This window comes from Geomonas limicola (assembly GCF_014193675.1).
GTDB classification, from domain to species: Bacteria; Desulfobacterota; Desulfuromonadia; order Geobacterales; family Geobacteraceae; genus Geomonas; species Geomonas limicola.
Genome location: NZ_BLXZ01000011.1, coordinates 56366 through 114036 on the forward strand (window position 1 = coordinate 56366; position 57671 = coordinate 114036).

General features: G+C 61.7%; 49 protein-coding genes, 5 tRNA genes and 1 pseudogene (1 of these 55 cut by a window edge). 20 read left to right on the forward strand and 35 right to left on the reverse strand.

Going from position 1 to position 57671, the window contains the following annotated elements; translation table 11 throughout:
* Positions 1 to 30: 30 nt before the first annotated feature.
* The 19 genes and pseudogenes from rplA to leuB all read right to left on the reverse strand — a co-directional run bounded on the left by rplA (position 31) and on the right by leuB (position 13154).
* Positions 31 to 732 (reverse strand): 50S ribosomal protein L1, encoded by a 702-nt coding sequence (rplA, locus tag H7688_RS21200; protein WP_183363255.1) that lies wholly within the window; start codon positions 730 to 732, stop codon positions 31 to 33.
* A gap of 23 nt (positions 733 to 755) precedes the next feature.
* A complete protein-coding gene (gene rplK, locus H7688_RS21205) occupies positions 756 to 1181 on the reverse strand; it encodes a 50S ribosomal protein L11 (RefSeq protein WP_183356833.1) in 426 nt (141 codons plus the stop codon).
* A 58-nt stretch (positions 1182 to 1239) separates the two neighbouring features.
* Positions 1240 to 1767 carry a transcription termination/antitermination protein NusG gene (gene nusG, locus H7688_RS21210; RefSeq protein ID WP_183363256.1) on the reverse strand — a complete coding sequence of 176 codons (528 nt, stop codon included), beginning with the start codon at positions 1765 to 1767 and terminating at the stop codon, positions 1240 to 1242.
* An 11-nt stretch (positions 1768 to 1778) separates the two neighbouring features.
* Positions 1779 to 1964: a preprotein translocase subunit SecE gene (gene secE / locus H7688_RS21215; RefSeq protein WP_183363257.1), complete on the reverse strand. Its 186-nt coding sequence runs from the start codon at positions 1962 to 1964 to the stop codon at positions 1779 to 1781.
* 93 nt (positions 1965 to 2057) lie between these two features.
* A tRNA-Trp gene (locus H7688_RS21220) sits at positions 2058 to 2134 on the reverse strand.
* A 41-nt stretch (positions 2135 to 2175) separates the two neighbouring features.
* Entirely contained in the window at positions 2176 to 2328 is a 153-nt protein-coding gene (gene rpmG / locus H7688_RS21225) for a 50S ribosomal protein L33 (RefSeq protein WP_183363258.1), read from the reverse strand.
* A gap of 79 nt (positions 2329 to 2407) precedes the next feature.
* Positions 2408 to 3598 carry an elongation factor Tu gene (gene tuf / locus H7688_RS21230; RefSeq protein ID WP_183363249.1) on the reverse strand — a complete coding sequence of 397 codons (1191 nt, stop codon included), beginning with the start codon at positions 3596 to 3598 and terminating at the stop codon, positions 2408 to 2410.
* A gap of 88 nt (positions 3599 to 3686) precedes the next feature.
* Positions 3687 to 3762 (reverse strand) — tRNA-Thr (locus H7688_RS21235).
* 12 nt (positions 3763 to 3774) lie between these two features.
* Positions 3775 to 3851 (reverse strand) — tRNA-Gly (locus tag H7688_RS21240).
* A 115-nt stretch (positions 3852 to 3966) separates the two neighbouring features.
* Positions 3967 to 4051, reverse strand: a tRNA-Tyr gene (locus tag H7688_RS21245).
* Positions 4052 to 4089: 38 nt separating this feature from the next.
* Positions 4090 to 4165 (reverse strand) — tRNA-Thr (locus H7688_RS21250).
* A gap of 495 nt (positions 4166 to 4660) precedes the next feature.
* Positions 4661 to 6508 (reverse strand): annotated as a pseudogene (locus tag H7688_RS21255) (YgiQ family radical SAM protein); the annotation flags it as partial.
* A gap of 68 nt (positions 6509 to 6576) precedes the next feature.
* Complete coding sequence (gene argC / locus H7688_RS21260; RefSeq protein WP_183363260.1) at positions 6577 to 7617, reverse strand: N-acetyl-gamma-glutamyl-phosphate reductase; 1041 nt, start codon at positions 7615 to 7617, stop codon at positions 6577 to 6579.
* Between the two features lie 226 nt (positions 7618 to 7843).
* Positions 7844 to 8236: a 30S ribosomal protein S9 gene (rpsI, locus tag H7688_RS21265; protein ID WP_183363261.1), complete on the reverse strand. Its 393-nt coding sequence runs from the start codon at positions 8234 to 8236 to the stop codon at positions 7844 to 7846.
* Positions 8237 to 8257: 21 nt separating this feature from the next.
* On the reverse strand, positions 8258 to 8689 hold the full coding sequence (rplM, locus tag H7688_RS21270) for a 50S ribosomal protein L13 (protein WP_183363262.1): 432 nt from the start codon (positions 8687 to 8689) through the stop codon (positions 8258 to 8260).
* 89 nt (positions 8690 to 8778) lie between these two features.
* The gene (truA, locus tag H7688_RS21275; RefSeq protein ID WP_183363263.1) at positions 8779 to 9531 is read right to left on the reverse strand and encodes a tRNA pseudouridine(38-40) synthase TruA; all 753 of its coding nucleotides are present in this window, start codon (positions 9529 to 9531) and stop codon (positions 8779 to 8781) included.
* A 144-nt stretch (positions 9532 to 9675) separates the two neighbouring features.
* Positions 9676 to 10695, reverse strand: a complete 1020-nt coding sequence (locus tag H7688_RS21280; RefSeq protein WP_183363264.1) for an aspartate-semialdehyde dehydrogenase — start codon at positions 10693 to 10695, stop codon at positions 9676 to 9678.
* 200 nt (positions 10696 to 10895) lie between these two features.
* A complete protein-coding gene (asd, locus tag H7688_RS21285; RefSeq protein WP_183363265.1) occupies positions 10896 to 11993 on the reverse strand; it encodes an aspartate-semialdehyde dehydrogenase in 1098 nt (365 codons plus the stop codon).
* Positions 11994 to 12065: 72 nt separating this feature from the next.
* Positions 12066 to 13154 carry a 3-isopropylmalate dehydrogenase gene (gene leuB, locus H7688_RS21290; protein WP_183363266.1) on the reverse strand — a complete coding sequence of 363 codons (1089 nt, stop codon included), beginning with the start codon at positions 13152 to 13154 and terminating at the stop codon, positions 12066 to 12068.
* Between the two features lie 1025 nt (positions 13155 to 14179).
* Here leuB and H7688_RS21295 point away from each other — a divergent pair.
* From H7688_RS21295 to H7688_RS21310, 4 genes are all read left to right on the forward strand, one after another.
* Positions 14180 to 15379 (forward strand): ChaN family lipoprotein, encoded by a 1200-nt coding sequence (locus H7688_RS21295; protein WP_246329916.1) that lies wholly within the window; start codon positions 14180 to 14182, stop codon positions 15377 to 15379.
* 86 nt (positions 15380 to 15465) lie between these two features.
* On the forward strand, positions 15466 to 16710 hold the full coding sequence (glgC, locus tag H7688_RS21300) for a glucose-1-phosphate adenylyltransferase (protein WP_183363268.1): 1245 nt from the start codon (positions 15466 to 15468) through the stop codon (positions 16708 to 16710).
* A 142-nt stretch (positions 16711 to 16852) separates the two neighbouring features.
* Positions 16853 to 17545, forward strand: coding sequence for a CDP-diacylglycerol diphosphatase (locus H7688_RS21305; RefSeq protein ID WP_183363269.1), 693 nt, complete (start codon positions 16853 to 16855; stop codon positions 17543 to 17545).
* Between the two features lie 149 nt (positions 17546 to 17694).
* Positions 17695 to 18600, forward strand: coding sequence for a GGDEF domain-containing protein (locus H7688_RS21310; protein WP_183363270.1), 906 nt, complete (start codon positions 17695 to 17697; stop codon positions 18598 to 18600).
* Positions 18601 to 18629: 29 nt separating this feature from the next.
* Here H7688_RS21310 and msrA read toward each other — a convergent pair whose 3' ends face one another.
* Together msrA and H7688_RS21320 are read right to left on the reverse strand one after the other, a co-directional pair.
* Positions 18630 to 19163, reverse strand: a complete 534-nt coding sequence (msrA, locus tag H7688_RS21315; RefSeq protein ID WP_183363271.1) for a peptide-methionine (S)-S-oxide reductase MsrA — start codon at positions 19161 to 19163, stop codon at positions 18630 to 18632.
* A gap of 46 nt (positions 19164 to 19209) precedes the next feature.
* The gene (locus tag H7688_RS21320; RefSeq protein WP_183363272.1) at positions 19210 to 20997 is read right to left on the reverse strand and encodes a GspE/PulE family protein; all 1788 of its coding nucleotides are present in this window, start codon (positions 20995 to 20997) and stop codon (positions 19210 to 19212) included.
* Positions 20998 to 21152: 155 nt separating this feature from the next.
* Between H7688_RS21320 and H7688_RS21325 the strand changes: the two genes are divergently transcribed.
* The 6 genes from H7688_RS21325 (at position 21153) to H7688_RS21350 (ending at position 30807) form a co-directional block, all read left to right on the forward strand.
* Positions 21153 to 21473 carry a phasin family protein gene (locus H7688_RS21325; protein WP_183363273.1) on the forward strand — a complete coding sequence of 107 codons (321 nt, stop codon included), beginning with the start codon at positions 21153 to 21155 and terminating at the stop codon, positions 21471 to 21473.
* Complete coding sequence (locus H7688_RS21330) at positions 21474 to 23159, forward strand: ABC1 kinase family protein (RefSeq protein ID WP_183363274.1); 1686 nt, start codon at positions 21474 to 21476, stop codon at positions 23157 to 23159.
* 244 nt (positions 23160 to 23403) lie between these two features.
* Positions 23404 to 24321 carry a UDP-3-O-acyl-N-acetylglucosamine deacetylase gene (lpxC, locus tag H7688_RS21335; RefSeq protein WP_183363275.1) on the forward strand — a complete coding sequence of 306 codons (918 nt, stop codon included), beginning with the start codon at positions 23404 to 23406 and terminating at the stop codon, positions 24319 to 24321.
* A 420-nt stretch (positions 24322 to 24741) separates the two neighbouring features.
* Entirely contained in the window at positions 24742 to 27009 is a 2268-nt protein-coding gene (locus tag H7688_RS21340; RefSeq protein WP_183363276.1) for a sensor histidine kinase, read from the forward strand.
* 27 nt (positions 27010 to 27036) lie between these two features.
* Complete coding sequence (locus H7688_RS21345) at positions 27037 to 30237, forward strand: YhdP family protein (RefSeq protein ID WP_183363277.1); 3201 nt, start codon at positions 27037 to 27039, stop codon at positions 30235 to 30237.
* 117 nt (positions 30238 to 30354) lie between these two features.
* Entirely contained in the window at positions 30355 to 30807 is a 453-nt protein-coding gene (locus H7688_RS21350; RefSeq protein WP_183363278.1) for a hypothetical protein, read from the forward strand.
* Between the two features lie 115 nt (positions 30808 to 30922).
* Here the strand turns inward: H7688_RS21350 and H7688_RS21355 are convergent, their stop codons facing one another.
* The 3 genes from H7688_RS21355 to cdaA all read right to left on the reverse strand — a co-directional run bounded on the left by H7688_RS21355 (position 30923) and on the right by cdaA (position 35044).
* Positions 30923 to 32596, reverse strand: a complete 1674-nt coding sequence (locus tag H7688_RS21355; RefSeq protein ID WP_183363279.1) for a B12-binding domain-containing radical SAM protein — start codon at positions 32594 to 32596, stop codon at positions 30923 to 30925.
* A gap of 107 nt (positions 32597 to 32703) precedes the next feature.
* The gene (locus H7688_RS21360) at positions 32704 to 33735 is read right to left on the reverse strand and encodes a C40 family peptidase (RefSeq protein ID WP_183363280.1); all 1032 of its coding nucleotides are present in this window, start codon (positions 33733 to 33735) and stop codon (positions 32704 to 32706) included.
* 136 nt (positions 33736 to 33871) lie between these two features.
* Positions 33872 to 35044, reverse strand: a complete 1173-nt coding sequence (gene cdaA, locus H7688_RS21365) for a diadenylate cyclase CdaA (protein WP_183363281.1) — start codon at positions 35042 to 35044, stop codon at positions 33872 to 33874.
* Between the two features lie 167 nt (positions 35045 to 35211).
* On the opposite strand from cdaA, the gene ubiE reads away from it, so the two are divergent.
* Positions 35212 to 35919: a bifunctional demethylmenaquinone methyltransferase/2-methoxy-6-polyprenyl-1,4-benzoquinol methylase UbiE gene (gene ubiE / locus H7688_RS21370; protein WP_183363282.1), complete on the forward strand. Its 708-nt coding sequence runs from the start codon at positions 35212 to 35214 to the stop codon at positions 35917 to 35919.
* 123 nt (positions 35920 to 36042) lie between these two features.
* Here the strand turns inward: ubiE and H7688_RS21375 are convergent, their stop codons facing one another.
* The gene (locus tag H7688_RS21375; RefSeq protein ID WP_183363283.1) at positions 36043 to 36615 is read right to left on the reverse strand and encodes a class I SAM-dependent methyltransferase; all 573 of its coding nucleotides are present in this window, start codon (positions 36613 to 36615) and stop codon (positions 36043 to 36045) included.
* A gap of 184 nt (positions 36616 to 36799) precedes the next feature.
* Between H7688_RS21375 and H7688_RS21380 the strand changes: the two genes are divergently transcribed.
* The 5 genes from H7688_RS21380 to H7688_RS21400 all read left to right on the forward strand — a co-directional run bounded on the left by H7688_RS21380 (position 36800) and on the right by H7688_RS21400 (position 45226).
* Positions 36800 to 37063, forward strand: a complete 264-nt coding sequence (locus H7688_RS21380) for a hypothetical protein (RefSeq protein WP_183363284.1) — start codon at positions 36800 to 36802, stop codon at positions 37061 to 37063.
* Positions 37064 to 37267: 204 nt separating this feature from the next.
* Entirely contained in the window at positions 37268 to 39121 is a 1854-nt protein-coding gene (locus H7688_RS21385; RefSeq protein ID WP_183363285.1) for an AMP-dependent synthetase/ligase, read from the forward strand.
* A gap of 308 nt (positions 39122 to 39429) precedes the next feature.
* On the forward strand, positions 39430 to 40773 hold the full coding sequence (locus H7688_RS21390) for an OmpP1/FadL family transporter (RefSeq protein ID WP_183363286.1): 1344 nt from the start codon (positions 39430 to 39432) through the stop codon (positions 40771 to 40773).
* Between the two features lie 81 nt (positions 40774 to 40854).
* A complete protein-coding gene (locus tag H7688_RS21395) occupies positions 40855 to 43350 on the forward strand; it encodes an Ig-like domain-containing protein (RefSeq protein WP_183363287.1) in 2496 nt (831 codons plus the stop codon).
* Between the two features lie 250 nt (positions 43351 to 43600).
* Complete coding sequence (locus H7688_RS21400) at positions 43601 to 45226, forward strand: fumarate hydratase (RefSeq protein WP_183363288.1); 1626 nt, start codon at positions 43601 to 43603, stop codon at positions 45224 to 45226.
* A gap of 135 nt (positions 45227 to 45361) precedes the next feature.
* Here H7688_RS21400 and H7688_RS21405 read toward each other — a convergent pair whose 3' ends face one another.
* The 5 genes from H7688_RS21405 to H7688_RS21425 form a co-directional block, all read right to left on the reverse strand.
* Positions 45362 to 45865 (reverse strand): chemotaxis protein CheX, encoded by a 504-nt coding sequence (locus H7688_RS21405; protein WP_183363289.1) that lies wholly within the window; start codon positions 45863 to 45865, stop codon positions 45362 to 45364.
* A 41-nt stretch (positions 45866 to 45906) separates the two neighbouring features.
* The gene (locus H7688_RS21410; RefSeq protein ID WP_183363290.1) at positions 45907 to 46869 is read right to left on the reverse strand and encodes an HD-GYP domain-containing protein; all 963 of its coding nucleotides are present in this window, start codon (positions 46867 to 46869) and stop codon (positions 45907 to 45909) included.
* Positions 46870 to 46992: 123 nt separating this feature from the next.
* Positions 46993 to 47175: a MerR family transcriptional regulator gene (locus H7688_RS21415; protein ID WP_183363291.1), complete on the reverse strand. Its 183-nt coding sequence runs from the start codon at positions 47173 to 47175 to the stop codon at positions 46993 to 46995.
* Between the two features lie 236 nt (positions 47176 to 47411).
* Positions 47412 to 47783, reverse strand: coding sequence for a glutaredoxin domain-containing protein (locus H7688_RS21420; RefSeq protein ID WP_183363292.1), 372 nt, complete (start codon positions 47781 to 47783; stop codon positions 47412 to 47414).
* The gene (locus tag H7688_RS21425; protein ID WP_183363293.1) at positions 47780 to 48172 is read right to left on the reverse strand and encodes a S41 family peptidase; all 393 of its coding nucleotides are present in this window, start codon (positions 48170 to 48172) and stop codon (positions 47780 to 47782) included. The genes H7688_RS21420 and H7688_RS21425 overlap by 4 nt, the downstream gene beginning before the upstream one ends.
* A gap of 110 nt (positions 48173 to 48282) precedes the next feature.
* Between H7688_RS21425 and asnS the strand changes: the two genes are divergently transcribed.
* Entirely contained in the window at positions 48283 to 49668 is a 1386-nt protein-coding gene (gene asnS / locus H7688_RS21430) for an asparagine--tRNA ligase (protein ID WP_183363294.1), read from the forward strand.
* Between the two features lie 209 nt (positions 49669 to 49877).
* Positions 49878 to 50387 (forward strand): cupin domain-containing protein, encoded by a 510-nt coding sequence (locus H7688_RS21435; RefSeq protein WP_183363295.1) that lies wholly within the window; start codon positions 49878 to 49880, stop codon positions 50385 to 50387.
* 63 nt (positions 50388 to 50450) lie between these two features.
* Here H7688_RS21435 and H7688_RS21440 read toward each other — a convergent pair whose 3' ends face one another.
* Positions 50451 to 51218 (reverse strand): DUF3108 domain-containing protein, encoded by a 768-nt coding sequence (locus H7688_RS21440; protein WP_246329917.1) that lies wholly within the window; start codon positions 51216 to 51218, stop codon positions 50451 to 50453.
* A gap of 131 nt (positions 51219 to 51349) precedes the next feature.
* On the opposite strand from H7688_RS21440, the gene H7688_RS21445 reads away from it, so the two are divergent.
* Entirely contained in the window at positions 51350 to 51949 is a 600-nt protein-coding gene (locus H7688_RS21445; protein ID WP_183363296.1) for a chemotaxis protein CheD, read from the forward strand.
* A gap of 139 nt (positions 51950 to 52088) precedes the next feature.
* Here H7688_RS21445 and H7688_RS21450 read toward each other — a convergent pair whose 3' ends face one another.
* The 3 genes from H7688_RS21450 to hpnJ all read right to left on the reverse strand — a co-directional run bounded on the left by H7688_RS21450 (position 52089) and on the right by hpnJ (position 54986).
* Positions 52089 to 52469: an EamA family transporter gene (locus H7688_RS21450; protein ID WP_183363297.1), complete on the reverse strand. Its 381-nt coding sequence runs from the start codon at positions 52467 to 52469 to the stop codon at positions 52089 to 52091.
* Entirely contained in the window at positions 52462 to 53328 is an 867-nt protein-coding gene (hpnK, locus tag H7688_RS21455; protein ID WP_183363298.1) for a hopanoid biosynthesis-associated protein HpnK, read from the reverse strand. Before hpnK ends, H7688_RS21450 begins: the two co-directional genes overlap by 8 nt.
* A gap of 239 nt (positions 53329 to 53567) precedes the next feature.
* Positions 53568 to 54986 (reverse strand): hopanoid biosynthesis associated radical SAM protein HpnJ, encoded by a 1419-nt coding sequence (gene hpnJ / locus H7688_RS21460; RefSeq protein ID WP_183363359.1) that lies wholly within the window; start codon positions 54984 to 54986, stop codon positions 53568 to 53570.
* Between the two features lie 161 nt (positions 54987 to 55147).
* Between hpnJ and H7688_RS21465 the strand changes: the two genes are divergently transcribed.
* On the forward strand, positions 55148 to 55924 hold the full coding sequence (locus H7688_RS21465) for a phosphorylase family protein (protein WP_183363299.1): 777 nt from the start codon (positions 55148 to 55150) through the stop codon (positions 55922 to 55924).
* Between the two features lie 95 nt (positions 55925 to 56019).
* On the opposite strand, the gene ptsP is transcribed toward H7688_RS21465, so the two are convergent.
* A protein-coding gene (gene ptsP / locus H7688_RS21470; RefSeq protein ID WP_183363300.1) for a phosphoenolpyruvate--protein phosphotransferase crosses the window boundary here: on the reverse strand, positions 56020 to 57671 show its 3' portion. The gene runs 109 nt beyond the window's last position; the window shows 1652 of its 1761 coding nt (coding positions 110-1761); the start codon falls outside the window, past its right edge; the stop codon is at positions 56020 to 56022.

Below are 57671 nucleotides of genomic sequence, written 5' to 3' on the forward strand. Positions count from 1 at the left end.
ACTTTGGCTTTACAGCTTAAGTGAAACTTTTTATTTCAAGATCGCGCCGATGTCGGCGAGATCGATGTTGACGCCGGGGCCCATGGTGGAGGAGATGCTCACCTTCTTCATGTAGGTCCCTTTTGCGGCAGCCGGCTTCGCCTTCTGGAGAGCTTCCAGGAGGGCAGCCACGTTCTGGCGCAGCGTCTCGGCCGGGAAGGAAACCTTGCCAACCGGGGCGTGTACGATACCGGCCTTCTCGACGCGGAACTCGACCTTACCGGACTTGGACTCCTTGATAGCGCGGGCCAGATCGAAGGTTACGGTACCGACTTTCGGGTTCGGCATCAGGCCGCGGGGGCCGAGGAGCTTACCGATCTTACCGACCACACCCATCATGTCGGGGGTAGCGATAGCGGTATCGAACTCGAACCAGCCGCCCTGGATCTTGGCGACCAGGTCGTCGCCGCCGACGTAATCGGCGCCAGCGTCGCGAGCCTCTTTTTCCTTCTCGCCCTTGGCGAAGACCAGGACGCGAACGTCCTTGCCCAGACCGTTGGGGAGCACTACCGCGCCGCGCACCATCTGGTCCGCGTGGCGGGGATCGACGCCCAGCTTCACCGCGACGTCGACGGTCTCGTCGAACTTCGCGAAAGCTGCGCCCTTCACCAGCTCAAGGCCGTCACTGAGGGGATAGCTTTTGCTCCTGTCGATCTTTGCAGAAGCTTCTTTAAGCTTTTTAGTCGTTGCCATTTCTGTTAACCCTCTCTTTATTCTTAAGCTATCTCGACGCCCATGCTGCGCGCGGTGCCTTCGATGGTCTTCATTGCAGCCTCGATGCTCGCGGCATTGAGGTCCGGCATCTTCTTCATCGCGATCTCGCGCACCTGCTCCTTGGTCAGTTTGCCGACCTTGGTCTTGTTAGGGACCGCGGAGCCGCTGGCCAGGCCGAGAGCCTTCTTGATCAGGTTCGGAGCCGGCGGGGTCTTGGTGATGAAGGTGAAGGAGCGGTCCGCGTAGACGGTGATGACCACCGGAGTGACGGTGCCGGGCTCATCGCCCTGGGTCTTCGCGTTGAACGCTTTGCAGAACTCCATGATGTTGACGCCGTGCTGACCGAGTGCCGGTCCGATCGGGGGGGACGGGTTGGCCTTCCCAGCGGGGACCTGCAGCTTGATGTATCCGGTAATTTTCTTAGCCATCTTCCTACTCCTTTGAATCGTTCCTGATTCTACAATCTATTGGCAGCAGCGGGTGATCCTACTGCTTCTCTACCTGCATGAACTCAAGCTCGACCGGCGTCGCACGGCCGAAGATGCTTACCATGACTCTCAGCTTCCCTTTGTCGGGCTTGACGTCCTCGACCACGCCGGAGAAGTTGAGGAACGGGCCGTCGATAACGCGTACCGTCTCGCCCACCTCGAAGAGCACCTTGGGACGGGGCTTTTCAGCGCCCTCTTCCATCCTGCGGGTGATCTTGTTCACTTCATCGTCGGGGATCGGGAACGGGTTGTTGCCACCCACGAAGCCGGTCACCTTGGCGGTCTCTTTGACCACGTGCCAGGTGTCGTCGTTCAGCTCCATGTTGACCAGGATGTACCCCGGGAAGAATTTGCGGGAGGAGGTTTTCTTCTCCCCTTTTTTAAGTTCGACGACGGTCTCGCACGGGATGAGAATCTCCCCGAAGAACTCCTCCATTTCGAGCTGTTTGATGCGCTCTGCAAGCGAGAGCCGCACCTTGTTCTCGAACCCGGAGTAGGTGTGAACGCCGTACCATTTATGTGCCATGTATTAGTCCTCTAGCGAAGGATCGACCTGATGAGCTTTGCAAGGACCACGTCGCAGGCGCCAAGATATAACGAGATGAGAACGATGATAACGACGACAACCTGGGCAGTAGAAAACGTTTCCTTGCGGGTCGGCCAAGTCACCTTGGCAAGCTCGGCCTGCACTTCCTCAAAGAAATTCTTTGTTTTCGCGAGCACTGTGACACCCCACACTTGATAATCCCCCTTAGCCGAGGCTGCGGGGGTACGGTCCCCCTCCGCCCGAGGCTTTGGGGGGGACGTGAAATAAAATGGCAGGCCAGGAGGGATTCGAACCCCCAACACCCGGTTTTGGAGACCGGTGCTCTAGCCGTTAGAGCTACTGGCCTGCGGCGGAGATCCGAGCTTGAGCTCAGATCTCAAATTGTAACTACTTCGTTTCTTTGTGCGGAGTATGCTTGCGGCAGAAACGGCAGTACTTGCTGAACTCCAGTTTCTGCGGGGTGTTTTTCTTGTTCTTGGTCGTGGTGTAGTTACGCTGCTTGCACTCGGTGCAGCCCAGCGTGATGATATCTCTTGGCATGTCCCTATCCTTTTAAAACAAATTCTGCGTTGCGGGTCAGCCCTGAAAGAGCGACCCGCAACGCCGATAAATACTGGCCTTACTCGATGATCGAAGCAACCACGCCGGCGCCGACGGTACGGCCGCCTTCGCGGATTGCGAAGCGCAGACCTTCGTCCATGGCGATCGGGGTGATCAGGTTGACGGTCACGGAGACGTTGTCGCCCGGCATAACCATCTCGACGCCTGCTTCGAGGTCAACCACGCCGGTCACGTCGGTGGTCCTGAAGTAGAACTGCGGACGGTAGCCGTTGAAGAACGGGGTGTGACGGCCGCCTTCCTCTTTGGAGAGGATGTAGGCTTCGGCTTTGAACTTGGTGTGCGGGGTGATGGAGCCCGGCTTGGCCAGAACCTGGCCACGCTCGATCTCTTCACGCTTCACACCGCGCAGCAGGGCGCCGATGTTGTCGCCAGCGCGACCTTCGTCCAAGAGTTTGCGGAACATCTCGACACCGGTAACGGTGGTCTTGGCGGTTTTCTTGATGCCGACGATCTCGATCTCTTCGCCGACTTTCACGATACCGCGCTCAACACGGCCGGTAGCAACGGTACCGCGACCGGAGATGGAGAACACGTCTTCGACCGGCATCAGGAACGGCTTGTCGATGGCGCGCACCGGCTCCGGGATATACGCGTCAACGGCGTCCATGAGAGCGATGATGGCTTCCTCGCCCAGGGGCCCTTTGTCGCCTTCCAGGCCTTTCAGAGCGGAACCCTTGATGATGGGTACGTCGTCGCCCGGGAAGTCGTAGGAGGAGAGCAGTTCGCGAACTTCCAGCTCGACCAGTTCGAGGAGCTCTTCGTCGTCCACCATGTCGGCCTTGTTCAGGAACACGACGATGTAGGGAACGCCAACCTGACGAGCCAAGAGGATGTGCTCGCGGGTCTGCGGCATCGGGCCGTCAGCTGCGGAAACAACCAGGATAGCGCCGTCCATCTGGGCAGCACCAGTGATCATGTTTTTAACGTAGTCGGCGTGGCCCGGGCAGTCGACGTGAGCGTAGTGACGCTTGTCGGTCTCGTACTCAACGTGGGCGGTAGCGATGGTGATACCACGCTCGCGCTCTTCCGGGGCGTTGTCGATCTGGTCGAATGCTTTGAACTCAGCCTGGCCTTTACCGGCCAGCACCTTGGTGATAGCAGCGGTCAGGGTGGTTTTGCCGTGGTCAACGTGACCGATGGTGCCAATGTTGACATGCGGCTTAGTTCTTTCAAATTTCGCTTTTGCCATGAGGAATCCTCCCTGAGGTAACTACTTGACAGCTTTTCAATTATATACAACAGCGTTTAGTATGTGAATGCGATTTTACTGAGGGGAGTGGAGCCCACAACCGGATTCGAACCGGTGACCTCTTCCTTACCAAGGAAGTGCTCTGCCTACTGAGCTATGTGGGCTTATCTAGTTATTGGAGCGGGAAACGGGACTCGAACCCGCGACCCTCAGCTTGGAAGGCTGACGCTCTAGCCAACTGAGCTATTCCCGCCAATGACAGCGTGAAGCGAAGTTGTTTGAATCAACGTGCCCTCGCCCTTACCAGTTCCGCGACCGTTCAAGGTCTCCTGGACTCGAGCAGATGCCCATCTCATCTGCAGGGTTGGTGGTGGAGGGAGGAGGATTCGAACCTCCGAAGTCGATGACGACAGATTTACAGTCTGTTCCCTTTGGCCGCTCGGGAATCCCTCCAGACGGTGTGCCTACCTGTTCATGCTGTGCAAAAGAACTGGAGCTGACGATGGGACTCGAACCCGCAACCTGCTGATTACAAGTCAGCTGCTCTACCAATTGAGCTACGCCAGCCTATCATCGTCCGCTACGCAGCGCCCGTTCTCGTTGGGCGAAGCGAATCCCTGTTCTATAGCAAACCCAGATCTAAGTCAACAAAATTTTTTCGCGACACTGAATTTTTTTCGGCGAAGTGTCTCGAGCGGAATCCCCGGTGGCGCCGGTCGCGCGAAAGCCAGTAGTATATCGACTGCGGGTTTTCGCGCAAGTGACGAGAATGGCGAGAGAGGCGAAATAGTGCGAAGGGGCTGGTGTACGCTACCCACCCACGTCACCCTCAGTCAGCCTTGGCACTCGCACCGAGCTCTCTCTTCAGCCCCCCCTAAAACTCGCCCTCGCCCTCGGAGGGAGGGAATTTTAGGCTTTCGCAGGGAAGTGGCGACATCAGCGCCGGCGATCACCGCCGTCACGCTTGCCACCTGCGCTGCGACTGGAAGTACCGGCACTGGCACCACCAGCACCGCCCGAGCCGTTACCGCCAGTGCGGCCGCCACTGGAGCGGCCAGCAGCTCCGGCGTTTTTCCCACTACCACCACTGTTACGCACATGCCCCTCACCAGCACCGAACAGCTCGGCTGCGGCATCTTCCCTGCCACACTCCCTGAGCGCCTCAAGGCAGAGCTTGCGCTGGTCCGGCAGGTGATAGAGCAACAGCGCCTTCTGCAAACCCTTTTCACGGTCCGTCTTCGCCACGTAGACCTGTTGCCTGGTGAAAGGATCCACCCCCGTGTGGTACATGCAGGTCGATAGCGTCCCGGGCGTGGGGGTGAAGTCCTGCACCTGCTCCACCGCCATGTTCCAGCGCCGAAGCTGCAGCGCGAGGTCCACCATGTCCGACAAGGTGCATCCGGGATGGCCCGAGATGAAGTACGGGACGATGTACTGTCGTTTCCCTTTCTGGGCGCTCTGTTTCAGGAAGGCATCCCTGAAGCGGACGAAGCTTTCCCGTCCCGGCTTGCGCATCGCCGCAGTCACCCGGTCCGAGAGATGTTCGGGCGCCACCTTCAGGAGCCCGCTCACGTGGTGCTCGACGAGTTCACGCAGGTAGTTCGGCTGGCGCTCCAGCAGGTCGTACCGCACCCCCGACGAAACCGCGATGTTCTTCACACCGGAGACCTTACGAGCCTTCACCAGGAGACGCGAACTGGAGGCATCATTGGTGACGAGGTTACGACAGGGCTGGGGATAGAGACAGCTCTCCCGGCGACAGACCGCGCCAGCCTTGGCATCGCCGCAGGAGAGACCGAACATGTTGGCAGTCGGCCCGCCCAGGTCGCTCACCGAGCCACGGAACCAGGGAAGCTTGGCAAGCCGCTCCAGTTCCTGCAATACGCTTGCTTCGCTGCGGGACTGGATCGTCTTTCCCTGATGGTGCGTGATGGCACAGAAGGCACACCCGCCGAAACAGCCGCGGTGCGTGGTTATCGAGGTGCGGATCTGCTCGTAGGCGGGAATCGGCTCACGGTAACTGGGATGGGGAGCCTTCACAAACGGCAGCGCGTAGAGGGCGTCCAGCGCCTTCTGCGACAGAGGCTGTGCCGGCGGATTGCACACCAGGTAGCGGCTTGCGTGACGCTGCAGTACCGTTTTGGCGCACCCCGGATTCTGCTCACCACTCAGCAGTCGAAACGCCTCGGCATAACGTGCCTTGTCGGCACTGACGTCCTCGTAGCTCGGCAACTCCACGCACTCACCAACCTCCGCAGCCTCCGGCCGGGTCGATGCGGCAACGGCAGTTCCACGAATATCCCTGATCGAAGCAAAGGGTTCGCCAGCCATGAGTCGGGCCACCAGCTCCAGCAGGGGAGTTTCCCCCATGCCGTACACCAAGAGGTCGGCCTTGGCGTCGAAGAGTGCCGAGCGGCGCACCTTGTCTTCCCAGAAGTCGTAGTGGGCAAAGCGGCGCAGGCTCGCCTCGATGCCGCCGATGACCACCGGGGTGTCGCGGTAGGCCTCTTTCAGTCGCGAGGTGTAGATAATGGTGGCGCGGTTGGGGCGGGCGCCGTGGCGGTTTCCGGGGGTGTAGGCGTCGTCGCGGCGCAGCTTGCGGGCCGGGGTGTAGTGGGCGACCATCGAGTCCATGGCGCCGGCGGCCACCGCAAAGAACAGGCGTGGGCGCCCCAGGGCCATGAAAGCGTCCTTGCTGCGCCAGTCGGGCTGGGCGATGATGCCGACCTTGAGCCCCGTGCTCTCCAAAAGGCGCGCCAAGAGCGGCACGCCGAAAGCGGGGTGATCCACGTAGGCGTCGCCGGTAACGAAGATGACGTCGAGTTCGTTCCAGCCGCGGGACCTGGCTTCGGCCAGGGTCATGGGGAGAAACTGCGGGGGTACTGAGGGATTTTCGGGATGCTGTTTCATGGTTTTTTCACCGGACCGACCAGTCTGATCCGACCGATCGGTCCGATAAGGGTGTTACTGCAAAACGGTTACGGGAAAATCGGCAAAAAGTCGAGCCCCAGCGTCTCCGGCAGGCCGCACATCAGGTTCATGTTCTGCACCGCCTGCCCCGAGGCCCCCTTCACCAGGTTGTCGATCGCCGACACCACGATGATCCGCCCGGTGCGCTGGTCCACGGTGACGCCGATGTCGCAGAAGTTCGAGCCGCGCACAAACGCCGTCGAGGGGAAGCTCCCTTCCGGCAGCACCCTCACAAACGGCTCGCCATCGTAGAACGCCTGGTAGAGTTCAACCAGCTCTGCGGCAGTGGCACTCTTCAGCGGAGTGCTGTAGATCGTCGCCAGGATGCCGCGGTCCATCGGGACCAGGTGCGGCGTAAAGGAGATGGCGAGCGGCGCCCCGTTAAGAATCGACAGCTCCTGCTCGATCTCGGGGATGTGACGATGGACGCCCCCCACACCGTACGGTTTGAATCCTTCGTTCACTTCACAGTACAGGTTGTCGACCTTGGCACCGCGGCCCGCACCGGAAACGCCCGATTTGGCATCGACGATGATTGACTTCGGATCGATGAGCTTGTTTTTCAACAGCGGCGCCAGGCCAAGGATGGTGCTGGTCGGGTAGCAGCCGGGATTGGCGATCAGCGAGGCCTCGCGGATCACATCGCGGCGCAGCTCCGGAATGCCGTACACCGCCTTGGAGAGCAGCTCCGGGTTCATATGCTTTTCATACCACTGGCCGTAAATATCGGCGTCGCGCAAGCGGTAGTCGGCAGAGAGATCGACCACGTCCTTCCCCATCTTCAGGAAGGTCGGGACCACTTCCATGGCGGCCTTGTGCGGCAGCGCGGTGAAGACCACATCCACCTTCTCCGAGATGCCTATCGGCTCCAGGTTTTCCAGCGGCAGGTCGATGCGCCCGCGCAAGGTCGGAAACACCGAGCTTACCGGCTTGCCGGCATTCTGCTCGGAGGTGACACAGGTAACCGCCACCTCGGGGTGCGCATAGAGTATTCTCAGCAGCTCGACACCGGTATAACCACTGGCACCAACAACAGCGACCTTAAGCATAAAAAACCTCCCAGGAAAAACAGTTCACAGGTTATCTATTCTATGTCAGAGGCCTGTGCCACCTATCGGCGCGAAGCCGACCATGCGCACGCAGCCTCTCGAGAGAGTGTAGAACGGAGAACGTAGCACAGAGAACCTGCCTTTGAACATCCCCTTGTCCAAACAGCAAAAGGAGGAACCCTCGCGGGTTCCTCCTTTGCAATGAAACAGCGCCCTCGCCAGCGAATTAACGCTTGGAGAACTGGAAGCTTGCGCGTGCAGCTTTCTTGCCGTATTTCTTTCTTTCTTTGATACGCGAGTCACGGGTGATGAACCCGGCTTTCTTCAGCGTACCGCGGAGATCGGCATCGGCCTCGATGAGGGCCTTGGTGATGCCGTGCTTGATGGCGCCAGCCTGGCCGGAATCGCCGCCACCCTTGACGGTAACGAAGATGTCGAACTTGCCGACATTCTCAGTCAGTTCCAGCGGCTGCTTAACAACCATCTTGGAAGTTTCGCGACCGAAGTACTGGTCGAGAGTCTTGGTGTTGACGGTGATCACACCGGAGCCGGGCTTGATCCAGACACGGGCGATCGAGGATTTCCTTTTGCCAGTTGCATAAAAGGTTGCTGCTGCCATTTGTATATCTCCTAGAACGAATTAGATGTTCAGATTTTTCGGCTGCTGGGCGGCGTGCGGATGGGTGTCGCCTGCATAGATCTTCAGCTTCTTCATCATGTGACGGGCCAGCTTGTTCTTCGGCAGCATGCCCTTCACGGCTTTCTTGAGCAGTTCTTCCGGCTTCTTCTCGATCAACTTACCAGCAGTAACCTCTTTGAGGCCACCCGGGAAAGAGGAGTGCGAGTAGTAGGTCTTGTCGGCCATCTTCTTGCCGGTCAGCGCGATCTTCGCGGCGTTGACAACAACGACGAAGTCGCCAGTGTCGACACTCGGGGTGAAGGTCGGCTTGTTCTTGCCACGCAGGACGTTGGCAATCTCAGTAGCGACACGGCCCAGCACCTTATTGTCCACGTCGACCAGATACCAGTCCCTGGTCACTTCTTCTTTTTTAGCAACTTGCGTCGTCTTCATTGAAACCTCACAGCTATCTGGAATGTGCACTCGGATTACGGAAAGTTGAAAATCTAATCGAAACGCGAACGCATGTCAACACAAAAATGTCAAGACAAAGGATCCTCGTGGTAAAAGACCCGCATGAGACAGAGCCCGTGGGGGGGCGCGGTCTGTCCGGAAACCTGGCGGTCCCGCTCGACAAGCAGGCGCGCGATGTCTTCGGGCGGCCTTTTCCCCTGCCCCACTTCCACCAGCGTCCCCACCATGACCCGCACCATGTTCTTCAGAAACCCGTTCCCGTTCACGTCGATGTGCAGCCAGGAACCGTCCTGGACCAGCTCCACGGAATAGATGGTACGGACCGTGGTCTTGGCCACGCAGTTGGAGGCACGAAAGGCGTTGAAGTCGTGCTCGCCCACGAAATGGGCTGCGGCTAAGCGCATGGCGTCGAGATCGAGCGGCATCCCGATGCGCCAGGCGATGTGGCGTGCCAAGGGCGAGCGCAGCGGGTCGAGCAGGATCGAGTAGCGGTAGTGCTTGCAAGAGGCATCCGAACGCGGGTTGAAGGCAAGCGACACCTCGCAGGCCTCACGCACCGCGATATCGGGCGGCAGGAGCGTATTGAGCCCCTCGCGGAAGGCCCGCAGCGGCAGCGCCTTTTCGGTGGTGAAACAGGCCACCATGCCGCGCGCATGCACGCCGGCGTCGGTGCGCCCCGAGGAGCGCAGCTTGGTCGGCGTGCCGAGCATCTGCACGAGCGCTCCCTCCACGACCTCCTGGACGGTAAGCCCGTTGGGCTGCACCTGCCACCCGGCGTAGGCGGTGCCCTCGTATTCTATGGTGAGCTTGATGTGGCGCATGTACTACCGTGGTTCCTTTTCTTGATGACAATCCTTACGGCCCACAGTGGAGGATGTGGCAGCTTCCCCCACCCGCAAGGGGCGGGGGAACGGGATCACCACCGGGGGGCAGAAATGAGCGCCGCCTGTGCCTCAACATAAATACTACTTCAGGTACTTCTCGATCAAGAGTTCGGCGATCTGCACCGCGTTGGTCGCGGCACCCTTGCGGACGTTGTCGGCAACCACCCAGAGGTTGAGGCCGTTCTCGAGAGAGAGATCCTCGCGCAGGCGTCCAACCAGTACGGCGTCCGCGCCAGCCGCGTCCATCGCCATCGGGTACTCGTGCTCGGCCGGGTCGTCCACCAGTTCCACGCCCGGGGCATCTTCCAGAAGCTCACGTGCCTTTTCGACGCTGAGCTTCTTCTCAGTCTCGATATTGATCGACTCGGAGTGCCCGAAGAATACCGGCACCCGGACACAGGTCGCCGAGGTCTTGATGGCATCCCCCATTATCTTCCGGGTCTCGTTCACCATCTTCATCTCTTCCTTGGTGTAGCCGTTTTCGAGGAAGGCGTCGATCTGCGGCAGGCAGTTGAAGGCGATCCGGTGCGGATACACCTCGCTGTTGGCCGGGCGACCGTTCAGAAGCTCGCCGGTCTGGACACGCAGTTCGTCGATGGCCTTATTGCCGGTACCGGAAACCGCCTGGTAGGTGGAGACCACGATGCGCTTGATGGTGGCAAAGTCGTGCAGCGGCTTGAGGGCCACCAGCATCTGGATGGTCGAGCAGTTCGGGTTGGCGATGATCCCTTTCCTGGTGTAGCCTGAAAGCGCCTCGGGATTCACCTCCGGAACCACCAGCGGCACCTCCGGGTTCATACGCCAGGCGCTCGAGTTGTCGATGCAGACCGCGCCGGCCTTGGCCGCCGAAGGGCAGAACTCCTCGGAGCGCGCGCCTCCTGCCGAGAAGAGAGCGATGTCGATCCCCTCGAAGGAGTCGTGGGTCAACTCCTCAACCGGCACCGCCTTCCCCTGGAACTCCAGGACCTTCCCGGCGCTGCGCTTGCTGGCCAAAAGTTTGAGGGTGGCAACCGGGAACTCGCGTTCTTCGAGGCACTCGAGCATCTGGGTACCGACTGCGCCGGTAGCGCCGACGATGGCTACGTTGTATTTCCTGCTCATGCGACTTCTCCTTTAGACAAAAACGGGAGCGCGCCCCCCGCTGTGCTGCCCGGGGGACGCGCTCCGTTTGATTACTACCACACAAAGTCGGCACGCGGAAACTGCCGGAAACCACGAAAGCGGAGCCGACCAGGCCCTTAAAAGGGGTATCTGCTGTTTTGCCCTGGGTTCCGCGCCATCCGTGTGCTGAGGTTTAGGGTTTAACGCTCCTTCAAGATCTGCAGCATGCGGCGCAGCGGCTCTGCAGCGCCCCACAGGAGCTGGTCACCGCAGGTGAAGGCCGAAAGGTACTGCGGCCCCATCTTCATCTTGCGCAAGCGCCCCACCGGCACGGTGAGCGAACCGCTGATCGCTGCCGGGGTAAGCTGCGCCAGGGTGTCGGCCTTGTTGTTGGGGACCAGTTTCACCCACTGGTTGTCGTTCTTGATGAGCTCCTCGATCTCGCCGATCGGCACGTCCTTGTTGAGCTTGATGGTCAGCGCCTGGCTGTGGCAACGCATGGCCCCCACGCGCACGCAGATGCCGTCCACCGGAATCGGGTTTGCGGTGCCGAGGATCTTGTTGGTCTCGGCGTAGCCTTTCCACTCCTCGCGGCTCTGGCCATCCTCGACTTCACGGTCGATCCAGGGGAGCACGTTGCCGGCGAGGGCAAACCCGAACTCTTTCTTGGGCAGCACGTCGCCGCGCAGCTCGGCGGTCACCTTGCGGTCGATCTCCAGGATCGCCGAGGAGGGGTTCGCCAGGTGGTCGCAGACCGACCCGTGCAGGACACCCATCTGGCAGAGGAGCTCGCGCATGTTGGGAGCGCCGGCACCCGAGGCAGCCTGGTAGGTCATGGAGGAGATCCACTCCACCAGCCCGGCGCGGAACAGCCCGCCCAGACCCATCAGCATGAGGCTCACGGTGCAGTTGCCGCCGATGTAGTCCTTGATCCCGTTTTTCAGCGCCTGGTCGATCACGTTGCGGTTCACCGGGTCGAGGATGATCACGGCATCCTTCTCCATGCGCAGGGTGCTCGCCGCGTCGATCCAGTACCCCTGCCAGCCGGCCTTGGCCAGTTCCGGACGCACCGCCTTGGTGTAGTCGCCGCCCTGGCAGGTGATGATCACATCCAGCTTCTTCAGCTCGGCGATGTCCGAGGCGTCCTTCAGGGTCCCGGCATTCAGGGGAGCTTGCTGCCCCACCTGCGAGGTGGTGAAGAATACCGGCTCAATACCGGCGAAATCGTTCTCCTCCTGCATCCGCTGCATGAGGACCGAACCTACCATGCCACGCCAACCGACAAGTCCGACTTTCATAGGGGAACTCCTTTTCGACGTATGTAATTACAGTTCTAGATAGTGCTGGTACAGACCCGGCCCGGTGCAGGACTAGAGGTAGGCGATGATGGCGTCACCGATCTCCTTGGTGTTCACCAGCTTCAGGCCCGCCTTGTCCTGGTAGATGTCGCGGGTGCGGTACCCCTGGTCCAACACCTTGGCGACGGCGTTGTCGATGGCGTCGGCCGCCTCGATCATCCCGAAGGAGTAACGCAGCATCATCCCCGCGGAGAGGATCTGGGCAATCGGGTTTGCGATCCCCTGGCCGGCGATGTCGGGTGCGGAACCGCCGGAGGGCTCGTACATGCCGAAGGTCCCTTCAGCGAGAGACGCCGAGGGGAGCATCCCCAACGAGCCGGTCAGCATGGCGGCCTCGTCGGAGAGGATGTCGCCGAACATGTTCTCGCAGAGCATGACGTCGAACTGCTTGGGCCACTTTACCAGCTGCATGGCCGCGTTGTCCACGTACATGTGGGAGAGCTCGACGTCCGGGTATTCCTTGCCGATGCCGATGACGATCTCGCGCCAGAGCACCGAGGTGGAGAGGACGTTCGCCTTGTCGATGGAGCAGACCTTCTTGCCGCGCTTCCGGGCCGCCTGGAAAGCGACATGCGCAATGCGCTCGATCTCCGGGACGCTGTAGCGCATGGTGTCCACGCCGACGCGCTCGCGGCCGGCCCCTTCGATCCCCTTGGGCTGCGAGAAGTAGATCCCGCCGGTCAGTTCGCGGATCACCAGGATGTCGAAACCGCCGGCGATCACCTCTTCCTTCAGCGAGGAAGCGGCGGTCAAGGACGGGAAGATGATGGCCGGACGCAGGTTGGCGTAGAGGCCGAAGATCTTTCTCAAGGGGAGCAGCGCACCGCGCTCGGGCTGCTCGTCCGGCGGCAGGGTCTCCCACTTGGGGCCGCCCACCGAGCCGAACAGGATGGCATCGGAAGCCTTGCAGATGTTGACGGTGGTCTCGGGAAGCGCTTTCCCTTCCAGGTCGATCCCCGCTCCGCCGACGTTGGCGTGGGTGCGTTCAAAAGTGACATCGTAGCGTTTTTCAACTGCGTCCAGCACCTTGAGTGCCTCTGCCATGACCTCCGGACCAATGCCGTCGCCCGGCAGTACCGCCACTTTAAAAGCCTTTCCCATTTCCGCAAACCTCCAGTAAGTATTGAAGGATGGATTCTATTTGTGAGGTCACATATTGTCAACACAAAAAGCCCCTTAAACTTAGGTTTAACGCCCCCATACACCGCCTACGAGCACGGCAAACGGGCACCCGGCCTGTCACCTTTTGCACAACGGAAGGCGAAGTTTCTCCTGCACCCGGTCCACGCCCCACACGACGCGCTCTTTTGCAACACAAGATCGCCTTCTGCAATGATTGAGCGAAATAATTGCACGAGATAACCCAAAGATGTTTCCTCGACGACCAAATGCACGAGGTCACTCCCCAATAAAAGAACAGACTCAATGTCTGTTTTTTGAGCTCCAAAAAGTAAATGCAGGACTACATAGTTGTGTTTCGAAGCTCCAAAAACGTTCAAGGCAAGGCATACCCGGTTTTGGCAGCTCTGCCCCCGCTATCCGAAACATCCCGGTTCGCATTCTAATGTACGTCTACCAAAAACGGTCTAACGGTTCGCATCTTACGGTCGCTGCTCAACATTTTTATAGTTTATTTTCATGAATTCGTGTGCTATGCTTTCCCAACGAAACTGAGCCAGGCTGTGCGCCTCGCGGAATCCCCCGGCAGCCCGGGCGCCCCGTCGCTACAAGCCACTGGAAATATAGGGGCTCTTCGTGTGGGATCGGCCTGGCACTGCCATAGTTTCCGATCTTTTCTATCAAGGCCAGAGTCACAGCCGACAGCTTGACAACACCAACCTGCTGGATTAGTTTTTATCCCTCTGTGGTACCGCGACCTTCTGAAGTTGAACCTTCAGTAACCGGGTCGTCGTGAACAGCATCTATCTTTGGGCGCACTCGTTCTCTCTGAGATGCTTGGGCAGCTACACAAAGATTCCTGCTGCAGTACCCGATGACGGATTTTTTGCTACAATTGCCAAGATTGATTCCCACATACCAAAAGATAGAAGTCAAATTCGGTTGGAGAGCACATGAAATGCCTGCGTTCCGTACTACCCCTCGTTCTGGCTTTTTCTCTTGTTTCCATGACCGGCTGCAGCCATCCTCCGGTGAAGCGCTTCATGGGTGATCCTCAGAATCCCTACCCGCTGACAGCGCCCCCCAAGGTGGGCGACATCTTGCATATCCCCACCGGCGTGCTGGTGACTCCCGAGCAGATGCTTTCGGTAGCGGCCGACGCCCGCGTGGTCTACGTTGGCGAGACCCACGACAACCCGGCCTCGCACCGGCTCGAGCTGGACGTCCTGAAGGCCATGGAAGAGCGCCACCCGGGCAAGGCGGCGCTGGGGATGGAGATGTTCGTCCGCTCGCAGCAGCCCGTACTGGACCGGTGGGTGGCCGGCGAACTCGACGAGAAGGCCTTTCTGAGGGAATCGCACTGGTTCGAAAACTGGAAGATGGACTTCGGCTACTACCGCGATCTCCTCGTCTACGCCAAGGAGCACCGTATCCCGGTCATCGCGCTCAACGCCGAGAAGGACTTGGCCCAGGCGGTGAGCAACATGCCGCTCGAGGAGCTTTCCCCCGAGTTGAAGGCGCGCCTGCCCGAGATGGACCTCGGTGACCCGTACCAGCGCGGCATGGCCGAGAGTATCTTCGCGGGGCACAGCCACGGCAAGATGATGATGGACGGCTTCGTGCGGGCCCAGACCCTGTGGGACGAGACCATGGCCGAGAGCGCCGCCCGTTTCCTGACCAGCCCGCAAGGAAAGGACCGGCACCTGGTGGTGATCGCCGGCGGCAACCACGTCGGTCACGGCTTCGGCATCCCGCGCCGGGTTTTCCGCCGCATCCCCACCTCTTACGTCACGATCGGCGGCAACGAGATCGCGATTACCAGGAGTGAACAGCCGGAGACCATGGACGTGGAGCTTCCGAGCTACCCGAACGTCTCCTACGATTTCCTCAACTTCCAGGCCTACGAGGAACTCCCCGAGCCGAGCGTGCGCCTGGGGATCGCCTACGAGTCCACGCCGGACCAGCGCGGCATGCGGGTGCAGAGCGTGCTCCCGAACTCGAACGCCGAGCGTGCCGGGATGAAGGAGGGGGACATCTTGCTGGCCCTGGACGGCGAGCCGCTCAAAGAGAACATCGACCTGGTCTACGCGCTGAAGAAGAAAAAACTGGGGCAGAAAAGCACCCTTACCGTGGAGCGCGACGGCAAGCAGCTCACCCTGGACGTGGTGTTCCAGAAAAACGAGAAGCCTAAGCACGGCAAGCCTTAACTTAGCGCTGACGTACCAGTACGACCGGCAGAACCTGGCAGCATTGCAATGCGTAGAAATTGGCAATTCATTCAAGGAGACTCGCTATGTATTCCATGAGCAATGTCGGAAGGAACACCATCGCAATGGTTCTGGCCGGCGGCAAAGGTGAGCGACTGAGCCCCCTCACCACCCGGCGGGCCAAGCCGAGCGTCATGTTCGGCGGCAAATACAAGATCATCGACTTCGTGCTCTCCAACCTTTTCAACTCGGGGATCAAGAAGGTCTACATCCTCACCCAGTACCGCGCCTTCTCGCTCAACAAGCACATCCGCGAGTCCTGGGGCAAGTGGACCGGCCTGGGCGAGTTCTACGTCGCCATCTCGCCGGAGACCAGCAGCGAGAGCGAGTCGTGGTTCAAGGGGACCGCGGACGCCATCCTGCAGTACCTGCGCTTCGTGGAGTCCTCGGATGCCGACTACGTGGCGATCTTCGGCGGCGACCACATCTACAAGATGGACATCAGCCAGATGATCGACTACCACCGCAGAAACCGCGCCGACCTGACCCTGGCGGCCTTGGAAGTGCCGGCCGAGGAGGCGACCCGCTTCGGCGTCTTCTCGGTGGACGACGACTACCGGGTCACCGCCTTCACCGAAAAGCCCAAAAAACCCGAGCCTATCCCGGGGCGCAGCACCTGCTTCGCCTCCATGGGGAACTACATCTTCTCGACCAGGAAACTCATCGAGGTGCTGCAGGAGGGGGCCAAGCGCTACGAAGACCTCGACTTCGGCAAGCACGTGATCCCCATGATGCTGGAGAACAAGGACAAGGTGTTCGCCTACAACTTCAACGACAACATCATCCCGGGGATGAAGGCGGAGGAGAAGGGGTACTGGCGCGACGTGGGGACCATCGAGAGCTACTACGAGGCGAACATGGACCTGATCAACGTCTCGCCGCAGTTGAACCTCTACAACTACAAGTGGCCGATCCTGACCAACCAGGGGAACCTGCCGCCCGCGAAGACGGTCTTCGACGAGGAGGAGCGCCGCGGGATGAATGTCGATTCCTACGTCTGCGCCGGCTGCATCACCAGTGGCGGCACGGTGCGTCGTTCCATCCTGGCCCCGCGCTGCAAGGTGAACAGCTTCAGCCTGGTGGAGGATTCCATCCTCTTCGAGAACGTGAACGTCGGCCGGCACGCCAAGATCAAGCGGGCCATCATCGACAAGAACATCACCGTCCCCGACGGCGCCGAGATCGGCTATGACCACGACGAGGACCGGCGCCGCGGCTACCGGGTCACCGAGTCCGGAATCGTGGTGGTTTCCAACGTCGACGTGAAGTAGCCCGCGCGAGGCAGCAACTCGTCCCCACGCTGGTGCGGGAACGCAGCAGGGGACGCTCCGGCGTCCCCGTACCGTTTGACGCTCACCCCTCCCCCTGGAATACGGGCAGTGAACCGCTATTTTGATTCTCCCCAGGAGTTCCATGAAGACCGTTCTACGTTTCCCCTGCCGCCTCCTCACCGTTTCCCTCTGGCTTTTGCTGCTGGTTGCCCTCCCCGGGTCCGCCTTCGCCGGCAACCGGGAGGTCCTGTGGACCATCCTTAACACCTGCCTCGATCCCCGCGTGGCCGACTACTGCAATTCCTGCCGGGCGCCCCTGGACTTCACGCCGTGTGCCGCAGCGAAGGCCTGCCGCGATACCACCCAGGTCTGGGTGGAGACCGCGGAGTTCGTGGCGTTGCGCGACCGCAAGATGTGCGACTGCCCCGAGGAGTTCGTGCACGGGCTGGTGCTGCCGCGCGCGAAGGTGACCGGCGTCGAGGACCCCAAGCGTCCCGGCGGCATCTGGAAGTTTGCCTGGGCCATCGCCCAGGGCAGGATACCGGTGGATGCCGAGCGCGCACTGGCGGTGAACCCGGCCGGCAACCGGGACCAGGACCAGCTCCACGTGCACGTGGTGCGGCTGCAAAAGGACGCCCGCCAGCGTTTTGCCAAGGTCCCCAGCTGCCGGGTGCGCGACCTCGACGAGGTCTGGGGTACCGCCTGCCGCCTCGCCCAAGGTGCCGGGTATGCCGATTACGGTGTGCTGGTCGCCAGCGATGGCGAGGGGGGGTACCTGGTCGTGGTGGACCGGGCAAGCACGGAGAAGACCTACACCGTTCCCCGCTGCCGCTGAGACTACGCCGAGGGGCACAAGAAGGGTGTCGGCCCTCCCGACTTTCATGAACACACTTGTTATTTATGAAAAAGTCGTGTAAACAGGCCGTAACGTAAGACAATCACCGGCAACGCAACCCGCTGCAACCTCCCGACGAGGCCGACTCCATGAAAACTCCGCCAACTCCATCTCCCGAACTGATCTTGGAGTCGCTCTTCGACGGGGTGTACTGCGTCGACCGCGATCGGGGAATTTACCTCTGGAACAAAAGCGCCGAGCGGATCACCGGCTTCACGAAGGCCGAGGTGCTGGGGAAGTGCTGTTCGGCCAACATCCTGCAGCACCTGGATGACGAGGGGGAGAACCTCTGCCTCAGTGCCTGCCCGCTTTCCGCCACCATGCGCGACGGCCAGGAGCGGGTCAGCAACATCTACCTGCACCACAAGCAGGGGCACCGGGTTCCGGTCTCGGTACGCACCACGCCGATCAGGGACAAGCAGGGAGAGGTCGTTGGGGCGATCGAGGTGTTCGCCGACAATTCGCAATCACTACACGTGTTGCGGGAACTGGAAGCGCTGAAGAAGGAAGCGTGCCTGGACGCGTTGACCGAGGTGGGGAATCGCCGCTACGGCCAGATAACCCTGAAGACGCGTATCTACGAGTGGCAGAGCGACCGCATCCCTTTCGGGGTGATCTTTTTCGACGTCGACACCTTCAAAGAGGTGAACGACCACTTCGGGCACGCCATCGGGGACGAAGTGCTGGCCATGGTGGCCAAGACGGTGAGTAACCTGCTGCGGCGCATGGACGTGATCTCCCGCTGGGGAGGCGACGAATTCGTGGCCATTCTCAACAACGTCCGTCAGCGCGACTTCCAGATCATCGCCGAGCGTATCCGCGCCTTCGTCGAGAACTCCTTCATCATGATCGGCGACCGCAAGCTCTCGGTCACCGCCTCCATCGGCGCCACCCTCGCCAAGACCGGTGACACTGCCGAAACCATCCTGCAGCGCGCGGACTCCCTCATGTACGCTAGCAAGACGGCCGGACGCAACCGGGTCACCTTCGGCTGAGCGTCTCCGCTCCCCCATCCCTCCGGTAGTTATTCTCCCCAGAGTTCCTTGAGCCGGCCGCGGCGGCCGCACCCTTCGTGATAGCGCTGGTAGTTCAGCGGGTTTTTCCGGTAGTACTGGTGGTGGTATTCCTCGGCGGGGTAGAAGAGGTTGGCGGAGCGCAACTGGGTGGCGATCGGCCAGGGTCTTGACTGCTCGAGTTCCTTCTTGGAAGCCTCGGCAGCCTTGCGCTGGTCCTCGTTGGTGTAGAAGATGGCAGTCTGGTACTGGGTGCCGAAGTCGCAGAACTGGCGGTTTTTGGTGGTGGGGTCGATGTTGCGCCAGAAGACCTCGAGGAGTTCACGGTAGCTTACCTGCCGAGGGTCGAAGCTGATCCGCACCGCCTCGAGGTGACCGGTAGCGCCGGAGCAGACCTCCTGATAGCTGGGGTCCCGGGTGTTGCCCCCGGTATAGCCCGGGGTCACCGAGACCACCCCGGGAATCCTGTCGAACGCCGGTTCCATGCACCAGAAACAGCCGCCGGCGAAGATAGCAGTTTCAGTTGTTGCGTCCGGATGGATCATGACGATCTCCCGTCGGGAGGGGGGAATAATCGGGCAGCCGGGACTATCACCCCGTCACCGCGATGACCTCCTCGTAGGTGGTTACCCCCTCAAGCATCTTTCGTATCGCGATGTCGCGCAGCGGCACCAGGCCGTCCTTGCGCGCCACCTCCTGCAACTGCCCCAGGTCGAGTTTCTCGCTGACCACCGCACGCACCTTCTCGTTCACCTCGAGCACTTCGAAGATCCCGGTCCGTCCGCGGTACCCGGTGCCGCGGCACTCGGCGCACCCTTCCCCGAAATTGACCCGCGCCGCCCTCCTGAGTCCCAGGTACTCCAGCTCGTCAGCCGACAGGTCCCGCTCCTTCTTGCAGGAAGGGCAGATCTTGCGCAACAAGCGCTGCGCGATGATCCCGATCACCGTCGAGGTGATCAAAAACGGCGGCACCCCCAGGTCGATGAGCCGGGTCACCGACGAGGGTGCGTCGTTGGTGTGCAGCGTGGAGAGCACCAGGTGCCCGGTGAGCGCCGCCTGTACCGCGTTCTCCGCAGTCTCCCGGTCGCGGATCTCGCCGATCATGATGATGTCCGGGTCCTGGCGCAGGATGTTTCTCAGGACCTTGTCGAAGGTGACCCCGATCGCGCTTTGCACCCCCACCTGGTTGAACTCCTCCATCACCATCTCGATGGGATCCTCGACGGTGACGATGTTGACCTCGGGCGAGGAGAGCGCCCTGAGCGACGAGTAGAGCGTGGTGGTCTTACCGCTGCCGGTCGGCCCGGTGACCAGGATGATGCCGTTGGGCCTTCTGATGAAGGAGCTGTAGAGCTGGAACTCGCGCGGGTAGAAACCGATCTGGTCGAGCTCCTGCATCAGGATGTCGGGATCGAAGATCCTGATGACCACCTTCTCGCCGAAGGCAACCGGAAGCGTGGAGACGCGCAGCTCGATCTCCTTGCCGCCGTGGCTGGTCTTGATCCTGCCGTCCTGGGGGCGGCGCTTCTCGGCCAGGTCCATGCGCGACATCATCTTTATGCGCGACACCATGGGCGGGTGCAGCTGGCGCGGCACGTCGTGCACGTTGTGCAAAACGCCGTCCACCCTGAGGCGCACCAGGGACTTGTCGCGCTTGGGCTCGATGTGGATGTCGCTCGCCCGCTGGTCGAAGGCGTACTGCAAAAGAAAATCGACCGCCGAGACGATATTGCGGTCGGTCCCCTCGATGTCGTGCCCCAGCTTGAGCCTGACGAACTGCTCAAGGTTCCCAAGGTCGACCGCGTTCCCCACCTCGTGTTCGGCCGCCTTCACCGAAGCCCGGAAGCCGAAGAACTCGCGCAGGATCTTCAGGATGTCGCTGCGGGAGGCGAGCACCCGCTTGAACTCCATGCGCTTGAGGCTTCTGAGCTCCTCGACCACCTCGTCGTTGAAGGGGTCGGCCACCGCCAGGGTGAGCAGCCCGTCGCTGACGCTGACCGGTACGATGAGATGCTTGAGGGCAAAGGGGCGCGAGATGTGGGTGGTGACCAGCTCGAGGTCGAGCTTCATGGGGTTGATCTTCAGGTAGGGGAGCCCGACGGCTTCGGCGAGCACCTCGGTGATGGCGTCCTCGTTGAGCAGTTTTCCGCCGGACCCGGGGATCTCCAGGTTCAGGGAGGCGATCACCTCGGCGGGTGAGGCCTTCTGCGGAGTCTGCTGCAGGCGCCGGGAGTAGCCTGCCTGCTGGGCCCCCTGCAGGCGCGCTGCCTGGGCCTCCCCCTGCTCGTCGAGGAGCTTTAACTGGGCCTGGTCGATGAGCCCGCGCCGCATCAGGATCTGCCCTACGTTGTGAATGGTTACCGCCTTGCGCTTAGTCATTGGCGCTCCCATTTCCTCCCATGAGTAGTTTGCCTGGAGCATCGTCTAGAACCCCAATAAAGTCAATGAGCTTCAACATTGACTTTGGCAGTTACAAGGATATCATTAAGCCCAGGCCGTGCAATGACATCAGATGTCGTATGAGGAGGTGCACCATGCTGGAACTTTTGGAGAAGGCGGCCCTGACCGCCCTGGGCGCCGCGTCGCTCACCCAGAAGAAGGGCGAGGAGATGATGCAGGAACTGAAGACCCGCTACAAAATGAGCGAGGAAGAGGGTCGCGCCTTCATCGAGCGCATCCAGGACCTGGCTCGGGTCGGCAGCCAGCGGACCTCGGAGATCGTGGAGACCGAGGTGCGCCAGGTCATGGAGCGCATGGGGATGGTCTCCCGCGAAGACTTCGAGCGCCTGGAGCGCCGGGTGCGGGCACTTGAAGCTGCCCGGCTGGAAAGTGCGGATGAAGAGGCCGGGGACTGAATGCTGAGACTGATGCAGTTCAACCGCAACGTGCGCAACATCAGGCGCTACCGCCAGATCATCGCGGTCTTGGCGGGTTACGGCCTGGACCACCTGTTGGAGTATCTGAACCTGGCCGGCGTGGCGGCCTTAAGCCGCAGGATGCTGCGCCGCTCGGGGGGCAAGGCGGCGCACCTCTCTCCTCCCGAGCGCCTGCGCCTGGCCCTCGAGGAACTGGGGCCCACCTTCATCAAGCTGGGGCAGCTCCTCTCGACCCGCCCGGATATCATCCCCGCCCCCTTCATCCGGGAGTTCGCCCGCCTGCAGGACAGCGTCCCTTCCCTCCCCTTCGTCGAGATCAGGCAGCAGCTGGAAGCCGCCCTTGGGGTGCCGGCCGCCGAGGTATTCCTTGAGCTCGACGAGGAACCGATCGCCGCGGCCTCCATCGCCCAGGTGCACCGTGCCGTGCTGCTCACCGGTGAAGAGGTGGTGGTCAAGGTGCGCCGCCCCGAGGTGACCGAGCTGGTCGAGACCGACATCGACATCCTGATGGACATCGCCTCGCTTTTGGAGCGCCACCTCCCCAATGCCGACATCTACGACCCGGTCGGGGTGGTGCGCGAATTCGCCTCCACCATCAGGCGCGAGATGGACCTGGCCCGCGAGGGGCACACCATCGAGCGGATCCGGGACAATTTCCAGGCCGACCCCACCCTCGCCTTCCCCAAGGTCTACTGGGAGGCGACTGCCAAGGCTGTTTTGACCATGGAGTTCATGCGCGGCATCAAGGTGAACGACCTGGCTGCGCTCGAGGCGGCCGAGCTGGACCGGCGCGAGATCGCCAGCCGCGGCGCGGACGCCTTCTTGAAGATGGTGCTGGACCACGGCTTCTTCCACGGCGACCCCCACCCGGGCAACGTGCTCATCATGCCGGGAAACGTCATCTGCCTCCTGGACTTCGGCATGATCGGCCGGCTCGACCCGAGCCTCAAGACCTACCTCACCGACGTCCTGAGCGCCGTGATCCGCCGCGACGTGGACGGGCTGATCCGCACCATCGTAAACTTCAACGAGATGAACGAAGGGGTCAACCTGCGCTCCCTGAAAAAGGGGCTCTCCGACTTTATCGACAGCTACTTCGAGATCCCCCTCAAGGAAATCGAGGTGGGGAAGATGCTCCTGGAGTTCGTCGACCTGATCTCCACGCACCGCATCAAGCTGCACCCCGACCTCACCATGCTCATCAAGGTGCTGGTCGTCGTGGAGGGGATGGGGCGCGAGCTCGACCCGCAGTTCAACATGGTGGCACACCTTGGCCCGTTTCTGGAGGACGCCCTCAGGGAGCAGCACTCGCCGGGACGCTTTCTGCGGGAGCTCATGGACGGGGCCGAGGGGTACCTGGCGCTCACCCGCGACCTGCCGCGCGAGATCCGCGAGCTGCTCAACAAGATAAACCGCAACAAGTTCCGCATCGATCTCGAGCACCGCGGTCTGGACCGCTTCACCCGCGAATTGGACCGCTCGGCAAACCGGGTCTCCTTAAGCCTCATCCTTGCCGCACTTTTGATCGGATCCTCCATCGCCATGCACGCCAACCACGGACCGCTGCTTTTCGGGCTCCCCGCTTTCGCCTTCTTCGGCTACCTGATCGCCGGCCTCATCGGCTTTTGGTGGATGATCGCCATCATCCGCTCCGGGCGGCTTTGAGCCGGCTTCAGCCTCAACCTTGACCTCAACCCGCTTCCCCAGTGTTGCATTTTAAACACACCCTGCGTAGCTTTTGCACCACACGACACAGTCGGGATGCCCGGAAAACCGGACAACTCCCGCCCCCCCGCCGCGCTAACCTGTCGAGCTGTCGTCACTTTGCAAACCTGTCTTTTGTTTACAGTTTTGGCTCACTCTTTGCTAGATAGTCCGCATACTGATTAAATGTGGCAGGGAGCCAGTTATGATATTTCAGCAGACCTTGGGGAACAAAGCAGCATTCAGCGGCATCGGCCTGCACACCGGGAAACCGATCAACCTGACGCTGCGTCCGGCCGAGCCGGGCACCGGCATCGTGTTCCACCGAGTGGACCTCTGCCCCGCGGTCTCCATCGAGGCGCGTGCGACCAACGTGGTCAACACCAGGCTCTCCACCACCATCGGCAACGGTCAGGCGACCGTTTCCACCATCGAGCACCTGATGGCAGCCCTCTACGGCTGCGGTATCGATAACGCCCACGTCGACATCGATGGTCCGGAAGTCCCCATCATGGACGGTTCGGCCACCCAGTTCGTCGACGGGATTCTGAAAGCCGGCACCAAGGTGAGCAGCAAGCCGCGCAAGTACCTGGTGCTCAAGAAAGCCGTGACCATCGTGGAAGGTGACAAGAAGATCTCCATCATCCCGTCGCGCCACTACAAGATCACCTTCGACATGCAGTTCGCCCACCAGGCGGTGCGCAGCCAGACCCGCTCGATGGTCTTCACCCAGCAGGGGTTCAGCGACGAGATCGCCGGCGCCCGCACCTTCGGCTTCCTGGCCGAGGTGGAGATGCTCAAGGCCAACGGCCTGGCCCGCGGCGGCTCCATGGAAAACGCCATCGTGATCGGCGACGAAGGGGTCCTGAACCCCGAAGGGCTGCGCTACTCCGACGAGTTCGTGCGCCACAAGATCCTCGACTCGGTAGGCGACCTGGCACTCTGCGGCCACCGCCTGATCGGTCACGTGAAGTCCACCAAGTCCGGCCACGACCTCAACAACAAGCTGGCCCGCGAACTCCTGAAGCGCACCGACTGCTTTGCGCTGGTCGAGTTCACCCCGCAGGCCACCAACGTCCCCTTCAACCTCGCGCTTCCGGAACTCTCCTGGCTCGAGGCCTAAACTGTAGTTACTTGATATCGTTGACAACGAGAGGGTGAAGGCTTACGGGCTTTCACCCTTTTTCTTTGCCGACCTGTTGGATCTTCCCCTGAGATCTTGCGGCGACGTCGTTGCACAGAGGTACCGCACGCCCCCACGTCCTCCCCTTTGCGAAGGGAAGACAGGGGGATTTGATCCCGGTTGCTACCATCTCGACGTTTGCCACAGCGCTAAATCCCCCCTGTCCCACCTTCGCAAAGGGGGGAACGAGGGTTCGGCCACAAATCTGTATGAAAAGGAAATCAGAATAAGGGGGAGATCGCTCGCAAAGCTTTCTGATGGTCGGAGAGATGAGGTTACCCTGTTCCGCAGCCTTCCAAAACCTGGCACGAAACGGCTTAACTCCTTGAATCTTACTCAGCTTTCATATAAAGTGGCCTGATGCCAAAAACACCCGAACAGAACACGGCAGCTGCCGAAGCTGCGGGCCCCACCCTTACCCCGAGGGAGCTGCGCAAGAGAAAGCGCGAGGCGGTGATCATCGTCGTCTCGCTGCTGGCCATCCTGCTTCTGACCAGCGCCGAGATCCACCTGTCGCGCCTCAACTCCGAGGTGCCGATTGGCAACAACATCACCATCTTCGGCATCATCAACATCATCATCCTGCTCATCATCCTGCTGGTCTACCTGGTCTTCCGCAACATCGCGAAGCTCTTCGTGGAGCGACGCAAAAACGCTCCGGGGTCGCAGTTGCGCACCAAGCTGGTGCTCGCCTTCGTCTCCCTGTCGCTCATCCCCACCCTGCTCCTCTTCTTCGTCTCCGCCGGTTTCATCACCAACAGCATCCAGAACTGGTTCAACAAGCAGGTGGAGAACTCGCTCAACGAGTCGATGGAGGTGGCGCAGACCTACTACAAGAACCAGGCGGCCAACGCGCTCTACTACGGCCAGCAGATCTCGGACGCCATCAAGGAACGCAAGCTCCTGAACGAGGAGAACCTGCCGGCTCTGAAGGCACTGGTGCGCCAGAAGCAGAAGGAGTACAACCTCGGGGTGGTGGAGGTCTTCTCGTCGCAGCGCGAGGAGCTCATCCGCGCCTCAAACCCGAAGCTCCCCGCCGGCGAGTTCACCAACCCCTCCTCCGAGGACCTGAACGTCGGCCTGGCCGGGCAGCAGTTCACCCGGGTCAACTCCATCGGCAAGGCGGACCTGATCCGCGGCATCGTCCCCGTGCACTCCAACTGGAACTCCAAGGACGTCGTCGGGGTCATCGTGGTCAACTACTACGTCCCCTACTCCATGGTCGCCAAGATGCGCGAGATCTCGGCCTCCTACCACGAGTTCCGCCAGCTGAAGATCCTGAAGAACCCGATCACCACCGGCTATATCCTGACCCTGTTCCTCATCACCATGGTGATCATCTTCCTGGCGGTCTGGTTCGGGGTCTACCTGGCCAGAAGCCTCACCAACCCGATCCAGGAGCTGGCCGAGGCTACCCGGCAGGTGGCCGAGGGAAACCTGGACGTGCATTTGGGCGAGACCGGCCACGACGAGATCGGCATGCTGATCACCTCCTTCAACCGGATGACCCAGGACCTACGGGAAAACCAGCTGGCACTGCAGGACACCAACCGGGAGCTGCAGAAGAGCAACCTGGAGCTGGACCAGCGCCGCCGCTACATGGAGACCGTACTCGCCAACGTCACCGCCGGGATCATCTCGGTGGACAAGGACGGCCTCCTGACCCACGTGAACAAGGCTGCCGAGAAGCTCCTGTTCATCAACCTGGACAAGGTTTCCGGGCACAACTTCCGCGAGGTGCTGAGGCCCGAACACCTGGACATCGTCAAGGGGCTTTTGCGCGACATGGTGGTCGCCAAGCAGGACTCCATCACCCGCCAGGTCACCATCCCGATGCGCGAGGGGGATCTCACCCTGCTCACCAACCTGACCGTGCTGAAGGACGAGAACGGCACCTTCATGGGTATGGTCGTGGTACTCGACGACATGACCAGCCTGATCAAGGCACAGCGCATGGCGGCCTGGCGCGAGGTGGCCCGGCGCATCGCCCACGAGATCAAGAACCCGCTCACCCCGATCCAGCTCTCGGCCCAGCGCCTGAGAAAGCGCTACCTGGCGCGTTTCGAGGAGGAGGAGCGGGTCTTCGACGACTGTACCGCCATGATCATCAAGTCGGTCGACGAATTGAAGGGGCTGGTGGACGAGTTCTCCAAGTTCGCCCGGATGCCCGCGGCCATCCCCTCCCCCAACGACCTGAACGCCATCCTCAAGGAGGCGCTCACCCTGTACCAGGAAGCGCACCGCTCCATCAGCTTCAGGCTCAAGATCGACGAGAAGATGCCGCTCATCCAACTGGACCGCGACCAGATCAAGCGCGTGCTCATCAACCTACTGGACAACGCGGTCGCGGCCGTCGAGGAACAGGGGGAGATCGAGCTCGCCAGCGCCTTCAACACGGAACTCAAGATGGCGACCTTCAGCGTCTCCGACAACGGCCACGGCATCGCGCCGGAGGACCGCCCGCGCCTCTTCGAGCCCTACTTCTCGCGGAAAAAGAGCGGCACCGGCCTGGGGCTTGCCATCGTGAACACCATCATCACCGACCACCACGGTTTCATCCGGGCCAAGGAGAACTACCCCAAGGGGAGCCGTTTCATCATCGAATTGCCGGCGGACGCCGCCTCCTAGGCGGGCACCGCTGTTTCGGAGCCAGCAATGCAACTAAGAAGGGCGCGGGCATGGCTGCTGCCGCTCATCGTAGCCATCATCTCTTTCGTGGTCGTCGCAGGAAGCCTGGCCCTCAGGTTCCTCGACCTCGACACCTACAAGGCCGAGATCACCGCACAGGTCCGGGCCGCCTTGAAGCGCGACCTGCGCTACCAGATGGGGGATTTTTCCTTCCGCTACGGCCCTGCTTTCACCTTCACCGGGGTCACCATCAAGGAGAAAAACGGCGTCGACGACTTCGTGACCGCGGACCGGCTCACCATCCGGATCGCGCTCATCCCGCTTTTGCGCCGGGAACTGGTGTTGAGCCGCATGCAGCTCGAGCACCCCAAATTGACCCTGACCCGGGACAGGAACGGGGTCCTCAACATAACCGACCTCCTGGAGCGCCCGAAGGACGAGAGCGCCACCGCGATCAAGGGGCTCGAGCTGAAAAACGCCGACGTAAGCTTTAGCGACTTCGCCTTCTCGGAAAAGCCCCTGATCACCGAACTGACCCGCACCGACCTCTTCCTCAGTAACCTCACCCGCGGCAAGAGCTGCGACTTCAAGCTCTCCGGGACCCTCAAGTACCCGACCCGCAAGGTCCCCATCTACCTCGCCGGCGTCGCCAAACTGGCGCCGGAGGGGAAACCGTTCACCCAGAGCGAACTAAGCGGCCACGCCAAGCTCGGGGCGCTCGACGCCAGCCACTTCTACCCGTACTTCGGCCGCTACCTACCCTTCAAGAGCCTGTCCGGAGACCTGGAACTGAACGCCCACCTCAAGGGGAAGCTCGCCGCCTTCAAGCTGAAGGGGGATCTGCAGGTCTCCCGGCTGCGCCTCGAGTACCCCCAGGTTTTCCACGCCCTGCTCACCCCGAAACTGGTGAAGGCGAGCTACGAGCTGGAGCTCACCGAGCGCGACCTCAACATCGGCGCGTTCAAGGCGAACGTGGACGGCCTCGCCGTGCAGGGGAGCTGCAAGCTCTCCGACATCCATTCCAAGGATCTGCGCATCACCGCCAAGGCGACCATGGGGCGCTTCGACCTGAAAAATTTCCGGCAGTACATCCCCTACGGGATCATCGTGAAAGACACCGCCGACTTCATCGAGCAGAAGATCGCCGGCGGCATCTACCGGCTCGACGAGGGGCGCCTGGACGGGCGGGTGAGCCAGATCCTGCACATGGAGCGGGGGCAGAACTACAACATCCTCACCATAAAGGCGCGGGTCGAGGAGGGGATTGTTAACTACGGCTCCGGCATCCCCGGTTTCACCGGGATCAAGGGGCAGCTGGAGCTGGCCGGCAAGGACTTCACCCTCAGGGGGATGAGCGGCCGCTTCGGCAACTCCCCCTTCACCCTCGAGGGGCGCATCACCGACTACCCGCTGGAAATCCCCTGCCGTTACCTGTTCGACATGAACCTGCAGCCGCAGCAAACCGAGCTCGCCTGGTTCCTGGGACACGGCCGCGGCGACAAGTCGACCTTAAGCGGCGGCTCGACCCTGAAGCTTACCGGCGAGGGGACCACCTCGCTCTACAACCTCTCGGGCGACTGGGATCTCACCCAGACCTCGTACTCGCTCCCCGATCTCATCGCGAAGCCGGCGGGGCGCCACAACACCCTCAGCTTCCACGGCAGCTTCGACAAGGAGCAGTTCCGGCTCGCCGGTTCGCACTTCGCGCTCGCCCCACTCTCCCTCTCCGCCACTGCGGTGAGCCAGTACCACGGGCCGATCAGCGTCGATTTGAAGACCAACAGCTTCGTCGTGAACGACTTGGCGCCGCTGGTGCCGCCGGCGCGCAAGTACCAGCCGACCGGCAAACTGCAGGCCGCCCTCCAGGGGAAGGGGGCCACCCTCGAGGTCGCCTCCTGGTCCGGCGATGTCTCGCTGGCCGGCTTCTCCTTCAAGCCGACCGAGAAGATGAAACCGATCACCGGGGTGAACGGCACCCTGCGTTTTACCGGCGATTCGGTGGAGAGCAGCCAGATCGCCGGGCGGCTCGGCAGCTCCAGCATCTCGGGGCACGGCAGCGTGAGCAACTTCAAGTCGCCGACCGTTTCGGTCAGCTTCGCATCTCCCTCCCTCGATCTTGCCGACCTCGGCTTCGCCACGGGGAAGACCCCCATCAGGGCCGAGCGGGTGCAGGGGAGCGTCGCCTTTAAGAACGACAGCCTGCAGATCGCCTCCCTCGCCGGTCAACTCGGGCACAGCATCCTGCAGGTCAAGGGGAGCATCCAGGACCTCAAGCACCCGCACATCGACGTCACGGTGAACTCGCCGCACCTGGAACTCGAGGACCTGAACCCCTTGTTCGGCAGCCGGCAGCAGGGGGTCGACGGTACGCGGTTCACCATGAAGGCCCAGGTGACGGCGGCCGAGGGGAAGTACCGCGACACCCCCTTCCAGCACCTGAAGACGCTCATCCAGCTGGAAGACAAGATCGTCTACCTGCAGCCGTTCGAGATGGCCTGCCTGGACGGGGAGTTGACCGGGAAGGTGCGCATGGACTTCGGCTCGAGCGCCACCCGCTACCAGGTGAGCTGCAACGCGCAGAAGGTCTCGGCGGACAAGCTGCTGCACGCCTTCGGGGTGAAAAAGCAGCAGGTCGTGGGGGCCCTGACGCTGCAGGGTGAGCTCTCGGCCAAGGGCGAGACCGCGCAGGAACTCAAGCAGAGTGCGCTGGGAGCCCTGAAGCTGCGCATCGAGCACGGCAACATCAGGAGGTTCTCCACGCTGGCCAAGGTGTTCTCCATCCTGAACGTCTCACAACTGGTCAAGGGGCAGCTGCCGGACATGGTTTCCGGGGGGATGCCCTTCAACAAGATTTCCGGCGACTTCGCGGTGAAAGACGGCATCGCCTCGACACAGAACCTCTACATCGACAGTAACGCCATGAACATCTCGACGGTCGGCAAGTTCGATCTGCCACGCAACGAACTGGACCTCACTATCGGCGTGCAGCCACTGCAGACTGTCGACAAGGTGGTAAGTCACATCCCGATCGTCGGCTGGATCCTGACCGGCAAGGACCGCTCGCTCATCACCACCTACTTCGAGGCGAAGGGGCCCATTGAGGATCCGCGGGTCACGGCCATACCGGTCAAGTCGCTGGGGAAGGGGGTGTTGAACATCTTCAAGAGGGTCTTTGAGCTGCCGGCGAAACTCTTCACCGACACCGGTGAGGTGATCATCGGAAAGTAGTGTATTCAAGGAGAAGTTAGTGTCAGAAACTGACTTTTTTCTATTGTAACGCTCGTAGCAGTTGTGCTATTTTGGCCGTTGGGTTAAAGCTTAAATTTATCCAACTCGGAGGAAACTGTGAAGAAGACCTTAGTAGTCATGTTGGCAATTGTTGCTGTGGCAGCTGCCGGCTGCAAGAAAAAGGAAGAAGCACCGAAAGCGAACGCTCCCGAGGCAGCAGCTCCGGGCCAGATGCCTGCCGCTCCCGGCCAGATGCCGGGCGCTCCCTCCCAGATGCCTGCAGCCGCTCCCGGCGGTGGCGATCCCCATGCCGGCCTGAAGCCGCAGGAGATCAAATCCGGCGCTGGCCACAAAGGTAAAGTCACCGAGACCATGGACTCCGGCGGGTACACCTACGTCCAGGTAGAAGAGAACGGCCAGAAGGTGTGGGTTGCCGTTATGCAGACCAAGGTGAAAGTTGGCGATACCGTGGAATTCCCGGACTCCCCGCCGATGATCAACTTCCAGAGCAAGACCCTGAAGCGTACCTTCGAAAAGATCATCTTCGCTCCGGGAATCAAAGTTAACTAATAGTAACGCTGTCAACGCTTGAAAAAAAAAAGGGGGCAGGGCCATTCGGCCTTGCCCCCTTTTTTTTTATGCACCGCCATTACGCTTCGCGCCTAAGGTTTCATCCGCCCCAGCCTCACCCCATGAGCTCCCGGGCGACCTGCACCCCCTCGGCGGCTGCCGCGTCCCCCGGTGCCAGCTCGAGAGCCTGGTCAAACCAGTCGAGCGCCTCGTCCGGTTTGCCCAGTTCCAGCGCAAGTTCCCCCAAGGCCAAAAACGCCGGGAGGTGGCGCGGCACCAGCTTGAGCACCTTCAGGTACCCCTGCCGCGCCGCCTTGAACTCCCCGAGTCTCCCCTGCAGACCCGCCTCGAGCAACGCCCCCCACGGGTTCTTCGGTTCCCGCCGCACCATCTCACGATACAGCGCCAGCGCCCCCGCAAAATCCTCACCCTCTTCGAGGCTCTCCGCAGCGAGCATCTCGGTGACAAACGAGTACCCGACCAGCTCGCGCTGCTTCTGGAAATCGCGCCGGGAGTAGCGGGCCTTGGCACCGGCCTGTTCGAGAGATTTCAGGATGCCGCGCCGCGAGCGTTCCACGAAGGGGTCGCTCCGCACCAGAAACCCCTCCCCCGACGCTTTCTCGAAGAGCCGCTCGGAGACAGCCCCCTTGCGCACCGCCTGACTGAACAGCTGGGTCCCCGGGTAGTAGACCAGAGGCGACACCTGGCCATCCTGGGGTTTGATCCGCTCGATGAGGCGCTGGGTCGCCTTCAGGTCCTCTTCGCTTTCGCCGGGGATGCCGGTAATCAGGTAGATGGAGAGGTTGAGCCCGACGCGGCGCACCGCGGCCGCGGCCTGCTCCACGGCATCCGGGGTGATCCGCTTGCCCAGAGCCTTCAACATGGTGGGCGACCCTGACTCCACGCCGAACTGGATGCACTCGCACCCGGCGCGCTTCATGGCCGCCAGCATCTCCTGGTCCACCGCAGTGACCCGGGATTGGCAGTTCCAGAGCATGCCGAGCTGCGCCTCTTCCAAAAGCCGGCAGATCTCCAGCACCCGCTCCCGGTCCGCCGTAAAGGTGTCGTCGCGCAGCGAGAAGTAGACCAGGCCGAAGCGCTCGCGCAACAGGCGCAGCTCCTCGACTACCGAGGCCGGGGAGCGGAAGCGGACCCCGCGCCCCCAGAAAAGCGGCGAGGAACAGAACAGACAACTGGCCGGGCAGCCGCGCGAGGTGATGATGAACTCGAGCTGGCGCCGGTAATCGACCCCGATGCCGTGGCTCTCGGCGGCCGCGGCAAGCGGCAGGGCATCGAGATCGGCGATGGGGGGGCGCGCCTGGGTACGCAGGACCGTGCCGTTCCCGCGGTAGAGCAGTCCCGCCACCTCCGAGAGCTTGCGTCCGGCGGCTAAGGCCCGCAGGAGTTCCAGAAGGGTTTCCTCACCCTCCCCCAGCACAACCGCATCGACCTCGGGGTGCTGGGCCAGTTGTTCTTCCCCTGCGTGGGTCGCGTGCGGACCTCCCAGAAGCACCAGGCAGCGCGGGTCGAGCTCCTTGGCCACCCGGGCAAGCTCCAGCGAGTCGAAACGGTTGTGGGTGAACTGGGAGATCCCCAGCACCGCGGGACGCTCTTCCTTGAGGATCCGGCGCACCTCCTTCCACGGGTATCCCGAGAAGTTGGCCAGGGTGACGCGGTGCCCCTCTTTGCGCAGCACCGCGTCCAGGCTCAAAAGCCCCACCGGCAAGAGCGAAGTGAAGGGATCCTGCGCCCCTTCGGGATGGCATCTATAGGAAAGTACGACCTTCATGGAGTTCCTCGTGAAAACCGCCTCCATCTTAGCCCGAAAGCCGGGCAGTGGACAAAAAAAATCCGGCCAGGCGGCCGGATTTTCGAGGCGTAAATTTTAAAGCCAGGCTAGTTGCTGTTCAGCCCCAGGGCGTCGTTCGACATGGTATCTTCCGCGCTCTCCTCCTCGACACCGAGCATCAGGTCGTCGAGCTTGAAGACGTCCGGGTTCACCTTGGCGATGCGCTTGGCGCCCAGGTACCGGGAGCGGTAGTAGGAGGTGTTCATGGGGGAGATGACCACCCTGCGGTCCCGGGAGGAGGCATGGATCATCTTGCCGTTCCCCAGGTAGATCCCGACGTGCGAGGCGTAGGAGGCGTAGGTGCTGAAGAAGATCAGGTCGCCCCTCTGCAGGTCGCCCGGCGCCACCGAGGTCCCCACCTCGAACTGTTCGCGCGCCGTGCGCGGCAGGGAGACTTCCAGTTCGCGGAACACCTTCTGCACGAATCCGGAGCAATCGATGCCACCGGATTTCGAGCTGCCACCGAAGCGGTAGCGGGTGCCCAGGAAGCCGTAGGCAGATTTCTTGAGTTCCTTCAGGCCGTCCACCTTGAGCTCGGTGTTCTTGCGCAGGTCCACCTGGCGCTCGGGCTCGTTCTCGGTCAGCTCCATGAGGCTCTGCTCGTAGTCCTTCTCGTTGAACAGGTCCCCGTGGCGCAGCTGCAGCTTGCGCACCGCGGCCACCCGGGGACGGGCCTCCTCGGCGGCGGGGGCGCTTTCACGCAGCACCAGCACTTTCCCCTTCTTCACCCTGCTGCTGGCGAGACCGTTCAACCGCTTCAGGTCGGCAACGGAGACCCCGGTTTTCTGGGAGATGCGGGAAAGGGTTTCGCTCTTTTTGACCTTGTACACGGCGGCAGAGGCTGCGCCGCCTGCGGAAGGAACGGTACGGGGAGGAATGACCAGAACCTGTTTCGGCTTGATGTTGTCGCTCACCAGGTTATTGGCGGACTTCAACTCCTCTGCCGTGACGTGGTATTTCTTGGCCAGGGTATAGACGGTTTCGTTCTTTTTGACGCGATGGGTTTTCGCTGCGAAGGCCAAGGAAGGGAGGGCAAGGATAATAAGGCTGAAGGCTATTAGCTTGAGGCTACGTATCATTAATCCTCCTTCATTGTTTTATAAATAGTTGCAGGCGCGCACATTTATATAACAAATGTGTCACATTGTCAACCTCATTGCCCCTTTCGGCAGTCCGGCACGGATTCTTTAGCAAAAATATCAGTGGTTTCCGCTGCTAGCGATTTTTTGGAGTGCCGTCCTTGCTGTTCTTGCGTTCCGCGGTCACCCTGACCTGGGTCCGTTCGATGCTGTCCACCATGATCCCCGGGGGGAGTTTGATGTCGTCCTTGCGGATGGTCACCGTGTTGCCCCCCTCCTTCACCTTGGCGAGATCGAGGTCGACCACCACGTTCAGGTCACGCGGGGAGCGCACCAGGTTCGAGTAGGCCTTGAGCTGCAGATCCACCTCTTCCGGGTAACTGCGCGCCAGGACCAGGCTGTCCGGGAGGTTGTGGAACTTGATCGGGGCGGTGACGGTGAGAATTTCTCCCTGGCGGTAGGTGATCAAGAGCCAGCTGATCAACACCACGGTCAACACCCCCAGCTTGGGCCAGAAGTTGCTGAACAGGCGGGTCTTCCAGGTGATCCGTTGCGCCTGGGCCGACTGGGGGAGCAAACGCGAACTCAGGCACTCGTGCAGGTCGGCGGCGCTGGCCACCCGCTCCAGGCGCCCGTCCACCGAGATGGAGACTTCGCCACGCTCCTCCGAAACGATGACCACCAGTGCGTCGGAGCGCTCGGTGAGCCCCAGCCCGGCGCGGTGCCGTGTACCGAAGTGCTGCGGGACATCGGCGCTGACCGAGAGCGGGAGGTGGCAGGAGGCCAGCGCCAGCCGGCCTTCGCGGATCAGCGCTGCCCCGTCGTGCAGGGGCGAACTCGGCAAGAAGATACTGGTGATAAGCTGTCCGCTCACCAGGCTTTCCAGGGGGACGCCGTGCAGGATGTAGTCGTCGAGCTGTTCCTCGCGCTGGAACACCAAAAGGGCGCCGATCTTTCTCGCCGCGAGACCGAAGACCGCTCCCGAGACCTCCATGAAGTCGACGCGCTGCCCCACTTCCTGGCGGTCGAACAGCTTGCGCAACAGGCTCAGGCGGTAGAGTGCCTGGCGGATCTCAGCCTGGAACACCACGATCAGGAGGACCAGCAGCACCGTCCCGAGTTCCTGAAGGATCCAGCTGGTCATGAAGAGCCCCAGGTTCTTGGTGACCACGTAGATCACCCCGAGAAAGAGCAGGCCCAGAACGACCTGAAGGGCCCTGGTGTTCTTGAACCAGCAGTAGAGCTGGTACACCAGAAAGGTCATGATCAGGATGTCGGCGATGTCCTGGGGCCGGAAGTGCGGCAGCACAGCTTCCTCCTTAGCGTGGTCGGGGGCGGTCTTGAAACGGGACCGGTGGTGTTTTTACTGGCAAGCGGCACCGCTTTGTGTTAATAAGCAATGCTTCCCTCCGGCAGCGCCGGGGCAAAAAGCGGTGAAATTTTATAGCATTTCAGGCTTCAAAAAGGTAGGGAAATATGTACAAACTGTCTGAAAAAGGTGAACGTATACGCGACATGTTCGGCAGCATCGCGCCGCGCTACGACCTTTTGAACCGTGTGCTTTCGCTGGGAATCGACCAGCGCTGGCGCCGCTTTGCGGTAGCCAAGATCGGCGTGTCCGGCTCCGGGCGCGTACTCGACGTGGCCACCGGCACCGGTGATGTCGCCCTTGAAATCGCGAACCAGACCCCGGCGGCGGTGCAGATCGTCGGCGTCGATTTCTGCAAGGAGATGGTGGACCTGGGGGTGGTCAAGGTTGCCGAGTCACGCCATGCCGGCCGCATCAGTTTCCAGGTTGCCCCCTGCGAGGATATCCCTTTTGAAGATCAGACCTTCGATGCCGCCACCATAGCCTTCGGGATCAGGAACGTGGTGGACCGGGTGAAGGGACTCGGCGAGATGCACCGTGTCTTGAAGGGCGGGGCCAAGGTGGTGATCCTCGAGTTCTCCACGCCGACCCTGCCGGTATTCAAACAGCTCTACCACTTCTACTTCCTGAAGGTGCTGCCGCGCATCGGCGGCGCCTTCTCCCGCTTCAGCGCCTACCAGTACCTTCCCGACTCCGTTTTGGAGTTCCCGTCCCGCGACGTCTTCAAGGGGATGATGACCCAGGTCGGCTTCAAGGACGTGAAACACTACGACCTGACCGGCGGCATCGCCACGGTCTACGTCGGGACCAAGTAACACAGCTCAAGGTACAGAAAAACAAAAGGCAGGTTCGATGAGCGAAGGGGCAGCTGCCCCGTGCTGTCGATCCTGCCTTTTCTTCTTTGAGCGCCTCAGCAGGTTGCCTGCCGTCACCCAGCCTCAACCCGCCTTTTGAAAGATGATCCGCGCAACCGGGGTGGGGCCCTTGGCCTCCTCCTCGAAGAGGTGGACGGTTCCACCGAAAGCCTCGAAGAGCTGTAACAGTTCGCCCGGTTGCAGGAGAAAGCTCTTGGTGTGTCCCGGCTCGAGCGATGGGATATCCAGAATGGTCTCCATGACGATAACGCCCCCGGGGTTGAGTGCCTCGACCATCATCGGGATGAGCGGTCGCAACAGGAAGTTGAAGTTCAGGATCACGTCATAGCAGTCGTCGAACCGGTATTCCTCGAGATCTGCCTCGACGAAATCTACCGAGACACCGACCTCGGCAGCTCGGTGTGCCCCGCGTTCCAGGCCACGGGGCGAGATGTCCACGGCGGTAACCTCGAACCCGTGCCGGGCCAGGTAAATTGCGTTTCTCCCTTCCCCGCAGGCAAGATCCATGGCCCGCGGCCCGGGAAGCAGCGGACTCACCACCGGGAAACAGCGGGCCAGAAACTTGGATGGCTCGAAGGAGAAGAAATAGCTCTCCCCGGTGTAGCGTTCATCCCACTTGATGCGATCCTCTTCCATCGTCCCCCCGTTTCTGATTGGTGACAGTTCTGATAGCAAGAGCGACAAAGCTCTGTCAAGCCATTCCGCTCCGCCCGCCAGACTCGCCTCCCAGTCCCCAGTCCCCAGTCCCCAGCCAGCACTTGCGACATTTCTTGTCAGCTGCCTGTGATTTACTACAGAAAAACCACAGGAGGTACGTCCCATGATCTACCTTACCAACGACGCACTGGACCAGGCTGTCTACTTCGAACTGCGCGGCAGGGAGTCCCGCAAGCAAGGGAGCAGCGCGGAACAACTCTATTTCGGCCTGCTCGGGAACGGCATTCATGAGGTAGCCGTCACCTTGAAGAGCCTGCGCGGCTCTGTCGAGGTGGTATTCGGCAGAAGCGACCTGTTCAACTTCGTGGAGGAAGATGTCCTGCGCCGGATGCTCGGCGAGGCCGTCAAGACTGAGACGGTACACTGATTCCAGCAGGTCGCACGGCGGCCGGGGCAAAAGCTAAGAGGAATTTTAAGCCGTGTCACGATTTTGCGACAAGGCTTATTCTGCGGTAGCGCCAGAATGTGAATCTTGGTATAACTAGCATATCATTAGAATCCGATACCCAGATCAGGCCTGCGAACGGTAGGACGCAGGTTGTTAGGGTGCGTACAGGAGACCTCTTCCGATATGCAGACCATTGATGCTCTGTTGCGCTCGCGCTGCGAGACCTTTGCCGACCGAACCGCCCTGCGCCAGAAGATTGCCGGCAACTGGCACGAGATCACCTACCGCGATCTGTGGGACGCCTCGGGGCGGATAGCCGCCGGGCTCATCAAACGCGGCTTCCAACCGGGATGGCATGCCGCCCTGCTCGCCCCGTCGTCAATCCGCTGGGTGGAGACCTACCTAGGCGTACTGCGAGCCGGCGGCGTGGTAGTCCCGATCGACAAGGAACTCAAGAGTGCCGAACTGCGCCATATCCTCACCGATTGCGGCGCCCGGATCATCTTCACCGACCCGCCCTACCTGGACGGCCTGCTCGAGTACGTACCCAAGCTCCCCACCCTGGAGAGCATCGTGCTCTTGCACCCGGTCAAGCAGCAGACTGCCGACCCCAAGACGGCCAAGGCGCTGGAAGAACTCCAGGCCGAGTGGCACGGTCTCATCACCGCGCACAGCATCCCCCAGGAGCGCGTGACCCGCATCGAGGCGCTGGCTTCCCAGTTGCACCGGCACTGGAACGCACCGACGACCAAGGCCAACGATGTGGCCGACCCCTTCTCGCAGGTCCGCACCATCCGCGCCTCGCTCGCCAAGGAGGGAAGGCTTTTCAACCTGGACGACCTGCGCCTCGAGGCCTGCGTCACCACCCCGCCGCGCGGCGCCGCGGATACGGCCGTCATCCTCTACACCTCGGGGACCACCGGTCGCTCCAAGGGCGCCATGCTCTCCCACGGCAACATCGTCTCCAACATCGTCGCCACCGCGCAACACTTCGGCCTGGACGACAGCATGCATACCCTCTCCTTTCTCCCGATCAACCACGTCTTCGAGCAGGTGGTGGGGATCCTCCTGCCGCTGCACATGGGGGGGAAGATCTCCTTTGCCGAGTCGATCAAGAAGCTCGGGGAGAACCTGGCCGAGGTGAAACCGACCTTCCTCCTGGGCGTCCCTGCCGTCTACCAGATGCTCCTGGAGCGGATCCGCAAGACCATTGCCTCCAAGAAACTCTCCCAGCTGCTCTTTTCGACCCCCCTTACCCGTCCCCTGGTGACCAGCAAGGTAAAGCGGGCCTTCGGCGGCAAGACCATCTTTATCAGCGGCGGAGCGGCCCTCGACCCGGCCATCACCTCCGGGCTCCTCTCCCTGGGTTTTCCCGTCTACCAGGGGTACGGCATCACCGAGACCGCGCCGGTAATCGCTGCCGAGCAACCCAACCGGCGGCGGCTCGGCACGGTGGGCCGGGTGATCCCCGAGGTCCAGGTGAAGATCGACGCGCCCAACGAGGAGCAGGTGGGCGAGATCCTGGTGCGTGGCCCCAACGTGATGCAGGGGTACTACAACAACCCCCAGGCGACCGCCGAGGTGCTCGACGACGGCTGGTACCGGACCGGCGACCTCGGGAGGCTCGACGCCGACGGCTTCCTCGCCATCTGCGGCCGGGTAAAGAACCTGATCGTCACCCCCAACGGCAAGAACGTCTACCCCGAAGAGGTGGAGAACGAGCTTTTGAAGAGCCCCTTCATCGCCGAGGTCATGGTCTACGGGCACAAGGTGGGCGCGGTCGCCGAAGAGGTGCACGCGGTCATCTACCCGAACCAGGAGGAGCTCGACAACCTCGCGGTGAAGCGCGGCAAGGGTTCCCTCACCGTGGCCGACGTCGAACAGCTGATCCGCGACGAGGTCCTCGCGGCCTGCAAGAATCTCGCAGACTACAAACGCGTGAAACGCTTCACCTTGCGCGAGGACGAATTCCCCAAAACCACCACCCGCAAAATCAAGCGTTTTGCCGTGGAGGCAAGCCTCTCCACCCACGACTGATCCACTCCAACGCCGCCGGCTCCCTTACTCCACGAGCCGGCGGCGTCTCATTTTGTTGCACCGGCAGCAGCTCCTCCGCTTGACATACGCTGCTCAGGCAGTAGCATCACCAGATAAAAATTCCAAGAGCACATGAAAGATCTTACCCAGCCAGCATCGTGATTACAGCAGCTTGTCGCCGTAGCCTGAGCAATCGGCCTGCTTGCTCATTAGACAATGGCTGTCTATACTGCCGCACCCGTCGACCATACCGAACCAACTTCTCCTGCGCCCAGGGGAAGTCAACAACCCTAGGCACAGGGGGCCACATGAGAAACAAGCTGATATGCGCCGCAGTTTTGGGCATCGTTTGGGGGGCAACGTCACAGAGTCATGCAGCAGGGTTCAAGGTAAGCGAGCAGGGAGCCAAGGCGATGGCCATGGCCAATGCCTTCACTGCCCAAGCCGACGACCCGTCGGCCCTGTTTTACAACCCGGCGGGGATCGCCTTTTTGCCGGGTGCCCAGGTCAACCTGGGCGGGCTCACCATCATCGTTCCGCAGACACAGTTCACCGGCACCACCCCTTTGAGCGGCAACCCGCCGTTCGACATCGGCAACTCGGTGGTCACCGAACATGCCAAACGTGACATATTCATCGCCCCGACTCTCTATGCGACCTACAGTCTGGAACATCTGCCGCTGAGCTTCGGCCTGGGTATCAACTCGATCTACCCACTGGCAAAGAGCTGGGACGACAGCAGTGTTTTCCGCAACCAGGTCCAGAACGTCTCGATCAAGCCGATCAACTTCCAGCCCACGGTGGCGTACCGTTTCGACGACCTCAACCTTTCTGCGGCAGTCGGTCTCGACGTGACCTACGCCATGGTCTCTTTGCAGCGAGCCGCCTACTCCCCCGGCGTGTCGGCCCCCTTTGGGGCGTTCGAGCTCGGCTCCTTGGGGCTCGACGGTACGGCTACCGGCTTTGGCTACAACCTCGGTGTGGCCTGGCGGCCACGCAATGACCTGCGATTCGGGGTTGCCTACCGTAGCGAGGTGCAGCTCGACATCACCGGGGATTCCAACTTCCTGGCCACCACCGATGCCGGACTGACCGCCATAGGTCTTGCGCCGGCAAACTTCCCCTACGCCAGGGCCCGTGCCACCAGCACCGCCTCCACCAGCATCACCCTGCCCGACAGCCTCGATCTCGGCGTCGCCTGGATGCCTACAGACAAGCTGACCCTGGAATTCGATGCGACACGCACCGGTTGGAGCAGCTTCGACAAACTCGACATTCACTTCGACAGTCCCCAGTTTGCGGCGTTCAACGGCCACGGGGATCCGCGCAACTGGAAGGACGTCTGGGCCTACAAGTTCGGCGCCCAGTATGCGGTGACCCCGCAGCTCGACCTGCGCGCGGGCTACTCCTTCGACACCAGCCCGGTCCCCGATTCGACCGTTGACCCCTTGTTGCCCGACTCCGACCGGCACAGCTTCTCGATCGGTTCCGGTATCCACAGCGGGACGACCACCTTGGACCTCGCCTACATGTGGGTGCACTTCACCGACCGCAAGGTGAACAACCAGGACCTGGGTTCCCTGCGCGGGGAAAACGGAACCTTCAAGAGCGACGCTCATCTCTTGGCCGCAAGCATCACGGTTAAGTTCTAGCGGCCCCGATGACCAACAACCCAAACCTGATCCAGCTCAGAGCTAAGAGGTGACACCATGATTCGCTTCAGCCTATGGTTCATGCTGTGCTTGTGTTCCCTGCTGCCCCTTGGTTGCAGCTCGACCGGCTTGTCGGAGAGCACCAGCCCCAATGCGGTCCAGTTCGACCCGACCACCAGCAACGTACCGCTTCCCAACATCCTGGCGACCGCGACGGCGGCCGACCCGCTCACCCAGTACCAGGACCCGACGACCGGCTTTGTCGGGGCCCGCCCGGCCACCGTGCCGCTGGACCCGCTCGAGGCACTCGCCTACCAGAACCTCTACGAGGTGGGGGGGACCAACGCCGTGTCCGGCCTGAACGCTCCCATTTACCTGCGTTTCTCGGCGCCCCTGGTCCCCTCGACCGTCACCACGCAGAACATCAAGGTGTTCCAGATCAGCGCCGACACTAACAGTCCGACAGAGAACAACCCGCTCGGCTTTACCGACGTATCCGCCCTGTTCAGCGTGCGCTACACCCCGGGGACGACCGACGTACAGCTCTTCCCCAACTTCCCGCTCCTGCCGGGCACCCGCTACCTGTACCTGGTGACCAACCGCGTGAAAGACGCGGCGACCTCCGGCTCGGTGACCAGTTCGCCCTATTTTGGCGCCTTGAAGTCGACGCTCCCCCTGACGGGCCCCTTCGCCGCACTCGAAGCCATCCGGGCGAACCGCACCAGCGGCAACAACGTGCTCCTCTCCGGCTACGCCAAGGTGATGGACGACCTGATCGCCGCCTCCTCGACCACCACGGTGAGCAGCCGCGATCAGATCGCCGTGCTCGGGCGTTTCATCACCACCGGCTCGGGATTCCTGCAAAACGTTCAGGTCAACGCGAACGGGACCCCCTTGACGGTGAGCCAGCTCCCGGTTGACAGCGCCCTCAGGGCGTTTGCCGCCGGCAACGACCTGGGCGGGCTCACCGGTAAAAACTGGATTGCCGACGGGCAGAACGTAGCTAGCGTTACCGCCACCATCCCGGCGGCTGCCTTCTGGTCCCAGACCGTCGGGATCGGCAGCGCCCCGACCACCATGGGCGACGTCATAGCCGGTCACTTCCCCAGCGCCGACATCTCCATGAATCCCGTCGTGGCGCGCGGCAACGGCTCGATGGACCTCAACGTCCCCTTCGGGACCTACTCCCCGGCAACCTCGGTGGTCATTCCATTCCGAAATGCCAACCTCGCCACCGGCTTCTACTACACGCCGCGTGACGTACCGTTCCTCTACATCCCGCCGGTCGGCGCCGCCCCCGCCGGAGGGTGGCCGGTGGTGATCTTCCAGCACGGGATCACCGGCCAGAAAGAACAGGTGGCTGCGGTCGCCGGCGCACTCACCGCTGCGGGTTACGCGGTCGTCGCCATCGACCTGCCGCTGCACGGCACCGGCATCCCCGGTGTCGACCAGGGGCTCGCCTTCCCGCAGCATACCGCCAGCAGCGTCTGGGGGCAGGATTTCATTTCGGTCGGTGCCCCTCTGGCTACCCGTTCCAACATCCAGCAGGCCGCCTTCAACCTGCACCGGCTCGAACTGGTACTCGCCACCCCGAGTTTCGCCACCTTGCTGGCAGGCAAGAGCTATGGACCGGCACTGCCGACTCAGGGCTTCGCCCCGCTCGGCGCGGCAGCCCCCAACCCGGCCATCAAGCCGAAGTACGTGAGCCTCAGCCTCGGCTCCATCGTCGGTGCCTACTACCTCGCCGGTAACACCACCCTGAACCCGGTCGGCATCCCCTACACCCAGGCGACGCTCAACGGCGACATGAAGGGTCTCCTCAGCGTGCCGGGGGGGCGCCTCGCCTACCTGATCCAGGAGAGCCCCGCCTTCGGCCCCAGCGTCGACGCCGGCCTTGCCGCAAACGGGATCGCCAAGGGGAGCCCGGAGTATCTGCAGTTCTTCCTGCTGACCCAGACGGTCATCGACCCGGCGGATCCCGCCAGCATGACCACCCCGCTCGGCACCGGCCTCCCCTCCAGGCTCTCCAACCGTATCCTGGTACAGGAGGCAACGACGACCCAGTTCAGCGCAAGCGGCCTCCCGCTGGACGGGGACCAGGTGATCCCGAACTCCAGCACCCGCTACTTCGGCAACGCCCTGGGCGGACGAGGGGTACTCGGCACCGACATCGCCCCGGGCTTCGCCCAGGTCACCTACGACGACGGCAGCCTCCCCACGTCGTTCATGCTGACCCTGAGCGGGCTCCCCAAGAAGGTGACGGCAGCCGTCTCGGCCGCGGCTACCTCCCCCACCGAAGGGTACTTCCACTTCGGTCGTTTCGGAAAGACGCCGCAGTCCGACGTAACCCACGCGTTCCTGATCGATGCGCTGCATTCGCCTGCGAGCGTCCAGCTTGCCCAACGCCAGATGGTCTACTACCTCGGCCTGCAGCGCCCGGTGGTCACCACGCCGCAGCTGGTGGTGGATCCGACCGTCACCTCGAGCGCGCTTCCCAAGGCCGTCGCGCCCCAGGCCTCTGGCCTGAGCGGCCAGGTCAGCGTCCCGAAGGTCATGAAGATCTTCACACCGAGATAATCCGGCGTCGCCGGACGGCAACCACAGCGAGCACCAAAAAAGCGCCCCGTGCCGCACCAGCGGCCGGGGCGCAGTCGTTTCAGCAGCTTCGGGCTGGGTCAGACAACTTCCCTCTCGACAAAGTGAATGATTTGCAATATATTCGCGAATACTGTATACAATCCGGCTGGCCGCCCAGCTCCTCGCGGCGCAGTCAGCGTTTCCAGCACCGGTGTCACCCATCATTCCACGCAAAGGAGAAGACAAAACGATGGCAACTCCCGAATTCAAGTACCAGGAAGCCTTCCCGCTGGGCCCCGACACGACCAAGTACCGCCTGCTCCCCGACACCCAGAAGTACGTCTCGGTGGCCAACTTCGAGGGCAAGGAAGTGCTCAAGGTGGATCCCGAGGCGCTGACCGTGGCGGCCAACACCGCCATGAAGGACCTCTCCTTCATGCTGCGCCCCGAGCACAACGAGCAGGTTGCCACGATCCTTGCCGACCCGGAGGCTTCCCAGAATGACAAGGGGGTGGCTCTCGCCTTCCTGAGAAACGCCGAGGTTGCCGCCAAGTTGGAGCTTCCCATCTGCCAGGACACCGGCACCGCCATCGTCATGGGCAAGAAGGGGCAGCAGGTCTGGACCGGCGCCAACGATGAGGAGTACCTCTCCAAAGGGGTCTACAAGACCTACACCGAGGAGAACCTGCGCTACTCGCAGACCGTCGCCCTCGACATGTACAAGGAGATCAACACCGGCACCAACCTGCCGGCCCAGATCGACCTCTACGCCACCAAGGGGGGCGAGTACAAGTTCCTCTTCATGGCCAAGGGGGGGGGCTCCGCCAACAAGACCTACCTCTACCAGGAGACCAAGGCGCTCTTGAACCCGGACAGCCTGATCAAGTTCCTGGTTGCCAAGATGAAGACCCTGGGGACCGCGGCCTGCCCCCCCTACCACCTGGCCTTCGTCATCGGCGGCACCTCGGCCGAGACCTGCCTGAAAACCGTGAAGCTCGCCAGCGCCAAGTACCTCGACGCCCTCCCGACCGAGGGTAACGCCGGCGGCCAGGCCTTCCGCGACGTGGCACTCGAGGCGGAACTTTTGAAGGCGGCCCAGGAGAGCGGCATCGGCGCCCAGTTCGGCGGCAAGTACTTCGCCCACGACGTACGCGTGATCCGCCTGCCGCGCCACGGCGCCTCCTGCCCGGTCGGCATGGGTGTTTCCTGCTCCGCGGACCGCAACATCAAGGCGAAGATCAACAAGGAAGGGATCTGGGTCGAGCAGATGGACGACAACCCGGGGCGGCTCATCCCCGAGCGCTACCGCGGCAAGCACGAGCACGGCGTGAAGATCAACCTGAACCAGCCGATGCCGGCCATCCTCGCCGAACTGACCAAGCACCCGGTCTCCACCCCGCTGCTGTTGACCGGCACCATCGTCGTGGGGCGCGACATCGCCCACGCCAAGTTCAAGGAGATCCTGGACTCCGGCAAGCCGCTCCCCGAGTACCTGAAGAACCACCCCATCTACTACGCGGGTCCGGCCAAGACCCCGGCCGGCAAGCCGTCCGGCTCCTTCGGCCCCACCACCGCCGGCCGCATGGACTCTTACGTCGACCTCTTGCAGGCCAGCGGCGGCTCCATGGTGATGATCGCCAAGGGTAACCGCAGCCAGCAGGTGACCGACGCCTGCAAAAAGCACGGCGGCTTCTACCTGGGCTCCATCGGCGGCCCGGCAGCCATCCTCGCCGAGGAGAACATCAAGAAGGTAGAGTGCATCGACTTCCCCGAACTCGGCATGGAGGCGGTCTGGAAGATTGAGGTAGTGGACTTCCCGGCGTTCATCCTGGTGGACGACAAGGGGAACGACTTCTTCAAGCAGTTAGGGCTCTAAGAGCCGACCCCGACGCGTTCCCTCTCCTGCATGGGGGAGGGAACGCGTATCAACCGCTCGACAAAACGACGGACGTAAAAAAGCCCCCGGCGCCAACTGGCATCGGGGGCTTTTCTTTTCCGAGGTTTCCGCCTGCTACATGTAGACCATGACCCGGAAGCTGATGGTCCCGTCCATGGTGGTGAAGGGGATGGTGACCCCCTTGCACTGCACACTCATGCTGCCGTCGTGGCCCGACTGCGGTTCAGGCGGGTCGGTGATGGGCCGGATACGCCCCGAAACGACCAGCGGCAAACCAAGGGCCACGCTGCCGTACTGCTCGTGGTACTTGGTCTTGAAGACACCGGCGATGTTGTTGGAGATCTCGCCCACCGCGTCGTTGATCGAGTCGTCGTCGGTCTCCTCGAGCATGAGCAGCCCCTTGGCGATCTGCTCGGCCGATGCGCGTTCGGTCGCGAAGAGGATGTAGCCCACCCGGTCCCCGGCGACCCCGATGATGCCGACCACGTCGCTCCCCAAGGGATTGATCTTCTTCTCGACTTTGCCGGCGTAGCAGTCGAGGTTCATGTAGCTTTTAAAGGTGTCCTGGGTGGCGGACATGATGGTGAACATGATTTCTTCAAAAGTGATGGCGCTCAAGGAAATCCCCTCCTTCTGAGGTTCAGATATATACCGGTGCGTCATGAGAACTGACCGGGTTTGTCGGTGCAGACGATGCCTTCCAGGACGTCCAGCAGGTGGTCGTTGAAGGCGCCTTTCATCTCCTGCCTCATGATCTGCAGGGCGATCGAAGAGGAAAGTGCCTTCCGGCAGGAGCGGTCGATGGTAAGGGTGCAGTAGACGTCGCAGATGGCGGCAACCTGCACGCTCCGCGGTATCTGTGCTCCTGTCAGTCCCTGCGGGAACCCGGCGCCGTGGTTGCGCTCGTGGTGCGAACGGACGATGCCCAGGGCGATGTCGCTTATTTCCGTGTGGTTCTTGAGGTACTGGTAGCCGGCCTCGGGATGGCTTCGATACGCCTCGAGTTCGGCCGCCGTCAACTTCCCCACCTTGTGCAGGATCTCCTGGGCGACGAAGATCTTGCCGAAATCGTGCAGCAGGGTCCCGATCCCGATGTCGAGCATCTCGTCATGGGAAATCAGGTAAGCGTCGCTGTGCAGCAACAGGCAGAGTGCCGTGACCTGCAGGCTGTGCACGAAGGTGTGATAGTTGTGCGCCATCACGCTCTCCAGCGCGGTGAAGGACTCCTTGTCGCTGGAAAGGTACTTGAGCAGGTTTTCCATGAGCCGCCGGCTGCGGGAGAAATCGGTCACCTTGTCGGGGTGCTCGAAGATGTCCCCCACGTAGTTGAGGGCGGTCTGGTAGATGATCTTTCCCTTCACCTTCGGCTTCAGGGACGGGTCCTGGAGTACCCGCTGGGCCGATTCCTCGAGGAACGCGGTGACGAGCTCCAGATCCCTCGGGCTGACGAAGACGAAATCCACCCGGCTCTTGGCCAGGCGCGCCGCATCCTGCCTGGTGAAGCTGCGCCCGGTACTTTTGTACAGGATGAACTTCTCACCGCTACGCAGGTAGAGGGCGACGTCGGGAAACAGGTCCGCCTGGATACTTTCTATGCTGACGGGTACGTACAACTCTCCCATTGCTACCTCCGGCTCACGTGCACCGGCGGCCATCGGGACCACGCGATACAGAAAGCATATCGGCAGTTGCACATTAAGCTTTAGGCCCGCAGAAAAGATAAGTTGTCCCGCTGTAGCGACGAGCTAGATACCGGTGAGCTCCTGCAGCTTGAGCTCGACGTCGTCGCCGTTCACCCGTACCGGAACTCCCCCCTCCTCCTCGGTACGGATCACCCCTTCGTCGATCCAGACCCTCAGTCGCTCCTCTTCCACCCCGAACTTGTCAACTGCTTCCTCGATGCTGTACCAGGTCTTCGCGACGAGCATGACACCCTCCCTTTGGATATGGCATTTGCGTAACTATGCCAATCCTCTACTATTATAGCGCTACCACCGTTTGCATGGTATCGCTGATGCTCCCCATGTCAAGCTTATGGCCGAAGATGCTTGCCCCTTTGCGGAAACAGGGTACTCAACCGCCCCTGATTCCTACAGGCACATGAGCAAAAAAAAGGGGGAGGCACCCTCAGGTACCTCCCCTCTCTCTCCGCAAGCCGTCTATGCTACTTTTTCTTCAACTTCTCCACGGCCTTCTCGAAGCGCGCCTCGCTGAACCCCTTGAGCACCACGGCGTCATCACCCAGAACGATCAAGGGTACCCCCTGACTCTTGTACTTGTCGGTCACCTCGGCCATGGCAGCCGGGTCGAGTTCGACGTCCCTATTGATGAAGGGGATGTTGTTCTTGGTGAAGTACTCCTTGGCCGCCTTGCAGTGGGGGCACCAGGAGGCCGAGTAGAGAATCACCTTGGGATACTTCAGTTTCTGCGCAGATTTGGCCGGTAGTGGACTTTGCTTCAGGTCGCCCGCCTGGGCAGTCATGCCGCCCCAAACAAGAGCGGCCGCCAAGAGGACACTGGTAAGGATCCGCATCATTCCCCCTTTTTGTTGGACTTCTTCCCGGACGCCGGGATCTCCAGCTGACGGCGCATCAGGCTGAAGGTTAAGCTCTTGGTTTCGCCGGGGCGTCTCACCTGGATCAGGACCGAGGTTCCGGCACGACCACGCAGCCGGTGTTCCACCATCTCCTTGAAGTCGCTGCCGAAGGTCGCCTTGCCGTCGATGCGGGTAATGACGTCGCCGGGCCTGATACCTGCCCGGTGTGCGGGGCCACCCGTCACCAGCTGGCGCACCAGGATGGTGCCGTCGGAGCGGGGGACGCCGTCGATCCCGACACCGCCGAAATCGCGCGAGGTGTTGCCTCCCCAGGCGACCGGCACAAGACTCAAAAGCAGTATGAACGTGATAAAGACGCGTCTGATCATGGACTGTTAAGTTATACGAAGCTTCCAGCCACTGTCAACTATGGTTTTGCCGACCTCATTACGCTGTGCTAAAATAGGAAATCTTTTTGCTTCCAGAGGGAGACGTTCCTATGACCGCACGTACCAAGGTGAAACAGGCACTCAGTGAAGGTAAACCGGGGAGCGAATGCCTCGTGAAGGGGTGGGTGCGCAGCGTCAGAACCGGCAAAGGTGTCTGCTTCATCCAGCTTAACGACGGCTCCAGTCTTGCCGGACTGCAGGTAGTAGCCGAACCGGACCTGGCGAACTTCAACGAGGTCTGCGCACTGGGCACCGGCGCCGCCATCGCGGTGACCGGCCTTTTGCAGGAATCCCCGGCAGCGGGGCAGGCACTCGAGCTGAAGGCAGCCCGGGTCGAGGTGGTTGGCGGGGCGGACGAGAGCTACCCCATGCAGAAGAAGCGGCACAGCTTCGAGTTTCTGCGCACCATCGCGCACCTGAGACTGCGCAGCAACACCTTCGGCGCCGTATTCCGGGTAAGGTCCTCGCTGGCCCAGGAGGTGCACCGATTCTTTGCCGAGCGCGGCTTTCTCTACGTGCACACCCCGATCATCACCGCCAACGACTGCGAGGGGGCCGGCGAACTCTTCCGGGTCACCACGCTCGATCTCGCCAAGCCGCCGCTGGTAAACGGCAGCGTCGATTTCTCGCAGGACTTCTTTTCCCGGGCCACCGGACTTACCGTCAGCGGGCAGTTGGAGGGGGAACTCTTCGCCCAGGCCTTCTCCGACATCTACACCTTCGGCCCCACCTTCCGTGCCGAGAACTCCAACACCGCGCGCCACGCCGCCGAGTTCTGGATGATCGAGCCCGAGATGGCCTTCGCAGATCTCAACGACGATGCCGACCTGGCAGAGAGCTTCTTAAAGCGGCTTTGCAGCCATGCCCTGGAAAATTGCGCCGAAGACATGCAATTCTTCAATACCCAGATCGACAAGGGGCTGATCGAGCGCATCCAGGCGGTGGCCAACGCCTCCTTTGCCCGCATGGAGTACGGCGAGGCGATCGAGCGCCTCAAGAAGGCGCCGGTCTCCTTCCAGTTTCCCGTGGAGTGGGGACTCGACCTGCAATCCGAGCACGAGCGCTACCTGACCGAGCAGGTGGTAGGCGGACCGGTTTTCATCCTCAACTACCCCAAAGAGATCAAGGCCTTCTACATGCGCCAGAACGACGACGGCAAGACCGTGGCGGCCATGGACCTGCTGGTACCCAAGGTGGGCGAGATCATCGGCGGGAGCCAGCGCGAGGAGCGCCTGGACCGCTTGACCGCGCGCATGCAGGAGACCGGCATCGACCCCGAGAGCCTTTCCTGGTACCTGGACAGCCGCCGCTGGGGGACCACGCCGCACGCCGGGTTCGGCCTTGGCTTCGAGCGGCTCATCATGTACCTGACCGGCATGGAGAACATCAGGGACGTGATCCCCTTCCCGCGCACCCCGCGCCACGCGGAGTTCTAGCCCGGGATCCACCAGAGATCCTGCCCCCATCTTAAAAAACTCATCCAATGAAGATCCGCGACCTTCCCCCTCCCTTGACGGGAGGGGGTCAGGGGGTGGGTGAAGCTGCCAGCTGCACCGAAGCGGCACCTCCCCCCTCACCCTAACCCTCTCCCGCAAGGGAAGAGGGACTAGCTGAAAAGGTTACGCGAGATAAGGGAGAAGCCTTAATGGCGCAGAGAAAGGGCCAGGACAGGGCCGCGGCCGACGCCGAGGCGCTCATCGCCCGCTACGGGCTCAAACCGCACCCGGAAGGGGGGTGGTTCGCAGAGGTACACCGCTCGGGGAGATCGGTCGGGACCCCTCAGGGCTACCCCGGCGAGCGGGTGGCACTTACCGCCATCTACTTCCTGCTCAGGGAAGGTGACTTTTCCGCCTTCCACAGCGTGACCAGCGAGGAGGTCTGGATCCATCTGGCAGGTGCGCCGCTCGAGCTGGCACTGCTCGACCCGGAGCCGCAGTTGGTCACGCTTGCCGCTCCGGGAGAGCCGGGAGAGTCGCTCATCGTGGTAGCGCCAGACGTGCCGCAGGCCGCCCGCAGCCTGGGAGCCTTTACCCTGACCAGCTGCCTGGTCGCTCCGGGGTTCGACTTCGACGACTTCCGGATGCCGCGCGCGGCGGAGCTCCTTGAGCGCTACCCGCACGCCGCCGAGTTGATCACCCGCTTCACCCGCAGCTGAAAAACGAAAAAAGGCCCCGGGGCAGGTTCTGCCGCCGGGGCCTTTACTTTTTGGGCCAACTTTTTACTTCTGCTCGGGCCAGTAGCTCCCGCCCACCAGAGTCGCCGTGATCTTCCCCAGCTTCACCTTGGTGGTCATCTTCACGGGAATCCGGCGCTCGTCATCGGTGAGCCACACCGTCACCTCGCCGGTACGGGCGAAAAGCCCCTCGCTTTTCAGAAGCGGCTTCACCACGATGGTCTTGAACTTTCCAACCGACGTCTTGATCTCCTCGCGCCGCAGCACCTGCACCTCGGTGTTCCAGAGCCTCTTGAAGTCGTAGATCTCCACGAAGAGCGACTTGCCGATTTCCAGCTCGCTGGTACGCACGAAGTAGATGCACGAGAGACTGTCGAAGGTCTTCGCGGTGATGCTGTCGGTCTTCTCGGTCTTCTTCAGGTGATCCTTGGAGTGCACCTTCAGGTTCACCGCGTCGAAGTGCGCCTCCTTCAGGGTGTGGAAGCTCCCCTCGTTGATCTTTTCGTAGTAGGTCTTCGGCATACCGATCGCTTCGCTCCCGTTGCCGCGGGCCACCACCGACTCGGTACGATCGTCGACCGGGAAGATCGGACTGAGCCACCCGGCAGAGTGGACCGTGGAGACGATGTGCAGGTCGCCATCCCGCAGGGTCACCTCCTGGATGGCAGTGCCAGCCTTGATCCCGGTCCAGCTGATGTCGTACACCAGGCGTTCGGGGACGGTAAGCGAGGATGCTGCATAAGCACTGGAGAGAACGCCCAGGCTGCCGATAAGGAAGAAGACGAGAAGTTTCAAACGAAGAAAGTTTTTCATCGGGACAGATTAGCTCTAAGGTCAGGTCTTTTCAAGTGAAAAGGTGAAGGTTGTCCCTTAGTCTCATGATGATTGAATCCTCTTTGGCCCTTGAAACCATTGAGCAACGGAACACAAAGAGATCCTCCTTCATGAAAATAGAAACCCTCGGCAGGTTCAAACATGTCACCCTGGAACCTGGTGAGCTCTACGCTTCCAAGGAACCGGTAACCATTTCGACGCTCCTTGGTTCCTGCGTAGCCGCCTGTCTCTACGACCCCGTGCACCGCGTGGTGGGAATGAACCATTTCATGCTCAGCAACCGGCGCTACTCCCGGGATCTGCCCCACTACCGCACCGATGCGGGGCGTTACGGGATCCAGGCCATGGAACTCCTCATCAACGAGATGATGCACCTGGGGGCCGACCGCAAGAAATTGCAGGCCAAGGTGTTCGGCGGCGCCACCATCCTGCAGCGTACCGGCGCTATCGGCAACTTCTTCTGCGTGGGCGAGGTGAATTGCCGGTTCATCCATGATTTTCTCGAGGACGAGCGCATTCCGATCCAGGCTAAGGAGCTGGGTGGCGACAAGGGGCGGGTGATCCATTTCTCGAACGGCGACTTCGCGGTGTACCTGAGGAAGGTGGAGCGCAGCAGCAGCGAGCGGCTGGCACAGCGCGACCGCAACTGCTGGCTGAAGGCGATCGAGATCCAGGAGCTCACACTCCCCACGCAGGACATCTGGCTCTAGTGCATTCGCTAGGGGAGCGGGGACGAGAACGCGTCGTTTGCCCGGAGCACCACTTCTCATGCACCATAAACACACACAAAAAAAGCCGCTCTCCCCATGGGAGGCGGCTTTTTCGTTAACTGCTGCAGACGGACCGTTTCTAGGCGCCGCCGCTTTTGGTGATCATCACGACCCCGATGGCAACCAGCACGGTTCCGGCCCAGCGCATGGGGGTCACCACCTCGTGCAGGAAGTACTGGGACAGGAAGGCAACCAGGATGTAATTGAGCGCCTGCATGGGGAGTGCGACCGAGAGGTCCTCCCAGGAGAGTACGGCGAGCCAGAGGAAGAAGAATATTGCCAGCATGACGGTGCCGAACATAAGCTTCGGGGAGCTGAGTGCCTGCAGGGCCACGTTGAGGATCCCCTTCAGGTTCATCGTCGAGAGATCCCCCAGTTCTTTCATCCCGCGCGCCAGCAGGATATCCCCGATTGTCCCCGCCGTCACCGCCAGCAGCATCACGATCACAGTCTTAAGCATAGTTCTTCTCTTCTCCTCGATAGTTTCTCAGGGTGATGCCCGATTGAGCCAGCTTGGCCGTCACCTTCCTGCTGGTGAGTGCCGCAAGCTCGTCGTCGTGGCGGTACTCGGGCATCCAGCGGTCCAGCTCCGCGCAGGGGCGGCAGCCCGGATGGAAATAGATCTCGGTGAGCCCTTCGCCCACGCTGTCCAGTGCCTTGAGCAGGTACTCCTCGGTCATTCGGCCCGAGTTGAGTAGCCCCTTCACCTCGCCGGCGTAGCGGATCCCCAGCCGGTCCAGCTGCGGCCGGCAGCGCTTGGCGAGGCTGGCGAAGATGAAGGCGTCGGCACACTTGCCGACCAGTCGCTGGCGGTCCACGGCGAGGTTCGCCGAAAGGTTCTCGCGTGACAGCCGGAAGGTGGTGATACCGTACCTGGGCATGAGTTCGGTGAGGACGTCGAACACTGCCGGATGCATGTGGATGTTGAGATGGCCGTCCACATGGCTCAACGCAAGCCCCGTTTCGAGGAATGCAGTGATCTGCGCCTCGATCTCCTTGAAGAGCTGCTTCCGGAGTGGCTTGAGGAAGAAGTAGCGCATGCCGGCCATGACCGGGTCGTTGCCGAAGTTGCCGTCGGCGTCGACCAGGGCGGGAAGCCCATGGGCCGGCAGCACTCCACGCCCCTGCACCAGGGTAAGGTGCAGGCCGACCTGTAGCCCCGGGTTCTCCTTGGCAAGCGCAACGGCCTCCTCGGCCGCCGCACCCCGCACCATAAGCGAGGTGGAGGTCAGTATCCCCTGCTGCCAGGCCTTGACGATCCCGAGGTTCGCGCCAGGGCTTAAGCCGAAGTCGTCGGCGTTGATGATGAGCTGTCGCATGAAATTCAGGGGCTTAAATTCAGGGACTAAGGGACTGGGGGCTAGGGACTGCAACCCCGAAGGACCTCTTCCCTCACCGATCTGTATCTAGCCCTTCCCCTTTGTCATCTTTTAATTCCTGGACATAGCCGGGTACCTGGTGAAACGGGAAGTGCAGTTGACTTTCCCTAGCCCTAATCCCTAGACCCTAGACCCTAGACCCTAGTCCCTAATCCCTAGTCCCTGCCTCAACCCCTGCCTTACTTCCCCTGCTTTCTCTTGCGCATGTAATCCAGGTACTGGGCGCCTTCCTTGAGGAGCTTCTTGCGCTCTTTGGAGTCGACTACCATCTTCCAGATGCTGCGGGCGATGTACTTGGGACGGAAGTAGAACTTCTTGTAGAACAGCTCGACGGCGTCGAAGATCTCCTGGTTGGAGAGCCCGGGGTAGTTTATTACGCACTGCTGGTGGCCCTCGGCGTCGATGTAGGTATCGGAGGCGATCCACCCTTCGCGTTTGGCGAGCGCGTAGAACTCGGTCCCCGGGTACGGCGAGGCGATGGAGACCTGGATCGAGTCGAGGTCCAGCTCGATGGCGTACTTGATGGTTTCCTTGATGGTCTCCCTGGTCTCACCCGGAAGCCCCATGATGAAGGCGCCGTGAATGGTGATCCCGAGCTTCCGGCAGTTGCGGGTGAACTCGATGGCCTGGGACTTGGTGACACCCTTCTTGATGTTCTTGAGGATCTGCTCGTCGCCCGACTCGTATCCCACGATGACGTGGTGCAGACCGGCGGCGCGCATCTCTTTCAAGGTCTCGAAGTCGCAGTTGGCGCGAGCATTGATGACCCAGGAGACGTTGAGCGGCTTGATGAGACGGGAGACGGCGATGGCGTGCTTCTTGTCGGCCGAGAAGGTGTCGTCGTCGAAGGAGATTTCCTTTACCTGCGGCAGGTTCTCCTTGATCCACTTCACCTCCTGGAAGACGTTCTCCGGGCTCCTGGTGCGCATCTTGTGGCCGGAGTAGGTCTGCGGCCAGAGGCAGAAGACGCAGCGTGCCGGGCAACCGCGGCTCGTGTAGATGGAGACGTAGGGGTGCTTGATATGCGGGATGATGTACTCCTCGATGGGGAGGTCACGCGCATAGATTTGGCTGGAGAACGGCAGGCTGTCAAGGTCGGTGAGGATCGGCCGATCCGGGGTGTGCACCACCTCGCCGTCCTTCAGGAAGCTGATGCCGGCGACCTGCTCCCAGGGCACACCTTCGCATATCTCCTTCACGGCGTAGTCGAACTCGCCGCGGCAGACGATGTCCACTATCCCCTTTGCGAACCGGAGGCTCTCCTCCGGGAGGATGGTGACGTGCGGGCCGGTCAGGACGATCACGGTCGAGGGTTTCTGTTCTTTGATCCGGCGCGCGGTTTCTACGTCGATAGGGAGCGTCGGGGTCGAGGTGTACATCAGCACCAGGTCGAAATCCTGGGCGATCTTCAGGCAGGCGGCGAGGTCGAGGCGCTGCACCGGCGCATCCACCACGCGGCTTCCCTCGATCATGCCAGCCGGATAGGTGAGCCAGGTCGGGAACCAGAACGAGGTGACCTCACGCGAGGCCTGATAACGGGCACCGGCGCCACCGTCGAAATCTTCGAAGGTGGGCGGGTTGAGAAATAGCGGTTTCATATAGTCGGCTCCCTTTTGCAGCATGGGGTCTCTTTAAAAAACAATCCGTCACAATAAAGCGGCACCGGTTTTTTGTCAAGACCAAAGCCCCCCGAGTTTTAACGTTGCGACGGTCGGCGCCCTCTGCTAAAGTGCGCGGCAGTCAAGGAAAAGGGGATGTTATGGGAATCACTGGACTGGGATTGGTGGCGGCCATGCCGGAGGAGATCGCTCCTCTTTTGCGCAGGGTGGGAAAGCCCCGCAAGGAGCACCGCGTGGGGTACAACTGGTATCGCTTCGAGGTCTCCGGTGTGCCGGTAACTCTCATAGAGTCGGGAATGGGGCTGCGCCACGCCCAGGCGGCGACCCGGGCCCTCATCGAAGATGCTGCCCCCCAGCTTTTGCTTAATTTCGGCTTCACCGGAGCGGTACGACCGGGACTCGAGGTGGCGGATCTGGTCCTTGCTGAGCGGGTGCTGTTTCTGGCAGAAGACCGGGTTATCGAGCAGCCCATTCCGGCCCCCGGGTTGGTCCAGGCGGTTTCCGCCTCCCTGGCGTCAGGGACGCAGCGGATGGTACAGGGAACGGTCATCACCGCGGCGTCCATCACCAGCAAGCAAGCCTTGCAGGCGCGGCTCCCGTCCGAGCTTCCCCACCCGGTACTGGACATGGAGTCGGCAGCCTTCATGACCGAGGCAGCCCGCGCGGGCATCCCGGCACTCGTTTTGCGTTGCATCAGCGATGCTGCCGACGAAGAGCTCGGCTTCTCCCTCGACGAGTTCTGCGATGCCGACCTCAAGATCCGCCTGCCGCGGGTGCTTTGGACCATCGCCCGCAAGCCGCGTATCATCCCCCAGCTGATCAGGCTCGCCGACAACACGAGCCGCGCCGGCAAAAGCCTGGCAACTGGCGTTCACGGGGCCTTGGAAACGCTCGTAGAAGTTCTCAAGAACGGTTAAGACGTTTCCAGAGCGGTTTAAACGTGCCCACCACGAAAAAGGGGCGAACACGAGGTTCGCCCCTTCAATTCTTCCGCAGTTGTACTACTCGCGACTCAGTCGAAGCTCTCGGAGAACCTTGCCGCAATCTCGCTCTTCAGGTAGCTGTCCGCCTCGGTCGCGGTGGCGAAGGTCACCATCCGGTCCGCTACCTGCTTCGCCTCGGCCATGGTGCAGCGCCGCAGGATCTTCTTGACCCGTGGGATCGAGACCGGGTTCATGGAGAGCTCATCGAACCCCATCCCCAGCAAGAACGGGAGGTACTCCGGGTCCCCAGCCATCTCGCCGCAGATGTGGGCCTCGATGCCGGCCCGGTGTGCCGCGTCCACCACCTGCTTAAGTGACCGTAAGACTGCCGGGTGCAGCGGCTCGTAGAGCGAAGAGAGGTGCTCGTTGGTCCGGTCGATGGCCAGGGTGTACTGGATCAGGTCGTTGGTGCCGATGCTGAAGAAATCCACCTCGGCCGCCAGGAGGTCGGCGATCACCACCGCGGAAGGGATTTCGATCATGATCCCCATCTGGATCTCTTCGTCGAAGGGATACTTGCCGCGCAGCTCGGCCTTGGCCTCCTCGAGAAGTGCCTTGGCCTGCCTCACTTCCGCGACACCCGAGACCATCGGGAAGAAGAGTTGTACCGGCCCCAGCGCGCTGGCACGCAGGATGGCGCGCAGCTGGGCCTTGAAGGCCTTGGGCTGGCGCAGCGAAAGCCGGATGGCGCGCACCCCGAGGGCCGGGTTCATCTCATCAGTCAGACCCGGCTCGGTGAGGCACTTGTCCCCCCCGACGTCAAGGGTCCTGATGGTCACCGGCCGCGGCGCCATGGCCTGGACGATGGCGGCATAGGCCTGGTACTGCTCCTCCTCGTCCGGGTAGCTGGCGCGATTGAAGAAGAGCATCTCGGTTCTGTACAGGCCGATCCCCTCGCCGCCGTGCTTGTGAATGGCGGAGACTTCCTCGACGAACTCGATGTTCCCCTTGAGGCGGATTCGGTGGCCGTCCAGGGTCTGGGCCGGCAGGTCCTTCAGTTTCAACAGCTCGCGCTCGACGTATTCGTAGCGCTGCTTGCGCTGCAGGTACTCCCGGAACACCTCGGGATCAGGATTCAGGATCACCACACCGGTGGCACCGTCGATGATCACGGTATCGCCGTCGCTCACCTCGCTGGTGATCCGCTCGACCCCGACCACAGCGGGAATCTCGAAGGCACGGGCCAGGATGGAGGAGTGCGAGGTCTTGCCGCCGAGGTCGGTGACGAAGCCAACCACCTTCTCCTTGTCGATCTGCAGGATGTCGGCCGGCGAGAGCTCGTGGGCCACCACGATGGCCTTCCCCTCGATCTGGTCCAGAGATTCCTGTTTCTCGCCTACCATGGTGCGCAGTACCCGCTCGACCACCACCTCGATGTCGTTACCGCGCTCGCGCAGGTACTCGTCGTCCACGGCGTCGAAGAAGGTCTTGAAGCGGCTCATGGTACGCTTGAGCGCCCCCTCGGCGTTGATCCCCAACCGCTCGATGTAGCCGGTGGTCTCGCTGATCAGCATGTTGTCGTCGAGCAGCAGGAGGTGCGCATCGATCACGCAGAGGTGCTCGGGACCGTGGGTCTCGGAGAGCTGCTCCCTAAGGGCGGCAAGCTCCTCCTTGGTGCGGTCCAGCGCCTTGCGTAGCCGAAAGCGCTCGGCGGGGATGCCGTCGGCGGAGATCGGGTACT

Coding starts and splice junctions, on each gene's coding strand:
- msrA (WP_183363271.1), bottom strand. CDS start 19,163: ATGATCCATCCGGACGCAACAACTGAAACTGCTATCTTCGCCGGCGGC.
- hpnJ (WP_183363359.1), bottom strand. CDS start 54,986: ATGAAACCGCTATTTCTCAACCCGCCCACCTTCGAAGATTTCGACGGT.
- rplA (WP_183363255.1), bottom strand. CDS start 732: ATGGCAACGACTAAAAAGCTTAAAGAAGCTTCTGCAAAGATCGACAGG.
- H7688_RS21305 (WP_183363269.1), top strand. CDS start 16,853: ATGAAGACCGTTCTACGTTTCCCCTGCCGCCTCCTCACCGTTTCCCTC.
- H7688_RS21440 (WP_246329917.1), bottom strand. CDS start 51,218: ATGAAAAACTTTCTTCGTTTGAAACTTCTCGTCTTCTTCCTTATCGGC.
- tuf (WP_183363249.1), bottom strand. CDS start 3,598: ATGGCAAAAGCGAAATTTGAAAGAACTAAGCCGCATGTCAACATTGGC.
- nusG (WP_183363256.1), bottom strand. CDS start 1,767: ATGGCACATAAATGGTACGGCGTTCACACCTACTCCGGGTTCGAGAAC.
- H7688_RS21395 (WP_183363287.1), top strand. CDS start 40,855: ATGCTGTGCTTGTGTTCCCTGCTGCCCCTTGGTTGCAGCTCGACCGGC.
- H7688_RS21410 (WP_183363290.1), bottom strand. CDS start 46,869: ATGGGAGAGTTGTACGTACCCGTCAGCATAGAAAGTATCCAGGCGGAC.
- H7688_RS21345 (WP_183363277.1), top strand. CDS start 27,037: ATGCAACTAAGAAGGGCGCGGGCATGGCTGCTGCCGCTCATCGTAGCC.
- lpxC (WP_183363275.1), top strand. CDS start 23,404: ATGATATTTCAGCAGACCTTGGGGAACAAAGCAGCATTCAGCGGCATC.
- H7688_RS21355 (WP_183363279.1), bottom strand. CDS start 32,596: ATGAAGGTCGTACTTTCCTATAGATGCCATCCCGAAGGGGCGCAGGAT.
- hpnK (WP_183363298.1), bottom strand. CDS start 53,328: ATGCGACAGCTCATCATCAACGCCGACGACTTCGGCTTAAGCCCTGGC.
- argC (WP_183363260.1), bottom strand. CDS start 7,617: ATGCTTAAGGTCGCTGTTGTTGGTGCCAGTGGTTATACCGGTGTCGAG.
- rplM (WP_183363262.1), bottom strand. CDS start 8,689: ATGAAGACGACGCAAGTTGCTAAAAAAGAAGAAGTGACCAGGGACTGG.
- H7688_RS21450 (WP_183363297.1), bottom strand. CDS start 52,469: ATGCTTAAGACTGTGATCGTGATGCTGCTGGCGGTGACGGCGGGGACA.
- H7688_RS21310 (WP_183363270.1), top strand. CDS start 17,695: ATGAAAACTCCGCCAACTCCATCTCCCGAACTGATCTTGGAGTCGCTC.
- leuB (WP_183363266.1), bottom strand. CDS start 13,154: ATGGGAAAGGCTTTTAAAGTGGCGGTACTGCCGGGCGACGGCATTGGT.
- asd (WP_183363265.1), bottom strand. CDS start 11,993: ATGAAAGTCGGACTTGTCGGTTGGCGTGGCATGGTAGGTTCGGTCCTC.
- H7688_RS21465 (WP_183363299.1), top strand. CDS start 55,148: ATGGGAATCACTGGACTGGGATTGGTGGCGGCCATGCCGGAGGAGATC.
- H7688_RS21330 (WP_183363274.1), top strand. CDS start 21,474: ATGCTGAGACTGATGCAGTTCAACCGCAACGTGCGCAACATCAGGCGC.
- H7688_RS21390 (WP_183363286.1), top strand. CDS start 39,430: ATGAGAAACAAGCTGATATGCGCCGCAGTTTTGGGCATCGTTTGGGGG.
- rplK (WP_183356833.1), bottom strand. CDS start 1,181: ATGGCTAAGAAAATTACCGGATACATCAAGCTGCAGGTCCCCGCTGGG.
- H7688_RS21375 (WP_183363283.1), bottom strand. CDS start 36,615: ATGGAAGAGGATCGCATCAAGTGGGATGAACGCTACACCGGGGAGAGC.
- H7688_RS21420 (WP_183363292.1), bottom strand. CDS start 47,783: ATGATGCGGATCCTTACCAGTGTCCTCTTGGCGGCCGCTCTTGTTTGG.
- H7688_RS21425 (WP_183363293.1), bottom strand. CDS start 48,172: ATGATCAGACGCGTCTTTATCACGTTCATACTGCTTTTGAGTCTTGTG.
- H7688_RS21320 (WP_183363272.1), bottom strand. CDS start 20,997: ATGACTAAGCGCAAGGCGGTAACCATTCACAACGTAGGGCAGATCCTG.
- H7688_RS21340 (WP_183363276.1), top strand. CDS start 24,742: ATGCCAAAAACACCCGAACAGAACACGGCAGCTGCCGAAGCTGCGGGC.
- H7688_RS21325 (WP_183363273.1), top strand. CDS start 21,153: ATGCTGGAACTTTTGGAGAAGGCGGCCCTGACCGCCCTGGGCGCCGCG.
- H7688_RS21445 (WP_183363296.1), top strand. CDS start 51,350: ATGAAAATAGAAACCCTCGGCAGGTTCAAACATGTCACCCTGGAACCT.
- ubiE (WP_183363282.1), top strand. CDS start 35,212: ATGTACAAACTGTCTGAAAAAGGTGAACGTATACGCGACATGTTCGGC.
- H7688_RS21415 (WP_183363291.1), bottom strand. CDS start 47,175: ATGCTCGTCGCGAAGACCTGGTACAGCATCGAGGAAGCAGTTGACAAG.
- rpsI (WP_183363261.1), bottom strand. CDS start 8,236: ATGGCAGCAGCAACCTTTTATGCAACTGGCAAAAGGAAATCCTCGATC.
- H7688_RS21400 (WP_183363288.1), top strand. CDS start 43,601: ATGGCAACTCCCGAATTCAAGTACCAGGAAGCCTTCCCGCTGGGCCCC.
- H7688_RS21380 (WP_183363284.1), top strand. CDS start 36,800: ATGATCTACCTTACCAACGACGCACTGGACCAGGCTGTCTACTTCGAA.
- H7688_RS21435 (WP_183363295.1), top strand. CDS start 49,878: ATGGCGCAGAGAAAGGGCCAGGACAGGGCCGCGGCCGACGCCGAGGCG.
- H7688_RS21280 (WP_183363264.1), bottom strand. CDS start 10,695: ATGAGCAGGAAATACAACGTAGCCATCGTCGGCGCTACCGGCGCAGTC.
- H7688_RS21360 (WP_183363280.1), bottom strand. CDS start 33,735: ATGATACGTAGCCTCAAGCTAATAGCCTTCAGCCTTATTATCCTTGCC.
- glgC (WP_183363268.1), top strand. CDS start 15,466: ATGTATTCCATGAGCAATGTCGGAAGGAACACCATCGCAATGGTTCTG.
- truA (WP_183363263.1), bottom strand. CDS start 9,531: ATGCGCCACATCAAGCTCACCATAGAATACGAGGGCACCGCCTACGCC.
- rpmG (WP_183363258.1), bottom strand. CDS start 2,328: ATGCCAAGAGATATCATCACGCTGGGCTGCACCGAGTGCAAGCAGCGT.
- H7688_RS21295 (WP_246329916.1), top strand. CDS start 14,180: ATGACCGGCTGCAGCCATCCTCCGGTGAAGCGCTTCATGGGTGATCCT.
- H7688_RS21385 (WP_183363285.1), top strand. CDS start 37,268: ATGCAGACCATTGATGCTCTGTTGCGCTCGCGCTGCGAGACCTTTGCC.
- asnS (WP_183363294.1), top strand. CDS start 48,283: ATGACCGCACGTACCAAGGTGAAACAGGCACTCAGTGAAGGTAAACCG.